The sequence below is a fragment of the Nonomuraea sp. NPDC052634 genome, assembly GCF_040678535.1.
Lineage (GTDB): Bacteria > Actinomycetota > Actinomycetes > Streptosporangiales > Streptosporangiaceae > Nonomuraea > Nonomuraea fastidiosa.
In genome coordinates, this window is the sequence record NZ_JBFATY010000001.1 from 1,503,831 (window position 1) to 1,560,584 (window position 56,754).

General features: G+C 71.4%; 49 protein-coding genes (1 of these 49 cut by a window edge). 24 read left to right on the top strand and 25 right to left on the bottom strand.

Translation table 11 applies throughout. From position 1 onward, the window contains the following. Nucleotides 1–862 carry the 3' portion of an ABC transporter ATP-binding protein gene (locus AB0K67_RS06860; protein ID WP_364054079.1) on the top strand. 20 nt of this gene lie to the left of the window's left edge, so 862 of the gene's 882 nt are visible here — the last part of the coding sequence; its start codon lies off the left edge, out of view; it ends in the stop codon at nucleotides 860–862. Continuing rightward, nucleotides 855–1,595, top strand: coding sequence for an ABC transporter permease (locus AB0K67_RS06865; RefSeq protein WP_364054081.1), 741 nt, complete (start codon nucleotides 855–857; stop codon nucleotides 1,593–1,595). The genes AB0K67_RS06860 and AB0K67_RS06865 overlap by 8 nt, the downstream gene beginning before the upstream one ends. An 86-nt stretch (nucleotides 1,596–1,681) precedes the next feature. Here AB0K67_RS06865 and AB0K67_RS06870 read toward each other — a convergent pair whose 3' ends face one another. From AB0K67_RS06870 to lon, 6 genes are all read right to left on the bottom strand, one after another. Continuing rightward, nucleotides 1,682–2,923 carry a trypsin-like peptidase domain-containing protein gene (locus tag AB0K67_RS06870; RefSeq protein WP_364054084.1) on the bottom strand — a complete coding sequence of 414 codons (1,242 nt, stop codon included), beginning with the start codon at nucleotides 2,921–2,923 and terminating at the stop codon, nucleotides 1,682–1,684. Between the two features lie 159 nt (nucleotides 2,924–3,082). Next, on the bottom strand, nucleotides 3,083–4,618 hold the full coding sequence (locus AB0K67_RS06875) for an acyl-CoA synthetase (RefSeq protein ID WP_364054087.1): 1,536 nt from the start codon (nucleotides 4,616–4,618) through the stop codon (nucleotides 3,083–3,085). A 376-nt stretch (nucleotides 4,619–4,994) separates the two neighbouring features. Next, on the bottom strand, nucleotides 4,995–5,822 hold the full coding sequence (locus AB0K67_RS06880) for a MetQ/NlpA family ABC transporter substrate-binding protein (protein ID WP_364054090.1): 828 nt from the start codon (nucleotides 5,820–5,822) through the stop codon (nucleotides 4,995–4,997). A gap of 9 nt (nucleotides 5,823–5,831) precedes the next feature. Beyond that, nucleotides 5,832–6,488, bottom strand: coding sequence for a methionine ABC transporter permease (locus AB0K67_RS06885; RefSeq protein ID WP_364054093.1), 657 nt, complete (start codon nucleotides 6,486–6,488; stop codon nucleotides 5,832–5,834). Next, a complete protein-coding gene (locus tag AB0K67_RS06890) occupies nucleotides 6,485–7,447 on the bottom strand; it encodes an ATP-binding cassette domain-containing protein (RefSeq protein WP_364054096.1) in 963 nt (320 codons plus the stop codon). Before AB0K67_RS06890 ends, AB0K67_RS06885 begins: the two co-directional genes overlap by 4 nt. 1,187 nt (nucleotides 7,448–8,634) lie before the next feature. Beyond that, nucleotides 8,635–10,995, bottom strand: a complete 2,361-nt coding sequence (lon, locus tag AB0K67_RS06895; protein ID WP_364054099.1) for an endopeptidase La — start codon at nucleotides 10,993–10,995, stop codon at nucleotides 8,635–8,637. A gap of 249 nt (nucleotides 10,996–11,244) precedes the next feature. On the opposite strand from lon, the gene AB0K67_RS06900 reads away from it, so the two are divergent. The 3 genes from AB0K67_RS06900 to AB0K67_RS06910 all read left to right on the top strand — a co-directional run bounded on the left by AB0K67_RS06900 (nucleotide 11,245) and on the right by AB0K67_RS06910 (nucleotide 15,444). Further along, nucleotides 11,245–13,032, top strand: coding sequence for a histidine kinase (locus tag AB0K67_RS06900; protein ID WP_364054102.1), 1,788 nt, complete (start codon nucleotides 11,245–11,247; stop codon nucleotides 13,030–13,032). Further along, nucleotides 13,029–13,685, top strand: coding sequence for a response regulator transcription factor (locus AB0K67_RS06905; RefSeq protein WP_364054105.1), 657 nt, complete (start codon nucleotides 13,029–13,031; stop codon nucleotides 13,683–13,685). Before AB0K67_RS06900 ends, AB0K67_RS06905 begins: the two co-directional genes overlap by 4 nt. Before the next feature lie 397 nt (nucleotides 13,686–14,082). Beyond that, entirely contained in the window at nucleotides 14,083–15,444 is a 1,362-nt protein-coding gene (locus tag AB0K67_RS06910; RefSeq protein WP_364054107.1) for a phenylacetate--CoA ligase family protein, read from the top strand. 72 nt (nucleotides 15,445–15,516) lie between these two features. Here AB0K67_RS06910 and AB0K67_RS06915 read toward each other — a convergent pair whose 3' ends face one another. Genes AB0K67_RS06915 through AB0K67_RS06945 form a run of 7 tightly spaced genes read right to left on the bottom strand, consistent with a single transcriptional unit; the run spans nucleotide 15,517 to nucleotide 23,216 of the window. Next, a complete protein-coding gene (locus AB0K67_RS06915) occupies nucleotides 15,517–16,509 on the bottom strand; it encodes an Lrp/AsnC family transcriptional regulator (protein WP_364054110.1) in 993 nt (330 codons plus the stop codon). A gap of 19 nt (nucleotides 16,510–16,528) precedes the next feature. After that, a complete protein-coding gene (locus AB0K67_RS06920) occupies nucleotides 16,529–17,440 on the bottom strand; it encodes an alpha/beta hydrolase (RefSeq protein ID WP_364054113.1) in 912 nt (303 codons plus the stop codon). Between the two features lie 12 nt (nucleotides 17,441–17,452). After that, on the bottom strand, nucleotides 17,453–18,622 hold the full coding sequence (locus AB0K67_RS06925; RefSeq protein ID WP_364054116.1) for a Xaa-Pro peptidase family protein: 1,170 nt from the start codon (nucleotides 18,620–18,622) through the stop codon (nucleotides 17,453–17,455). Further along, nucleotides 18,619–19,473 (bottom strand): ABC transporter permease, encoded by an 855-nt coding sequence (locus AB0K67_RS06930; RefSeq protein ID WP_364054119.1) that lies wholly within the window; start codon nucleotides 19,471–19,473, stop codon nucleotides 18,619–18,621. Before AB0K67_RS06930 ends, AB0K67_RS06925 begins: the two co-directional genes overlap by 4 nt. Further along, nucleotides 19,470–20,423, bottom strand: coding sequence for an ABC transporter permease (locus tag AB0K67_RS06935; RefSeq protein ID WP_364054122.1), 954 nt, complete (start codon nucleotides 20,421–20,423; stop codon nucleotides 19,470–19,472). The genes AB0K67_RS06930 and AB0K67_RS06935 overlap by 4 nt, the downstream gene beginning before the upstream one ends. A gap of 1 nt (nucleotide 20,424) precedes the next feature. Continuing rightward, on the bottom strand, nucleotides 20,425–22,008 hold the full coding sequence (locus AB0K67_RS06940) for an ABC transporter substrate-binding protein (protein WP_364054125.1): 1,584 nt from the start codon (nucleotides 22,006–22,008) through the stop codon (nucleotides 20,425–20,427). Continuing rightward, nucleotides 22,008–23,216, bottom strand: a complete 1,209-nt coding sequence (locus tag AB0K67_RS06945; RefSeq protein WP_364054128.1) for a membrane dipeptidase — start codon at nucleotides 23,214–23,216, stop codon at nucleotides 22,008–22,010. The genes AB0K67_RS06940 and AB0K67_RS06945 overlap by 1 nt, the downstream gene beginning before the upstream one ends. Nucleotides 23,217–23,345: 129 nt before the next feature. Between AB0K67_RS06945 and AB0K67_RS06950 the strand changes: the two genes are divergently transcribed. From AB0K67_RS06950 to AB0K67_RS06970, 5 genes are all read left to right on the top strand, one after another. Beyond that, a complete protein-coding gene (locus AB0K67_RS06950; RefSeq protein WP_364054130.1) occupies nucleotides 23,346–24,347 on the top strand; it encodes an ABC transporter ATP-binding protein in 1,002 nt (333 codons plus the stop codon). Beyond that, complete coding sequence (locus AB0K67_RS06955; protein ID WP_364054133.1) at nucleotides 24,331–25,344, top strand: oligopeptide/dipeptide ABC transporter ATP-binding protein; 1,014 nt, start codon at nucleotides 24,331–24,333, stop codon at nucleotides 25,342–25,344. The genes AB0K67_RS06950 and AB0K67_RS06955 overlap by 17 nt, the downstream gene beginning before the upstream one ends. A gap of 98 nt (nucleotides 25,345–25,442) precedes the next feature. After that, the gene (locus tag AB0K67_RS06960; RefSeq protein WP_364054136.1) at nucleotides 25,443–26,123 is read left to right on the top strand and encodes a biliverdin-producing heme oxygenase; all 681 of its coding nucleotides are present in this window, start codon (nucleotides 25,443–25,445) and stop codon (nucleotides 26,121–26,123) included. Nucleotides 26,124–26,175: 52 nt separating this feature from the next. Continuing rightward, nucleotides 26,176–26,772: a TetR/AcrR family transcriptional regulator gene (locus AB0K67_RS06965; RefSeq protein ID WP_364054139.1), complete on the top strand. Its 597-nt coding sequence runs from the start codon at nucleotides 26,176–26,178 to the stop codon at nucleotides 26,770–26,772. 67 nt (nucleotides 26,773–26,839) lie between these two features. Further along, the gene (locus tag AB0K67_RS06970) at nucleotides 26,840–28,246 is read left to right on the top strand and encodes an MFS transporter (RefSeq protein ID WP_364054142.1); all 1,407 of its coding nucleotides are present in this window, start codon (nucleotides 26,840–26,842) and stop codon (nucleotides 28,244–28,246) included. Nucleotides 28,247–28,269: 23 nt separating this feature from the next. On the opposite strand, the gene AB0K67_RS06975 is transcribed toward AB0K67_RS06970, so the two are convergent. The 7 genes from AB0K67_RS06975 to AB0K67_RS07005 all read right to left on the bottom strand — a co-directional run bounded on the left by AB0K67_RS06975 (nucleotide 28,270) and on the right by AB0K67_RS07005 (nucleotide 35,928). Next, nucleotides 28,270–29,499 carry a cytochrome P450 gene (locus tag AB0K67_RS06975; RefSeq protein WP_364054145.1) on the bottom strand — a complete coding sequence of 410 codons (1,230 nt, stop codon included), beginning with the start codon at nucleotides 29,497–29,499 and terminating at the stop codon, nucleotides 28,270–28,272. Nucleotides 29,500–30,144: 645 nt separating this feature from the next. Beyond that, nucleotides 30,145–31,650, bottom strand: a complete 1,506-nt coding sequence (locus AB0K67_RS06980; protein WP_364054148.1) for a HAMP domain-containing sensor histidine kinase — start codon at nucleotides 31,648–31,650, stop codon at nucleotides 30,145–30,147. Continuing rightward, nucleotides 31,647–32,339, bottom strand: coding sequence for a response regulator transcription factor (locus AB0K67_RS06985; protein ID WP_364054151.1), 693 nt, complete (start codon nucleotides 32,337–32,339; stop codon nucleotides 31,647–31,649). Before AB0K67_RS06985 ends, AB0K67_RS06980 begins: the two co-directional genes overlap by 4 nt. Beyond that, entirely contained in the window at nucleotides 32,336–32,878 is a 543-nt protein-coding gene (locus AB0K67_RS06990; protein WP_364054154.1) for a hypothetical protein, read from the bottom strand. The genes AB0K67_RS06985 and AB0K67_RS06990 overlap by 4 nt, the downstream gene beginning before the upstream one ends. Before the next feature lie 10 nt (nucleotides 32,879–32,888). After that, a complete protein-coding gene (locus AB0K67_RS06995; protein WP_364054157.1) occupies nucleotides 32,889–34,130 on the bottom strand; it encodes an ABC transporter permease in 1,242 nt (413 codons plus the stop codon). Next, a complete protein-coding gene (locus tag AB0K67_RS07000) occupies nucleotides 34,127–34,858 on the bottom strand; it encodes an ABC transporter ATP-binding protein (protein ID WP_364054160.1) in 732 nt (243 codons plus the stop codon). The genes AB0K67_RS06995 and AB0K67_RS07000 overlap by 4 nt, the downstream gene beginning before the upstream one ends. Next, on the bottom strand, nucleotides 34,855–35,928 hold the full coding sequence (locus AB0K67_RS07005) for an efflux RND transporter periplasmic adaptor subunit (RefSeq protein WP_364054163.1): 1,074 nt from the start codon (nucleotides 35,926–35,928) through the stop codon (nucleotides 34,855–34,857). Before AB0K67_RS07005 ends, AB0K67_RS07000 begins: the two co-directional genes overlap by 4 nt. Before the next feature lie 146 nt (nucleotides 35,929–36,074). Between AB0K67_RS07005 and AB0K67_RS07010 the strand changes: the two genes are divergently transcribed. Further along, nucleotides 36,075–37,538: an efflux RND transporter periplasmic adaptor subunit gene (locus AB0K67_RS07010; protein ID WP_364054166.1), complete on the top strand. Its 1,464-nt coding sequence runs from the start codon at nucleotides 36,075–36,077 to the stop codon at nucleotides 37,536–37,538. 343 nt (nucleotides 37,539–37,881) lie between these two features. Here AB0K67_RS07010 and AB0K67_RS07015 read toward each other — a convergent pair whose 3' ends face one another. Both AB0K67_RS07015 and AB0K67_RS07020 read right to left on the bottom strand, forming a co-directional pair. Then, nucleotides 37,882–38,469, bottom strand: coding sequence for an HAD family phosphatase (locus AB0K67_RS07015; RefSeq protein WP_364054169.1), 588 nt, complete (start codon nucleotides 38,467–38,469; stop codon nucleotides 37,882–37,884). Then, nucleotides 38,466–39,281 (bottom strand): hypothetical protein, encoded by an 816-nt coding sequence (locus AB0K67_RS07020; protein WP_364054172.1) that lies wholly within the window; start codon nucleotides 39,279–39,281, stop codon nucleotides 38,466–38,468. The genes AB0K67_RS07015 and AB0K67_RS07020 overlap by 4 nt, the downstream gene beginning before the upstream one ends. Before the next feature lie 169 nt (nucleotides 39,282–39,450). On the opposite strand from AB0K67_RS07020, the gene arfB reads away from it, so the two are divergent. Further along, a complete protein-coding gene (gene arfB, locus AB0K67_RS07025; RefSeq protein ID WP_364057470.1) occupies nucleotides 39,451–39,858 on the top strand; it encodes an alternative ribosome rescue aminoacyl-tRNA hydrolase ArfB in 408 nt (135 codons plus the stop codon). A 400-nt stretch (nucleotides 39,859–40,258) separates the two neighbouring features. On the opposite strand, the gene AB0K67_RS07030 is transcribed toward arfB, so the two are convergent. Beyond that, a complete protein-coding gene (locus AB0K67_RS07030; RefSeq protein WP_364054175.1) occupies nucleotides 40,259–40,702 on the bottom strand; it encodes an NUDIX hydrolase in 444 nt (147 codons plus the stop codon). 77 nt (nucleotides 40,703–40,779) lie between these two features. Here AB0K67_RS07030 and AB0K67_RS07035 point away from each other — a divergent pair, with 77 nt between their 5' ends. The 3 genes from AB0K67_RS07035 (at nucleotide 40,780) to AB0K67_RS07045 (ending at nucleotide 44,686) form a co-directional block, all read left to right on the top strand. After that, nucleotides 40,780–41,709, top strand: a complete 930-nt coding sequence (locus tag AB0K67_RS07035) for an acyl-ACP desaturase (protein WP_364054178.1) — start codon at nucleotides 40,780–40,782, stop codon at nucleotides 41,707–41,709. Nucleotides 41,710–41,918: 209 nt separating this feature from the next. Continuing rightward, nucleotides 41,919–43,949 (top strand): AarF/UbiB family protein, encoded by a 2,031-nt coding sequence (locus AB0K67_RS07040; protein ID WP_364054181.1) that lies wholly within the window; start codon nucleotides 41,919–41,921, stop codon nucleotides 43,947–43,949. Nucleotides 43,950–44,149: 200 nt separating this feature from the next. Beyond that, nucleotides 44,150–44,686 (top strand): NADPH-dependent FMN reductase, encoded by a 537-nt coding sequence (locus tag AB0K67_RS07045; protein WP_364054184.1) that lies wholly within the window; start codon nucleotides 44,150–44,152, stop codon nucleotides 44,684–44,686. Nucleotides 44,687–44,772: 86 nt separating this feature from the next. On the opposite strand, the gene AB0K67_RS07050 is transcribed toward AB0K67_RS07045, so the two are convergent. Beyond that, entirely contained in the window at nucleotides 44,773–45,552 is a 780-nt protein-coding gene (locus tag AB0K67_RS07050; RefSeq protein WP_364054187.1) for an HAD-IIA family hydrolase, read from the bottom strand. A 61-nt stretch (nucleotides 45,553–45,613) separates the two neighbouring features. On the opposite strand from AB0K67_RS07050, the gene AB0K67_RS07055 reads away from it, so the two are divergent. The 8 genes from AB0K67_RS07055 to AB0K67_RS07090 all read left to right on the top strand — a co-directional run bounded on the left by AB0K67_RS07055 (nucleotide 45,614) and on the right by AB0K67_RS07090 (nucleotide 54,638). Further along, complete coding sequence (locus AB0K67_RS07055) at nucleotides 45,614–46,843, top strand: M20 family metallopeptidase (protein WP_364054190.1); 1,230 nt, start codon at nucleotides 45,614–45,616, stop codon at nucleotides 46,841–46,843. A gap of 71 nt (nucleotides 46,844–46,914) precedes the next feature. After that, nucleotides 46,915–47,883 (top strand): zinc-binding alcohol dehydrogenase family protein, encoded by a 969-nt coding sequence (locus tag AB0K67_RS07060; RefSeq protein ID WP_364054193.1) that lies wholly within the window; start codon nucleotides 46,915–46,917, stop codon nucleotides 47,881–47,883. Nucleotides 47,884–48,028: 145 nt separating this feature from the next. After that, entirely contained in the window at nucleotides 48,029–49,849 is a 1,821-nt protein-coding gene (locus AB0K67_RS07065) for an ABC transporter substrate-binding protein (protein WP_364054196.1), read from the top strand. 10 nt (nucleotides 49,850–49,859) lie between these two features. Next, nucleotides 49,860–50,870 (top strand): ABC transporter permease, encoded by a 1,011-nt coding sequence (locus AB0K67_RS07070; RefSeq protein WP_364054199.1) that lies wholly within the window; start codon nucleotides 49,860–49,862, stop codon nucleotides 50,868–50,870. After that, on the top strand, nucleotides 50,867–51,766 hold the full coding sequence (locus AB0K67_RS07075) for an ABC transporter permease (RefSeq protein WP_364054202.1): 900 nt from the start codon (nucleotides 50,867–50,869) through the stop codon (nucleotides 51,764–51,766). The genes AB0K67_RS07070 and AB0K67_RS07075 overlap by 4 nt, the downstream gene beginning before the upstream one ends. Before the next feature lie 3 nt (nucleotides 51,767–51,769). Continuing rightward, on the top strand, nucleotides 51,770–52,756 hold the full coding sequence (locus tag AB0K67_RS07080) for an ABC transporter ATP-binding protein (protein WP_364054205.1): 987 nt from the start codon (nucleotides 51,770–51,772) through the stop codon (nucleotides 52,754–52,756). Then, nucleotides 52,753–53,763: an ABC transporter ATP-binding protein gene (locus tag AB0K67_RS07085; protein ID WP_364054208.1), complete on the top strand. Its 1,011-nt coding sequence runs from the start codon at nucleotides 52,753–52,755 to the stop codon at nucleotides 53,761–53,763. The genes AB0K67_RS07080 and AB0K67_RS07085 overlap by 4 nt, the downstream gene beginning before the upstream one ends. Nucleotides 53,764–53,774: 11 nt before the next feature. Continuing rightward, on the top strand, nucleotides 53,775–54,638 hold the full coding sequence (locus AB0K67_RS07090; RefSeq protein WP_364054211.1) for a GNAT family N-acetyltransferase: 864 nt from the start codon (nucleotides 53,775–53,777) through the stop codon (nucleotides 54,636–54,638). Nucleotides 54,639–54,646: 8 nt separating this feature from the next. Here the strand turns inward: AB0K67_RS07090 and AB0K67_RS07095 are convergent, their stop codons facing one another. Continuing rightward, nucleotides 54,647–55,756 carry a DUF1343 domain-containing protein gene (locus AB0K67_RS07095; protein WP_364054214.1) on the bottom strand — a complete coding sequence of 370 codons (1,110 nt, stop codon included), beginning with the start codon at nucleotides 55,754–55,756 and terminating at the stop codon, nucleotides 54,647–54,649. Nucleotides 55,757–55,813: 57 nt separating this feature from the next. Here AB0K67_RS07095 and murQ point away from each other — a divergent pair, with 57 nt between their 5' ends. Continuing rightward, nucleotides 55,814–56,713: an N-acetylmuramic acid 6-phosphate etherase gene (murQ, locus tag AB0K67_RS07100; protein WP_364054217.1), complete on the top strand. Its 900-nt coding sequence runs from the start codon at nucleotides 55,814–55,816 to the stop codon at nucleotides 56,711–56,713. Nucleotides 56,714–56,754 lie beyond the last annotated feature (41 nt).

The window sequence follows — 56,754 nt, forward strand, 5'->3', positions numbered from 1 at the left end:
CTTAGAGGTGACCCGCCGCTACGGCGACGTGGTGGCGCTCGACCGCGTCTCGCTCGACATCGGGGCGGGCGAGCTGGTCGGCCTGCTGGGCCCCAACGGGGCCGGCAAGTCCACGCTGCTCAGCCTGTTCGCCGGGCTGCGCCGGCCGACGTCGGGCACCATCGAGCTGCTCGGCGGCTCGCCGCTCGACCCGGTGACGCGGCGCGGCATCGGCGTGACCCCGCAGGAGACGGGGCTGCCGGAGTCGCTGCGGGTCGGCGAGGTGGTCGACTTCGTCTGCGCCCACTACCCCGATCCGGTCGGCAGGAAGGAGCTGCTCGGCCGGTTCGGGCTCGACGACCTGGCCGGGCGTCAGGTCGGCGGGCTGTCGGGCGGTCAGCGGCGGCGGCTGGCGGTGGCGCTCGCGTTCGCCGGGAACCCGCGGCTGGTCTTCCTCGACGAGCCGACCACCGGTCTCGACGTCGAGGCCAGGCACGCCCTGTGGGCGGGCGTCACGGCCTTTCACGACAGCGGCGGCACGGTGCTGCTGACCAGCCACTACCTGGAGGAGATCGAGGCGCTGGCCGAGCGGGTCGTGGTGCTGGGCCACGGCCGGGTGCTGGCCGACGACACGGTGAACGCGATCCGCGGCCTGGTGGGCGTGCGGCGCGTCTCGCTGGTGGCCGAGCGCCTGCCCGAACTGCCCGGCGTGCTCGGCAGCGAGCGGGCCGGCGACCGGATCACCCTGGTCACCACCGACCCCGACCGGCTGGTGGTCGAGCTGGTCCGCAGCGGCGCGCCGTTCTCCGGCCTGGAGATCAGGCCCACCACGTTGGAAGAGGCGTTCCTCACGATCACCGGCAAGGAGTCGGCCCATGTCTAGCCTGGTCGCCGCGCACACCCGCGTCCTGCTGCTCGAACAGCTCAGAGTGCCCATCGGCCTGGCGGCGGGCGCGCTGTTCCCGGCCATAGCGCTGCTGGCGTTCGTGGTGCCGTTCGCCGGTGACGATCCGCGGGCGGCCACGATGGCGACGGCGTCGCTGATGCTGTTCGGCGCGATGTCACAGGCGATCATCGGGCTGGCGGTCACGGTGTCGCAGGACCGCGAGCAGCCCTGGAACCCCTACGTCCGCACGCTGCCCGCCGGGCCGTTCCCCCGCTTCGCGGGGCGGATCCTCGCCGCGGTGGTGCAGATCCTGCTCGGGGTGGTGCCGGTGCTGCTGGTCGCGGCGCTGTTCACCCTGGCCGTCATCACGCCGGTGCGGCTGCTCGCGGCGCTGGCGACGCTGGTCGCGGGCTCGGTGCCGTTCATGCTGATGGGGCTGTGCGTCGGGTTCCTGCTGACCGCCAAGGCGGCGATCGCGGTGTCGCAGCTGCTGTTCTTTCCGCTCGGCGTGCTGGGCGGGCTGCTGCTGCCGCCGCAGATCCTGCCGGGGGTCGTGGAGGCGGTCTCGCCGTTCACGCCCGCGCGTGGCGTGGCCGAGCTGCTGTGGGCGGTGACGGCGGGCACGACGCCCGACGGGGTGGCGCTGGCGGCGCTGGCCGGCTGGACGGTGCTGGCCGCCGTAGGGGCCGTGTGGGCGTACCGCCGCGACGAGGGGCGGCGCTTCACCTGAGGGGATGTGCCGGAGAACTGGGGGGGTGTGCCGCCGAGTCCGCAGCGATCTCGACGACACACCCGTCCATGAGGGGGTCCCGTGTGTTACGCGTTCTCCGCGAGGGTGACGTTCACCTCGTGACTGTCGCCATCCCTCATATATGTGATCTTGACCTCTTGGCCGGGTTTGAAACCTCTGACCTGCCCAACAACGGTATCGCCTCCGTCAACCATCTTGTCACCGATCTTCGTGATGAGGTCGCCTTGCTGCAGTCCGGCCTTGTCCGCCGGACTTCCGGGGGTGACCTCTCTGATCAGCGCGCCTGGCACGTCGCCGGTGGCGTCGGTCACGCTCACGCCGAGCCAGGCGTGCGTGACCTTGCCGCTGGAGATGAGCTGCTCGGAGACCTGCTTGGCGGTGTTGACCGGGATGGCGAAGCCGACGCCGCCGCCCGCCGCCTCGGAGGCGATCGCGGTGTTGATGCCGACGAGCTCGCCCGCCGCGTTCACCAGCGCACCGCCGGAGTTTCCGGGGTTGATCGAGGCGTCGGTCTGGATGGCGCCACCGATCGTGGTGGGCATGCTCTCATTGGCCTGCGGCCAGCCGGGCGGGAGCTGCCTGCGCTCCTGGTTGCCGAGGTTCAGCGTACGGTCGAGCGCGCTGACGATGCCCGCCGTGACGGACCCGTCGAGGCCGAGCGGGCTGCCGATGGCCAGCACCGGGTCGCCGACCCTGAGCTTGTCGCTGTCGCCGAGCGTGGCCTTGACCAGGCCCGAGACGCCCTCGGCCTTGATGACGGCGAGGTCGGTCGCCGGGTCGGTGCCGACGATGGTGGCCCGCGCTGTCTTGCCGTCGCTGAACTTGACCGTCATCTGGCCGCCCTGGCCCGCCCCCACGACCACGTGGTTGTTGGTGAGGATCATGCCGTCCTCCGACAGCACCACGCCGGAGCCCTCACCGGTCTGCCCCTTGATCATCACGACCGTGGGCTGCACCTTGGCCGCCACCTCGGCCACCGTGAGCTGGTCGGAGGCCGACTTGAAGACCGGGCCGGGAGTCACGGGAGCGCTGCTCGCGACCGGCTCAGGCTGGAACGAGGTGGCGACAGCGGCCCCCACGACGCCGCCGACGACGGCCATGGCGGCCATGGCGAGACCCGCGATGACCTTCTGGCCGACGGTGAAGCGCGCCTGTTTGGGCTGCGCCGGCGGTGGCGGCGGCACCTCCATGACGATCGTCTCCCGTCGGGGAAAGCCCCCGGCTATCGGCGGGGTGGCGCCGAACTGGCTCCACCCACCGGAGTCCCGCCGCTCGGGACCCTGCTCGCGAGGCTCGTTCGCGTTCATCCTGTCATCTCCCTCGAATCCCTCTGCTTCAAGGGTGTCAAGACTCTCGTAAGAGCGGGCTAAGAGCGGAATTCCGCGGGCGCCGCACGCCCTGATGCGGCGCTCATCGGACGAGCTCGCGGCGGGCGCGCGGGGTGCGGAGCCTCCGTTCGATCTTTCTTAACGTCCGGCGGGCCAGTACTCGTCCCTCAGCAGCCGCTTGTAAAGCTTGCCGGTCGGGTGGCGGGGCAGCTCGGCCCGGAAGTCCACCGACTTGGGGCACTTGTAGTGGGCCAGGTGCTCGCGGCAGTACGCGATCAGCTCCGACTCCAGCTCCGGTCCCGCCTCGTCCATGTTCACCGGCTCGACCACGGCCTTGACCTGCTCGCCCATCTCCTCGTCCGGCACGCCGAACACCGCCACGTCGGCCACCTTCGGATGCACCGACAGCACGTTCTCGGCCTCCTGCGGGTAGATGTTCACACCACCTGAGATGATCATGTACGAGCGGCGGTCGGTCAAATACAGGAAGCCCTCCTCGTCGAGGTAGCCGATGTCGCCCAGCGTCGTCCAGCCCCTGCCCTTCGGGTCCTGGGCCGAGCGGGTCTTGTCGGGGTCGCCGTGGTACTCGAAGCGGCCGCCCTTCTCGAAGTAGATCGTGCCGTGCTCGCCCGGCGGCAGGTCATCGCCGTTCTCGTCGCAGATGTGCACGATGCCGAGCAGGGAGCGGCCGACCGTGCCCTTGTGCGTCAGCCAGTCCTCAGGGCCGACGTAGAGGAAGCCGTTGCCCTCGGTGCCCGCGTAGTACTCGTGGATGATCGGTCCCCACCACTGCATCATCTGCTCCTTGACCGGGATGGGGCAGGGCGCGGCGGCGTGGATGGCGTACTTGAGCGAGGAGACGTCGTACTTGGCGCGGACCTCCTGCGGCAGCTTCAGCATCTTGATGAACATCGTCGGTACGAGCTGCGTGTGCGTCACCGCGTACCGCTCGACCGCCGCCAGGTACTGCTCGGGGTCGAAGCGCTCCATCACCACCACCGTGGCGCCGAGGCGCTGGAACGACATGCAGTAGCGCAGCGGCGCGGCGTGGTAGAGCGGGGCGGGCGAGAGGTAGACGCTGCCGGCCGTCGGCGCGAACAGGGCCTGGATGAGCTTGAGCAGCATGCCGGGCTCCTCCAGCGGGCCGTGCGAGGCGGGCACCTTGACGCCTTTGGGGCGGCCGGTCGTGCCGGAGGAGTAGAGCATGTCGGCACCGGTGCACTCGTCCGCGATGGGCGTCGCCGGGTGGGCGGCGACGGCCCGCTCGTACGAGGTGAAGCCCTCGGCCTCGCCGTCGAGCATGAGCCGCAGCTCGACGTCCGGGGTGGCGGCGGTGACGGAGGTGGCGACGGCGGCCAGGTCGGCGCTGGAGATGAAGACCCGGGCGCCGCAGTTGCCGACGATGTAGGCCAGCTCGTCGGTCTGCAGCCGGGAGCTGATGGGGGTGTAGTACAGGCCGGCGCGGTGCGCGGCCCAGGCGACGGCGAGGAAGAGCGGGTGGTTGGGCAGCATGAAGGCGACGTGGTCGCCGGGGCGCAGGCCGGCGGAGCGGAACAGGTGGGCCAGCCGGTTCGACTCCTCGTCCAGCTCGCGGTAGGTGATGACGCGTCCGGAGCCCGCCATGATCACAGCGGGCTTGTCGGGGGTGACTGCTGCGATGGCTCCCGGATACATGAACAGAACAGTATTCGGTTACTTTGCCACCCGCCAGAACCGAAACAGCCGGCATCAGAGCCGGAACGGCCCACACCAGAACCGCAACGGCCCAGCAGAACCGGAATAGCCCCGCCGGAACCGCAACGGCCCAGCAGAACCGGAACAGCCCAGCAGAACCGCAACGCCAGCAGAACCGGAACAGCCCCGCCAGAACCGGAACAGCCCCCGCGCGAGCCGGAACTCACGCGGGGGCCGCAACGGACACCGGGCCGGGATCTCACGCCCGCGCGAACCGGAGTTCGCGCGGGAACCGCGACGCACCGGGCCGGACCCGTGCGGGCGCTCTATCGCGGGCGGGCGCTCACGTCGGCTGCACCGGTGGTGACGGCCTGGATCACTGGGCCGGGATGACCGAGCCCTGGTACTTCTGCTGGATGAAGTCCTTGACCTTCTGGTCCTGCAGCAGCTTGCCGAGGGTGACGATGTTGGCGTCCTTCTCGTGGCCGCTCGGCACGACCAGGCCGTTGACGTACGGGTTACCCTCGGTCTTCTCCAGCACCAGCGCCTCCGACGCGGGCTTGAGACCGGCCTCGATGGCGTAGTTGCCATTGATGACCGCGGCGTCCACGTCCTCCAGCGAGCGCGGGAGCTGCGCCGCCTCCAGCGGCTTGAACTGCAGGTTCTTCGGGTTCTGCGCCACATCGCGCTCGGTGGCGGCGGTGCCGACGCCGTCCTTGAGCGTGATCAGGCCGTTGTCGGCGAGCAGCTTGAGCGCGCGGCCCAGGTTGGTGGCGTCGTTGGGCAGCGCCACGGTGGCCCCGCTGGGCAGCGCCGACACGTCGGTGACCTTCTTGGAGTACAGGCCGAGCGGCTCCAGGTGGACGCCCGCGACGAAGGTCAGGTTCGTGCCCTTGCTCTTGTTGAAGTCGTCGAGGTACGGCCGGTGCTGGAAGTAGTTGGCCGTCAGCTTGCCCTCTTCGAGCTGCACATTGGGCTGCACGTAGTCGGTGAACTCGACGACTTCGAGCTTGAGCCCGGCGGCGGGGGCGAGGTTGTCCTTGACGAAGTTGAGGATCTCCGCGTGCGGCACCGGATTGACGCCCACCTTGATCACGTCGTCGGCGGACTCGGCCTGCGTGGGGCCGGTCGCCGACTGCGACGTGCCGCATGCGGCGAGCGACAGAGCCAGCGCGACAGCACCCACAATGCGGTGAATTTTCATGATTTTTCCTTACTTGTGCGATAGGCGCCGAGCGACCCAGTCGCCCAGGCTCTGCAGGACTTGCACGATGACGAGCAGCAGCACGACCGTCACGATCATCAGGAGCGTCTCGAACCGCTGGTAGCCGTACCGGACGGCCAGGTCGCCGAGCCCGCCGCCGCCGAGCGTGCCGGCCATGGCGGAGTAGCCGATGAGCGCCACCACGGTCACGGTCAGGCCCGCGACCAGGCCGGGCAGCGCCTCGGGCAGCAGGACCTTGCGCACGATCGCGGTCCTGCTCGCGCCCATGGCCTGCGCCGCCTGCACGACGTCCTTGCCGACCTCGCGCAGCGCGGTCTCGACCAGCCGGGCATAGAACGGCACCGCGCCGACGGTCAGCGGCACCACGAAGGCGGCCGTCCCGATGGTGGTCCCGACGACCAGCCGGGTGAACGGGATGATCGCGATCATCAGCACGATGAACGGCAGCGAGCGCCCCACGTTCACGACGAACCCGAGCGCGGACTTCAGCGCGGGCAGCGGGCGCAGGCCGTCGCGGTCGAACACCACCAGCGCCACGCCGAGCGGCAGCCCGAGCAGCAGCGTGAACAGCGTGGACCAGCCGACCATGGCGGCCGTCTCCAGCGTCGCCGGGCCCAGCAGCGGCAGCATCTCTTCCCAGGTCACGCGGCCTCCCCCGCTTCCTCCACGATCAGCCCGCAGTCACGCAGGTACGCCAGCGCCGCCTGCCGGTCGGAGCCGTCGAGCACGACGCGCAGCCGGCCGACCGAGCCGCCCGCCAGGTCCTCGATGGAGCCGCCGAGGATGCTGAGGTCCACGTCGAACTTGCGTACCACCTCCGACACCACGGGCTGGCGCGGGTCGCCGGTGAACGTCAGCGTCACCGACCCCGCGGGCGCGGGCTCGGGCAGCGGGAAGATCTCCCTGGTCAGCCGGGAGCCCGGGGTCCTGATGAGGTCGGCGATGGCGCCGGACTCCTCGATGCGGCCGCGCGACATGATGGCGACCGAGTCGCAGACGCTCTTGACCACGTTCATCTCGTGGGTGATGAGCAGGATCGTCAGGCCCAGCTCGGTGTTGAGCCGCTTGAGCAGGGCGAGGATCGACTGCGTGGTGCCCGGGTCGAGCGCCGAGGTGGCCTCGTCCGACAGCAGCACCGACGGGTTGCCCGCCAGGGCCCTGGCGATGCCGACGCGCTGCTTCTGGCCGCCGGAGAGCTGGTGCGGGCGGTCCTTGCCGCGCCCCTCCAGGCCGACCAGCTCCAGCAGCTCGGCCACCCTGCGCTCGCGCTCGGCCTTGGGCACGCCCATGATCTCCAGCGGGAAGGCCACGTTCCCCGCCACCGTGCGCGAGGAGAGCAGCGCGAAGTGCTGGTGGATCATGCCGATGCGCTGCCTGGCGCGGTTGAGCTCGCGGTCGCCGAGCGCGGTCAGGTCCTGTCCCGCGACGGTGACGGTGCCCGCGGTGGGGCGTTCGAGCAGGTTGACGCAGCGCAGCAACGTGCTCTTGCCGGCGCCGCTCTGGCCGAGCACGCCGTAGATCTCGCCTTCGCGCACATGCAGATCGACGCCGTCGAGCGCGACGGTGTCGCCGTACTGCTTGCGCAGGCCGGAAGCCTGGATCACGGAGAATCCCCACGACTGAGGGCGGCCGCGTGGCGGGCCGCGGGAACGAACATCACCGGAAGGGCTGGCGCGCGCCTGAGGCGCGCCGAAGTCAGTGCATGCCGGGGTGGAAGGGCAGGTGACTCAGCCTGCGCAGCACGTGACCTGGTCTGATCATGACGACCTTCGACTTCGAGGAACGGGCGGGTGGGTCTGCTTCTAGCGGGCCGGCATTCGCCCCATACGCATGCGGCGACACGCGGCGCCCTCGGGGACGCAGCGATCGGTCGCGTATGCCTCGTTCACGCCCGGGTCAACGACGGTGATCTTTTCCGCTATTCCCGGTCTTTTCAGTGATATACGTCACGCCTGGCGATGGCCCCTCGCGCACGACCGCCCCGCCGTAGGCCGGGAGGCGATGGGCAGAGGGGCGGCGAAAGCAGGCGGGCCTCCCCCGACAGGGCCTCCCTCAAAGGGCTGGCACACGCCCGCCCCAGGCAGGCCAGATGACCAGGTGTGGACGGGCGGCGGAAGCCAGCAGGCCCCCGAAGAGCCGCGCACACAGCCGCCCCGCCTGCACAGCAGGACGGGAGCAGTAAGGGACGGAACCGGGCACGCCCCCCGAAGGGCCACACACAACAGCCCCACTCTGCGCAGCACGCCAAAGCAGGCAAAAGCGGTAGGGCGGCGAAAGCAGGCAGGGTGTTATCGAAGTGACGCCCACACAGCCGTCCCACCACAACCCGGGAGACCGGGTGCGAGCAGGGGCGGGGGTGCGGGCCTGGCGCACCTTCTCGGTGTAGTACGGCCAGTCCCACGGCTCGATCGGGAACCCGGCCTGCTCCGCCAGCGCCTCGGCCTCCTTCTTCGCGTTGCGCATGGCCGGGCCGACGAGCTGGCCGAGCATCTCCTCGACCGCCTCGACGGGTTGCTGCTCACGGCGCGACGCAGAGAGCCGACGACGCAGGCGATACAGGGCGCAGGCGCAGAGCGCGCGGACGCGGGGCGCGGGGCGCGGGAGCGCGGACGCGTGGGGGCGGGGCGCAGGGCACTGGGCGCGTGGGGGCGCGGTTCCTCGACCGTGGCGGCGGGCAGGACGGCCCCGCCGTACTCCGCCTCGGGCCGCCGGACATGACCGCCCCGCCGTACCCCAGGAGGCCAGGTACGGCGGGGCGGTGGCTCGTGGCGCGGCACGGGCCGGGCGGCGGTCAGGCCGCGACGGTGGTCGCGACCTCGGCCGGGCTGAGCGCGATGTCGAGGACCTCGCGCACGTCGCTCACCGTGTGGATGGTGAGCTCCTTGCGGACCTCCTCGGGCACGTCGTCGAGGTCGGGCTCGTTGCGCGCCGGGATGAGGACGGTCGTGATGCCGGCCCGGTGGGCGGCGAGCAGCTTCTGCTTGACACCGCCGATCGGCAGCACGCGCCCGGTCAGCGAGATCTCGCCGGTCATGGCGACGTCGCTGCGGACCAGCCGGCCGGACAGCAGCGAGGCCAGCGCCGTCGTCAGCGTCACGCCGGCGGACGGTCCGTCCTTCGGCACGGCGCCTGCGGGGAAGTGCACGTGGACCGAGCGGTCCTTCAGCGCGGTGACCGGCAGCTCCAGCTCCGCGCCGTGGGAGCGCAAGTAGGACAGTGCGATGCGGGCCGACTCCTTCATCACGTCGCCGAGCTGGCCGGTCAGCGTGAGCCCTGTCTCGCCGGTCTCGGGGTCGGCCAGCGACGCCTCGACGTACAGGACGTCTCCGCCCGCCCCTGTGACGGCCAGGCCGGTGGCCACGCCGGGGACGGAGGTGCGCTGCTTGTTCTCCGGCAGCGACGACTCGGGCACGAACCTCGGCCGTCCGAGGTAGTCGACCAGGTCCTCCTCGCGTACGGTGACGGGCAGCTCGTCCTTGGCCGCGATCTTGCGCAGGATGCGGGCGACGGAGCGTTCGAGCGAGCGCACGCCCGCCTCGCGGGTGTACTCGGCGGCCAGCTTGCGCAGCGCCGGCTCCTCGACCGTGACCTCCTCGGCCGTGAGCCCGGCCAGCTCCAGCTGCCTGGGGACCAGGTGGTCGCGGGCGATGGCGACCTTCTCGTCCTCGGTGTAGCCATCGAGCGTGACGACCTCCATGCGGTCGAGCAGCGGCCCGGGGATGGCCTCCAGCACGTTGGCGGTGGCCAGGAACAGCACGTCGGACAGGTCGAGCTCGACCTCGAGGTAGTGGTCGCGGAACGTGTGGTTCTGGGCCGGGTCGAGCACCTCGAGCAGGGCGGCCGTGGGGTCGCCGCGGTAGTCGGCGCCGACCTTGTCGACCTCGTCGAGCAGCACCACCGGGTTCATGGAGCCGGCCTCGCGGATGGCGCGGACGATGCGGCCGGGCAGCGCGCCGACGTAGGTGCGGCGGTGGCCGCGGATCTCGGCCTCGTCGCGTACGCCGCCGAGCGCGACGCGGACGAACTTGCGGCCCATCGCGCGCGCCACGGACTCGCCGAGCGAGGTCTTGCCGACTCCGGGAGGGCCGGCGAGCGCCAGCACGGCGCCGCTGCGGCGGCCGCCCACCACGCCGAGCCCCTTGTCCTGGCGGCGCTTGCGCACGGCCAGGTGCTCGATGATGCGGTCCTTGACGTCGGCGAGGCCGGTGTGGTCGGCGTCGAGCACGGCCCGCGCGTTGGCGAGGTCGTAGTTGTCCTCGGTGCGGACGTTCCACGGCATGTCGAGCACGGTGTCGAGCCAGGTGCGGATCCAGCCGGTCTCGGGCGACTGGTCGGGGGTCCGCTCCAGCTTGTCGACCTCCTTAAGCGCGGCCTCGCGCACCTTGTCGGGCAGGTCGGCGGCCTCCACGCGGGCGCGGTAGTCCTCCTCCTCGCTCTCGGCGGAGTCGCCGTTCAGCTCCTTCAGCTCCTTGCGGATGGCGTTGAGCTGCTGGCGCAGCAGGAACTCGCGCTGCTGCTTCTCCATGCCCTCCTGGACGTCCTTGCGGATCGTCTCCGCGACGTCGAGCTCGGCCAGGTGCTCGCGGGACCACTCGATGAGCTTGGCCAGCCGCTCCGCCGGGTCGGGCTGCTCGAGCAGCTCGACCTTCTGCGCGGTGCTGAGCCACGGGGTGTAGCCGGAGCTGTCGGCGAGCACCGAGGGGTCGTCGATCTGGTTGACCTGATCGACCACCTGCCAGGCGCCGCGCTTCTGCAAGATCGTGGTGGCCAGCGCCTTGTACTCCTTGGCCAGCTCGTGGGCGCGGTCGCCGGCGGGGACGGGATCGATGGTGTCGGCCTCCACCCACAGCGCGGCGCCGGGGCCGGTCGTGCCGGTGCCCACGCGGACGCGGTCGACGCCGCGCACCACCGCGGCGGGCTCGCCGCCCGGCAGCCTCCCGACCTGCTCCACGACGGCACTGACGCCGATGGCGCCGTAGCGGCCGTCTATGCGGGGAACGAGGAGGACCCGTGGCTTGTTGCCACCGGATGCACGGGCCGCCTCGATCGCAGCGCGCACCTCGGAGTCGGACAGGTCCAGCGGAACCACCATGCCCGGCAGGACGACGGCGTCGTCAAGCGGCAGGACCGGCAGGGTCAAGCTCTCACTCATGCGAACTCCAAAGGGTTGAGTTATACCGACTCAATTCATTGGAGCCTCGCATTGTTCCCTTCCTTGCCGATGTTCGCTCACGGCGATCGTAATGATGTAAGCCATACCTAGGGTTGAGTCAGGATCAGACCTCGGTGTGACGACTCCGGCGAAGGTCGCGATTTATTGTTGAGCAGGCGTTTCCTCTGCTCCTCCCCCGCTCGCCGGAGGAGCTGGTGACCGGACGGGGGTGTCGTGAAGAAGGGGGCGGTGCGGCGCACGACGAGTGCCCTGGTGCAGCCGTTCGCGCTCGCTCTCTACCGGGGCGACGCCGACCCGATGCCGCAGGGGCGCCGGCTGACCTTCCGCGTGCCGCAGCCGGTGCAGAGAGTGCTGCCGCTGCGCACCATCAACCTCGTGCGGATCGCGGACGGTCTGGTGGCGCTCTGGCTGTACAACGTGACCCTCTCGTGGATCGTGCAGTCGGATACCCGGACCGGGATGACGGCGCGCGACGGGCTCCCCATGCCCGTCACCGACTCCTACCCCACGCTGGCCGCGATCTGTATCGCGCTTCCCGTGGCCCTACGCCACCGCTGGCCGCTGGCCGCCTGGAGGTGGGCCTTCGCGACGACGCCCTTCATCGTCTCGGTCGAGCTCAACCGCATGCCTGGCCTCACCCCCTATCCGGACGGGCTGGCCATCGCCTACCCGCTGGTGCTCTACTCCGTGGCCGTGCGTTGCGAGCGGCGCATCACGGTGGGCGTATGGGTTCTCACGGTGCTGGCGGCGTGGATCATCCACCCCAACTCCATGCCGCTGGTCGCCGTCTTCACGACGGTCGCGCTGCTGTTCGGCTACAACGTACGCGTGCGGCGCAGCGCCACCGCCAAACTCGTCGAGGAGGAGCGGCGCACCAAGCAGGCCGAGAGCGCGCAGGCGGTGCTGGAAGAGCGGGCCCGCATCGCGCGTGAGCTGCACGACGTGGTCGCGCACCACATGTCGGTGATCGCCATTCAGGCCGAGGCGGTGCCGCTCAAGGCGGCGGGCGACCCCGCGCAGTTAGAGGCGGGGCTCGCCGAGATCAGAGGGCTGTCCCTCGAGGCCATCGCGCAGCTGCGCCAGGTGCTCGGCGTGCTGCGCGACCCCACCGGGCGGGCCGACACCGCGCCGCAGCCGGGGCTCGACCGCATCGACGAGCTGGCCGCCAACGCGCGCGCCGCCGGGCTCGCGGTGCTGGTCAAACGGAGCGGGGAGCTGAGCGGGCTGCCGTCGGCGGTGGAGCTGTCGGCGTACCGGATCGTCCAGGAGTCTCTGTCGAACGTGATGCGGCACGCGCCCGGGGCGGCCGTCGCCGTCGACATCGCCCGCGTGGGCGACGAGCTCCACGTCACCATCACCAACGGCCCCAGCCCTGCCCTGCCGTCCGGCTCGGACCCGGAGCGGCCCGGCACCGCCCTGGCACCCGGCCACCGCCCGGTCGGCGAGCTCGGACAGGGCAGCGCTTCTAGGAACGGTCAGTGGGACGTCGGCGGGCCTTGGGACGACGGTGAGCCGGGGGGCATCGGCAGGTCTACGGAGGTCGGCGAACCTGGGGACGCCGGCGGGCCCGGGATCATCGGCAAGCCCAGGGAGGTCGGTGAGCCTGGGGAGGTTGGCGGCTCTGGCAAGGGCGGTTCGTTCGTGAGGCGCGGCGAACCCGGTAAGGGTGGCGAGCCTGGGAAGGGCGGCGAACTCGCGAAAGATGGCGGAAGTCGGCGCGGCGATGCGCCGGACCACGGGCTCACGCGAGCCGATGCGACAGGCGGCAAGAGCCGGCGAGCCAGGGTGCCGGACGACGGGGCCACGCAGGCCGGTCCGGCAGGCGGTGGGACTCGGCGAACCCGCGAGCCGAGCGACGGGGCTTCACGAGCCGGTTCGACGGGGAGCGGGCATGGGCTCATCGGCATGCGGGAACGGGTGGCGCTGCTCGACGGCACGTTGAAGGCAGGTCCCGTGCCCGGTGGCGGGTTCGAGGTACGGGCCACGTTACCGATCGCGGGAAGGGAGAGCGCGTGATCAGGGTGCTGATCGCGGACGATCAGGGCATGGTGCGCACCGGGTTCACGGTGTTCCTGAGCGGCCAGCCGGACATCGAGGTGGTGGGCGAGGCGGCCGACGGGCGCGAGGCCGTCGAGCGGGCCGCCGAGCTCAAGCCCGACGTGGTCCTGATGGACGTGCGCATGCCGGTCATGAACGGCCTTGAGGCGACCCGGCAGCTCATGGCCCGCGACATCGGGGCGAAAGTGCTCATCCTGACGACGTTCGACCTCGACGACTACGTCTATGAGGCGCTGCGGGCGGGGGCGAGCGGGTTTCTGCTGAAGGACGCATCGGCGGCGCAGCTCGTGGAGGCCGTACGCGTGGTCGCGGCCGGGGAGGCGCTCCTCGCGCCGGCCATCACCAAGCGGCTGATCACCGAGTTCGCCCGGCTCGGCTCGCCGCGCCCGGTGCCGGGGCGGCGGCTCGACGAGCTGACCGAGCGGGAGACCGAGGTGCTCCTGCTGGTCGCCCAGGCGCTGTCCAACCAGGAGATCGCCGAAAAGCTGTTCGTGGCCGAGCAGACGGTCAAGACGCACGTGGGGCGGGTGCTGATGAAGTTAGGCCTGCGCGACCGCGCCCAGGCGATCGTCTATGCCTACGAATCCGGCCTCGTCCGCCCCGGCGAGTGACCATGCACCCGGCCAGTGGCGAGCGGTCTGTGATACGTGGCCGATGACACGGCGGGCCAGTGGCGCGCGGTCTGTGACACGGCTGGCCGGTGGCCCGGGCCCGAAGCCGGTGGCACGGGGGCCCGGCCGGGGCACGGGGAACGGGTCCGCCGCTGGCCGGGAGGCTAGGGCGCGGTCGGATCTGCCACCGACCAGGACGCCTGCGCCACGAACTCCGGATGGCCACACGGCCGCTCTCCGTCGGGCCACACGGCCGCTCTTCGTCGGGCCACGCGAGGGCCAACGTCGCGACCCCGTCGGGAGCAGTCCTGAACAGAGTCGCGTGGGGCGGTGTGAAGGTGCACTTGCGGCGGCCGGGGTGGTTTTCCGGGAGGCGGTGGGGTCGTACAGTCGGCGAGTGGATCCCGTTGAGCTCTTTCACGAGGTGGCGGCCACCGTGCCCGCCTACGGCAGGTTCCTGGCCGAGCATCAGGTCGATCCGGCGAGGGTGCGGACGCTCGCGGACTTCGCGACGTTGCCGATGACGACCAAGGACGGCTACACGCGCCGCCATCCCCTGCCCGACCTGTGCAGGAACGGTGTGATCGGGGACATGGTCGCCGTGTCGTCGGGATCGACGGGCGAGCCGTCGTTCTGGCCGCGCTCGGCGTCGGACGAGCGGGTGATCACGGACCGGTTCGCGGAGGTGTTCGGCGACGCGTTCGGGGCCCGCGAGCGGCGCACGCTGGCGGTGGTGTGCTTCGCGCTCGGCACGTGGGTGGGCGGGCTGTTCACGGTGAGCTGCTGCCGTCACCTGGCCGAGCGCGGGTTCCCGATCACGGTGGTCGCGCCGGGCACCGACCGGCGGGAGATCCGGCGGGTGCTGCCCGCGCTGGCCCCGTACTTCGATCAGGTGGTGCTGCTGGGCTACCCGCCGTTCCTGAAGAACGTGATCGACACCGAGGACCTGCCGTGGCACGAGTGGGACCTCAAGCTGGTGACGGCGGGCGAGGTGTTCAGCGAGGAGTGGCGGGCGCTGGTGGCCGAGCGGGCGGGCATCGCCGACCCGCTGCGCGGCATCGCCTCCCTGTACGGCACCGCCGACGCCGGCGTGCTGGGCAACGAGACGCCGCTGTCGGCCGAGATCCGCCGTTTCCTGTCGGGCAGGCCGGACCTGGCGAGAGAGATCTTCGGCGAGTCGCGGCTGCCGACCCTCGTCCAGTACGACCCGCGGGTCCGCTACTTCGAGGAGCACGAGGGCACGCTGCTGTTCACCGGCGACAACGGCGTCCCGCTGATCCGCTACCACATCGCCGACGAGGGCGGCGTGCTGCCGTACGACAGGCTGCTGTCGTACGTCGCGGAGCACGGGTTCAAGCCGTCGGCGAGCGGCCCGGAGCGGCCGTTCGTGTACGTGTTCGGCCGCAGCCACTTCACGGTCTCCTTCTACGGCGCGAACGTCTACCCGGAGAACATCGCGGTCGGCCTGGAGCAGCCGGAGGTGAGCGGGGCGGTGACCGGCAAGTTCGTGCTGGAGGTGGCCGAGGACGAGCGCCGCGACCGGGCCCTGACGGTCACGGTGGAGCTGATGCCGGGCGTACGGCCGTCGGAGGAGGTGGCGGCGGCCGCGGGCGAGGCGATCCTGGGCCGGTTGCTCCGGCTGAACAGCGAGTTCGCCGCCTACGTGCCTCCCGAGCGGCAGCGGCCGGTGATCCGGCTGCGCGAGGCCGGCGACCCGGAGTACTTCCCTCCGGGCGCCAAGCACCGTTACACCCGCTAGCTCCCGGGGGCTCCCCTTTGCGTGATCAGCGCCGCTGCGCCGCATCCCCGGTCGTGCCAGGTCCGAGGCCGGTCAGCCCGCCAGGGCCGCGGCGATTCTGCTTTCGGCCCACGGCACCATGAGGAAGCCGCGTTTGACGGTCAGCACCTGCACTCCGGCCGTCCACGACTGGATGCCGGGTACGGAGGCCAGCGTGCGCGAGGTGAAGTGGTGCAGGTCGGCGGTGGTGGGGACGATGACCTCGCAGATGAGCGAGGCCTGCCCGAGCACCGACGCGATCATGCGGACGCCGCGTTCACCGGACAGCCGCTCGGCCACGCTGTCCTGCATGCTCGGCTCGATGGACAACCAGAACAGGATCTCGGCCTCGTAGCCGAGGGCGGCGGCGGGGATGAACGTGGTGACGCTGGCGCAGCCGCGTTCGAGCATGGCCTCAAGCCGCCTCCTGGCGGTGCTCTCGCTGATGCCGATGCGCCGGCCGACGGACTGGAAGCTGGCCCGGCCGTCGTCGCGGAGCGCGGCGAGCACTTCGCGGTCGACGTCGTCGAGGTGCCCGGGTTCGCAGGTGTGGCCGGGCATGGGCGTGGCGAAGGCGCTCGCGCCCTGCCCGAGCAGCGGCGCGCTCCAGTCGTAGCTCACCTTGTACGTGTGCAGCACCAGGTCGGCGTTGCTCTGCTGCGCCCCGGGGATGGACTGGACGAAGTCGACCAGCATCGAGTACAGGTCGCGGTGTTTGGGTGCGACCAGCTCGAACACGATGTCGTAGCCGCCGGTGACGATGGTGACGTACCGGATGTCGGGGTTGGCGGCCAGCAGGCCCGCCACCCTGAGCTGGCTGCCGGGCGCGCAGGTCAGCCGTACGAGGAACACGTGGACGGGTCCTTCGTGCTCCAGGTGCGGCAGCACCGCGACCCGGGCCAGGCCGGCGCTGAACAGGTGCTGGGCCCGCCGCGCCACCGTCGTGGTGGAGGTGCCGATGAGCTGGGCGATGTCGGTCCAGCTCGCCCGGCCGTTCACGTGGAGCGCGGCGAGGATCTTGCGGTCGAGGTCGTCGAGATCTTCCATCGGGGGCATCATCGCGCGATCAGGGCCGTTCTCGCACCTGCCGCGCGCCACCCGGCTCCTCGCTGACAGAGCCGGCGGAACCCGAGGAGCCGGACGTGCCGGCGAGCGCTCTGGCGAGGAAGTCGCGGACGGTGGCCTCCCACAGCTCGGCCTCCTCGACCTGCGGCGAGTGCCCGGACTTCTCGAAGATGCGCAGCTCGGCACCCGGGATGAGGCGGGCGATGGTCTCGCTGCACTCGGGCGGCGTGATCCAGTCGTGGCGGCCGACGGTGACGAGGGTCGGCGCGGTGATGCCGGGCAGCAGGTGCTTGATGTCGTAGTTCGGCTGGTTGTGGGCGAAGGCGTAGTTGTGCGTCTGGTAGTGGTACGGGGTGGCGGCCACGCGCTGCTCGACCTTGGCGGGGTCGTAGTCGTGGTCGTACAGGGGGAGGATCTCGCGCCAGCAGTCGCGCAGGTCGTCGTCGTCGCGGACGGTGCCCGACATGATGCGGTCGAGCTTGTCGCGGTCGATCGTCACCCGGGAGGAGGCGGCGGCGTTGCGGATGGCGAGGTCCTGGTTGGCGTTGTCGGCCGAGGTGTCGCGCAGGACCAGGGCGCTGACGCGGTCGGGGTGGCGGGCGGCGTACTCCATGGCGATGAAGCCGCCGTACGAGCCGCCGGCCATGACGATCTTCTCGGCGCCGATCCACTGGCGCAGGCCCTCGACGTCGGCCACCCACTGCTCGTGGGTGAACGGCCCGTTGAGCCCGCTGGCCCCGGAACCTCTCGCGTCGAAGACGAGCACCCGGTAGGCGTCGGCGAGGCGGCCGAAGCTGGCCTTGGGTTCGGCGAGCGAGCCGAGTCCGGGTGCGCCGTGGTGGGCGATGACGACGTGCTCGCCGTCGCCGAGTATCTCGACGTTGAGGCGGTTGCCATTGATGTCGACGTACACAGGTGTCCTCTCTCAGATGACGACGTCGGTGAGCTCGCGCGGGTACGCGGTGAGCCGGCGCGGACCCGACTCGGTGACGAGCACGGTGTCGGAGATGCGGTAGCCGGCGTGGCCCGGCACGTAGACGCCGGGCTCGCTGGACAGGATCATGCCGGGGGCGAGTTCGGTGGCGTCGCCGTCGGACAGCCACGGCGGCTCGTGGAAGCCGAGCCCGATGCCGTGCCCCTGGCGGTGGCGCAGGTGCGCGCCGTAGCCGGCCTCCTTGATGACGGCCAGGCAGCGGCGGTTGGCCTCTTCGCAGGTGATGCCGGGGACGAGCGCCTCGGTGCCGATCTCCTGCGCCTCGCGTACGGCCTCGTAGTAGCGGGCCTGCTCGGGCGTGGGCTCGCCGATGACGAACGTGCGCTCGCTTTCGACGAACCGGCCGCCGACGGCGCAGCCGAGCGAGAGCATGAACGTCTCCCCCGCCTTGAGCCGGTCACCGCCGGGCAGCCGGTGCGGCTGGGCGGAGTTGGGCCCGCCGTAGACGAGGCCGCCGGTCAGCATGGGGACGACCACGACGTCCTCGTGGGAGGCGTACATGAGGCGGGAGCCGTAGGAGATGACGTGGCCGGCCAGCTCGGTCTCGGTGGGCAGCTCGCCGCCCGCTTCGAGGGCCTGCCTGACCAGCTCGACGCCGGCGTCGATCATCCGGTCGGCGATGCGGGCGGCCTCCTCGTGCAGCGCGATCTCCTCGGGCTGCTTGCGCAGCCGCACCTGGCCGACGGCGTCGCAGACGCGCCAGCGGGTGCCGGGGAACGCCTCGGCCAGCGCCGCCGTACGGCCGATCGAGGTGGACGGCGCGTACCCGGCCGTGGCGGGGGCGGGGACGTGCGCGGCGAGCACCGCGAACGGCGAGCGGGTGCCGGGGAACTCTGGGTAGGCGAGGATCTCGGCCCTGGCGCCCTGGTCCTCGGCGTACTCGCGTTCGAGGTCGGGCACGAGCAGCACGGGGTCGCCGTCGAGCGGCAGCCAGCAGGCGACCGGGCGCTCGTTCGGGAAGTGGTGGAATCCGGTGAGGTAGGCGACGTCCAGCGGGTCGTCGAGCAGCAGCGCCGCCAGCCCGTCGGCGGCCATGCGGGCGCGCACCCGGTCGAGGGCGCCCGCGTAGAAGGAGCCGGGCAGCCGCTGGGAGAAGGTCATGTGTCGCTCCTGTGGTTGCGGGCGTCGTTGTAGGCCACGGACAGCAGCGTGGTGGAGAGAACGAGCAGCAGGATCGCCAGCGACGGGAACAGCGTGGTCCACCAGGCGGAGGCGAGCGCCCCCGACTGCTGCGCCTTGTGCAGGATGGTCCCCCACGACCAGCTGTTCGGGTCGCCCAGGCCGAGGAAGGAGAGCCCGGCCTCCGACAGCACGGCGCGCGACGTGGTGAGCACGACGGACACGCCGACGACGGGGACGACGCCGGGCAGCAGGTGCTTGCGGACGATCCACCACGACGAGCCGCCGACGACCTTGGCCGCCGACACGAACGGCATGGGCACGATGGCCAGCGCCTGCGAGCGCACCACGCGGGCCACCTCGGGCCAGCTGAACAGCGCGATCACCACGGCCAGCGTGCGCACGCTGGGCCCGGCGAGCGCGGCGACCAGGATCATCAGCGGCAGCACGGGCAGCGACAGCGACAGGTCGACCAGCACGCCGAGCGGGGTGTCGAGGCGGCGGAAGTACGCGGCGCTGACGCCGATGAGCAGGCCGATGCCGATGGCCAGCACGGAGGCGCTGGCGCCGACCGCCATGCTGACCCTGGTGCCCCAGACGACCTGGGCGAAGACGTCCTGGCCGATGTCGTCGGTGCCGAACCAGTGGGCGGCCGAGGGCGGCTGCGAGGTGTCGGGGCCGTATCCCTCGGGGAAGGGCGCGATGAGCGGCGCGAAGATCGCGATGAGCAGCATCAGCAGCAGCACGGCCGCGCTGGCCATGCCGAGCGGGTTGCGGCGGAAGGAGCTCCAGGTCCGCCTGCGCGGGGTGAGCTCCGCTGCGATGGCGGTCATGTGGTGCGCACTCTCGGGTCGAGGATGCCGTAGGCCACGTCCGTGATCAGGTTGGCCACCACGACGGCGGCGGCGAGCAGCACGAACGCGCCCTGCAGGACGGGGAAGTCGAGCTGGCCGACCGCCTCGTAGATGGCGCGGCCGATGCCCGGGTAGGCGTAGATGGTCTCGGTCAGCACCGCGCCGCCGACCAGGGTGCCGAGCTGCAGTCCGGCGATGGTGGTGGTGGGCAGCAGCGCGTTGCGCAGCGCGTGCTTCCACACGACCGTCCCGGGCCGTACGCCCTTGGCCCTGGCCAGCGAGACGTAGTCCTCGCCGAGCGCCTCGATGAGCGTGGTCCGCATGGTCAGCACGTAGCCGCCGAGCTGGATGAGCACCAGCGACAGGCAGGGCAGCACCAGGTGGTGCACCATGCTGACGGTGGCGGCGATGCCGGTGGCGTCGAGGTCCACCGCGCCGCCGATGGGGAACCAGCCGAGCCAGACGCCCAGCACGTACATGAGGAAGATGCCGACGCTGGGCACGAACAGCGACTGGGCGGTGACGCCGGTGAGCTGGATGACCCGGTCGAGCCAGCCCTTGGCCCTGGTGGCGGCGAGCACGCCGAGCGGGATGCCCAGCGCGATCGTCACCACCATGGCCGAGCCGGTGAGGATCAGCGTCCACGGCAGCCGTTCCATCAGCACGGTCGTGACGGGGACCGACTGGCGGAACGACATGCCGAGGTTGCCGTGGAGGAGCTGGCCGAGGTAGTCGACGTACTGTGCGGCCAGGGGCTTGTCCAGGCCGAAGTCGGCGAGCAGCTTCCGGCGCAGCTCCTCGGTCATGTTCGGGTCGGCCACGGCCAGCACCGGGTCGCCCGGCAGCAGGCGGACCAGGAAGAACGTCACCGTGACCGCGAACCACAGGGTGAGCAGGCCGCGGGCCAGCCGTAGGCCGATGAACCGCATATCAGCCCGCCGGCTTCGCCGAGGCGAGGGAGAGCGGGTTCAGGATGGACAGCAGCTCGCTCGGCATCGGCTTGAAGCCGGTCCACTTCGCGGAGTAGGCGATGTTGAACGTCTCCACGTACAGGACGTTGTCGTAGACCTGGTCGTGGATGATGCGGGCGGCCTCCTGGATCGGGCCCCTGGCCTCGTCGACGGTGAGCGCGCGCTGCGCCTTGTCGATGAGCGCGTCCAGCTTGGGGTCCTCGACCTGGGCGTAGTTGATGAACCCACCGGTCTTGAACGCCAGCCCCAGGTTCGCGGGCGGGTTGTCCATGATCGCCCACGATCCGGCGTAGATGTCGAAGTCGCGCTTGGCCGTCTTGTCCAGGTACGTGTTGCGCTCCAGGCCCTGCAGCTCGATCGTGATCCCGGCCTTCTTCGCCGAGTCGCGCACCATGGGCGCCCAGCGGGCGATGTTCGGGTCGGCCTGGTCGTAGATCATGCCGAGCTTGAGGCCGGTCTGCCCCGCCTCGGCGAGCAGCTTCTTGGACTGCTCGGGGTCGAAGGCGTACTCCTTGGACGTCGGGTCGGTCCAGTCGGGCAGGGTGGGGGTGAGCACGCTGGAGTTGGAGGACTTGGCGAAGCCCTTCAGCGCGATGTTCCTGATGGCCTCGTAGTCCACGGCGTGGGCCAGCGCCTGGCGCACGCGCACGTCGTCCAGCGGCTTGCGCTTGGTGTTGTACTGCAGGTGGGCCCAGCCGAGCGAGGGGATCTGCTGGAGCTTGACCTTGGGGTCGTTCTTCAGCTCGGCCGCGGTGGCGGGCGGCAGCACGTTGCCGATGAGGTCGATCTCGCCGTTGCGCAGCGCCAGCACCTCGGTGTTGACGTCGGGGAAGACGCGGAAGACGACCTCCTTGACGGTGGGCTTGCCGGGCCCGAAGTCGTCGACGCGCTCCATGATGTAGCGCTGGCCGCGCTCGACCTTGGTCAGCTTGAACGGCCCCGCGCTCACCCAGTCCTTGTCGTTGGCGAACTTCTGCACGCTCGGGGCCTTCTCGAAGACGTGCTTGGGCACGATCGGCAGCCAGAAGCCCACGTTGTCGAGGAACGTGCCGTCGGGGCGGGTCAGCGTGAAGCGCACCTCGGTGGGCGAGACGGCCTCGGCCTTGTCGAGCGCGGTGATGAGCCCGGCCACGACGCCGAACTGCTCCTTCTGTACCGCCGTGATCGCGAACACCACGTCGTCGGCGGTGACCGGCTTGCCGTCGGACCACTTCATGTCGTCGCGCAGCTTGACGGTGGCGCTCTTGCCGTCCTCCGCGTACGACCACTCGGTGGCGAGGTACGGGGTGCGCTTGCCGGCCTCGTCCATCTGCATGAGGTGGGGGTACATGAGGCTGGTGACCCACGAGTCGGTACGGCTGTTGCCGACCAGCGGGTTGTAGTTGACCACGTCGGCGGTGGTGCCGATGGTCAGCCGGTCGGCCGAGGCCGGAGCGGCCTGCTGTGCGGACGGTGAGCCCGACTGGCCGGGCACGCTGGGGGCGCAAGCCGTGATGGCGGTAAGTGCGGCGGCCAGCGCCGCGGCGAGCGTGACACGTTTCATCAGATCCAGACCTCTTCCAGCACCCGCATGACGTTGCCCCCGACGACCTTGGTGATCTCGTCGTCCGAGTAATCGTGGGCGACGAGCCAGGAGATGATGTTCCAGAAGCATTCGGCCGGGTTCTCCAGGCCGTCCACGTACTCGACCTTCTCGTAGCCGATCCCGGCGTGCGCCTCCCTGATCGACAGGTGGTCGGCGAACGTGTCGTGCAGCCCGACGTGGTCGCCGAAGAGCGTGTCGGGGCCGAAGGCCACGTGGTCGATGCCGACCAGGTCCACACAGTACGTGAAGTGGTCCATGACCGACTCCAGGCTGTGCCTGGGGTGGTTCGGCGACAGCGTGGTGTGCGGGGCCGCCTCCAGGCCGATGACGCCGCCGCGTTCGGCCGCCGCCTTGATGACCTCGTCGGGCTTCATGCGGTTGGTGGGCCAGACCGCGCGGGCGCCGGCGTGGGTGATGAGGATCGGCTTGGTGGAGTGCCTGATCGTGTCGAGCGAGGTCTGGTCGCCGGAGTGCGAGACGTCGATGGCGATGCCGAGCTTGTTCATGCGGCGCACGGCCTTCTCGCCGAACAGGGTCAGGCCGCCGTCGCGGCGCTCCTTCAGGCCGCTGCCGAGCGTGTTGGCCTCGCTGTAGGCGATGCCCATCTGCCGTACGCCGAAGCCGTACAGCATGTCGATCCTGTCGAGCTCGTTCTCGATCATCGTGGCCGCCTCCAGGGCGAGCACGAGGCCCATGCGGCCGCTGTTGTGCGCCTCGTACACGTCGGCGAGGCGTTCGACCTTGATGAGGTAGTCCTGGTGGGCGATGTCCGACAGACGCATGCCGATGTCGGCGATCACATCGGTCCACTTCCAGCCGGCCTGGCTGGTGACGCAGCAGGTGCCGTCCATGAGGTTGTCGAAGACGACGGTCATGCCGGAGCGGGCCAGGCCCTCGTAGCCGGTGCGGTGGCGGGCGGTGCGGTTGTAGTCGACGGTCTGGCTGATGTCGTCGGGGAAGACCGACGGGTGGTCGTGCAGGGAGACGACGAGGCTCTCGGTGAGGAGACGGCGTACGCGCTCGGTCTGCTCGGTGGTGAGCTCGGGCCCCTGGTAGGCGGGGACGCGGCCGATCTCGGGGGCCAGGTCGAAGTGCCGGTAGTCGACACCTTCTTCGAGGTACTCGTACGAACGGTAGCCCTTGTAGCTCTTCGCGGCTTCCAGCATCTGGTATCCCCTCTTGTCCGATTGCCGGAAGTTTGCCAGGATCAGGCGCCAAAGACAATATCCGAGTTGTTTTTCGGCAGCAGACCATCCATCAGCGCCAGCATTCGTCACAATCGAGGAGGGGGTGCGGTGAGCGAACCACCGGCCCTGGAAATCCGCGGCCTGCATGTCACCTTCACCGTCCAGGGACGCGAGATCCCGGCGGTCCGCGGGGTCGACCTGACCATCGAGCGCGGCCAGACGCTGGCGCTGCTCGGCGAGTCGGGCTCGGGCAAATCCGTCACCGCGAAGGCCGTCATGGGGCTGCTCGACCAGCCGAACGCCCGCGTACGCTGCGAGTCGGCCAGGCTCGGCGGGCGCGACCTGCTCGCCATGGACGCCGAGCAGCTCAGAGCGCTGCGCGGCAGCGCGATGACGCTCGTCTTCCAGGACGCGCTGTCGGCGCTCAACCCCGTGCTCAGCATCGGCGACCAGATCGGCGAGCTGTTCCGCGTGCACCGCGGCCTGTCGCGCAAGGAGGCGCGGGCCCGCTCCATCGAGATGCTCGACCTCGTCGGCATCCCCGCCGCCGCCAAGCGCATCGACGACTACCCGCACCAGTTCTCCGGCGGCATGCGGCAGCGCATCCTCGTCGCCATGGCGGTGGCGCTGGAGCCCGACCTGATCATCGCCGACGAGCCGACGACCGCGCTCGACGTGACCGTCCAGGCGCAGATCCTGGAGCTCATCGACCGGCTGCGGCGCGAGCTGGGCACCGCCGTGCTGCTCATCACGCACGATCTCGGCGTCGCGGCCGAGGTCAGCGACCGGATCGCGGTCATGTACGCCGGGCGCATCGTCGAGCGCGGCGAGGTCGGCGAGCTGTACGAGCGGCCCGCGCACCCGTACACGGAGGCGCTGCTCGCCGCCGTCCCCGACCTGGACAGCCCGGCATCGGAGCTGCGCGCCATTCCCGGCGCGCCGCCCAGCCCGGCCGAGGTGCCGCCGGGGTGCTCGTTCGCGCCGCGCTGCGCGCGGGCGAGCGAGGTGTGCGGCCGGACCCGGCCGCCGCTCACGGTCCTGCGGGCCGGATCGGACCGTTACGTCGCCTGCCACCACGCGGAGGAGATGCTCGATGGCGCTCTCACCTGACGCCGCCCCCACCAGGACCTCCGAGCAGGAGAGCGAGCCGGTGCTGCGGGCGGTGAACCTGCACAAGACGTACCGGGGCGGCCTGCTGTCCAGGGGCGGCGCCGTACGCGCGGTCTCCGGCGTGGACCTCGACCTCTATCCCGGCGAGACCCTCGGCATCGTCGGCGAGTCGGGCTGCGGCAAGTCCACCCTGGCCCGCATGCTCGTCGGCCTCGAACGTCCCGACGAGGGCGAGGTCACCTTCCGCGGCCGGCCCTTCTTCACCAGGGGCGGCGTGCCGCGCGACATCAGGCGGCGGGTCCAGATGGTCTTCCAGGACCCGCTCACCTCGCTCAACCCGCGCATGACCGTGCACGACATCGTGGCCGAGCCGCTGCGCGTGCACCGCCTGGCGCCGAACTCCCGCGCCATGCGCGAGCGCGTCGCCGAGCTGCTGACCCTGGTCGGCCTGTCGCCCGACCGGATGAGCCGCTTCCCGCACGAGTTCTCCGGCGGCCAGCGGCAGCGGATCGGCATCGCCCGCGCCCTTGCCACCGAGCCCGACGTGATCGTCTGCGACGAGCCCGTGTCGGCGCTCGACATGTCGGTGCAGGCGCAGGTGGTCAACCTCTTCGCCGAGCTGCAGCGCACGCTCGGGGTGGCGCTGGTGTTCATCGCGCACGACCTCGCCGTCGTCCGGCACGTCTCCCACCGGGTGGGCGTGATGTACCTGGGGCGGATGGCGGAGCTGGGCACGGCGGCCGAGGTGTACTCGGCGCCGGCGCATCCGTACACGATGGCGCTGCTGTCGGCGGCGCCCGTGCCGAAGCCCGCCCTGCGCGGCCGCAAGCGCATCATGCTGGCCGGCGACCCGCCGAGCCCGGTGGCGCCACCGCCCGGCTGCCGCTTCCACACCCGCTGCTGGAAGGCCACGGATCGGTGCGGGCAGGTCGAGCCGGCGTTCGAAGAGGTGGACGGCCACTTCGCGGCCTGCCATTACGCCGAACGCCCGGCCTGACGTGGCCTTTTCCTGGCAGCGGAAAGGAGAGGCAGACTTTGCTGACAGACTGTCGTCATCTTCTTGACGCCGCCCGCCGCCGTTTGTGACACTTCGTCATGAAACGCCGGCACGAGCAGAGGTGGGCCGTGACCTCGACCTTCTCCGAAACGCTGCGGAACGCCACGTGGTCCGACCACGAGTCCGCCGAGTCCGGCGGATACCTCGCCGCGCTGATGGCCGGCCGCCTGACCGAGCAGGAATACGGCGAGATGGTGGCCCAGCACTACTTCGCCTACGCCGCGCTCGACGGCGTCTCCCGCGAGCTGGCCGGCCACCCGGTGGCGGGCCGCTTCGTCTTCCCCGAGCTCTATCGGGAGGCGGCGCTGGAACGCGACCTCGCCGCCATCTACGGCCCCGGCTGGCGCGACCGCATCGCGCCGTCGGAGTCCACCCGCGCCCTCGTGGCCCGCATCCGCGAGGTCGCCGGCTGGCCTGGCGGCTACGTCGCCCACCACTACACCCGCTACCTCGGCGACCTGTCCGGCGGCCAGTTCATCCGGATGGAGCTGCAGAAGATCTACGGTTACGGCAGGGGCGGGGGCGTCGACTTCTACGTCTTCGACGAGCTGGGCAGCCTGCCCCGCTTCAAAAGCGAGTACCGCGCCCGCCTCGACGCCCTGGGCGAGGAGCTGGACGAGGCCGAGCGGCAGCGGATGATCGCCGAGGTGCGCCTGGCGTACCGGCTCAACACCGACGTCCTCACCGACCTCCACCGCGTCATCAGGAAGGCCGCGTGATCATCCCTGCTTGACGGGGGCGGAGTGAGCGGGGCGGCCTACGATGGTGGGTATGCCCCGTATCTCGGCCGCCACCATCGGTGAGCATCGCGCGCAGACGCGCGACCGCATCCTGCAGGCCGTCTCCCGGCTGTCGCGGGTGCAGGGCATCGATGAGATCTCGATGACGGACGTGGCCAACGAGGCCGGCATCACGCGGACCGTTCTCTACAACTACTTTCCCGACAAGGCGGCGCTGCTGCTGGCCTTCACCGAGCGGGTGACGCGGTACTTCATCGAGAGCTACGAGCGTGAGCTGCCCGAGAGGGCGTCGCCGGCCGAGCGGCTGCGGGCGTTCGTCAGGCTGCAGCTCGCCGGGCTGCTCGCCCATCCGCATCCCGGGGCCGCCGATCTGAGCGCCGCGCTGGGGCCCGACGCGTACCAGCGGCTGGCCGAGCACGTCGCGCCGATGCAGCAGGTGCTGGCCGGCATCCTGCAGAGCGGGATCGAGGCGGGCGACTTCCGCGTGCTGGATGTGGCGGCCACCGCGCGCATGGTGCTCGCGGTCATCGGGGCCGAGCGGGTGCCGCTCATCAGCGGCGACGTCACGGTGGAGCGAGCCGGGGAGCTGGTGTCGGAGTTCGTGCTCCGGGCGATCGAGCGCCGCTGACGCACCTCGGGCCCAGCCGCGCACCCCCGCGTACGGGTGATCCAGGCCAGGGCTGGATGATGTTCGCATGAGCAACCCGTCCCAGCAGGCCGATGGGCACGTCGCCGTCAAGTCGGCGCGTGGCCGGTGGATCCTGGCGGCGACGGTGCTCGGGTCCGGGCTCGCGCTGCTCGACGGCACCGTGGTGAACGTGGCGCTGCCGTTCCTCGGCCGCGACCTGGACGCCCGCATGGACGGGCTGCAGTGGACGATCAACGCGTACACGCTGACCCTGGCCGGGCTCATCCTGCTGGGCGGCTCGCTCGGCGACCGCTACGGCCGCCGCCGGATCTTCCTCATCGGGGTCGTCTGGTTCGCGGTCGCATCGGCGCTGTGCGGACTGTCGCGGAGCATCGAGATGCTCATCGCGGCGCGCGCCCTGCAGGGCGTCGGCGGGGCGCTGCTCACGCCGGGCTCGCTGGCGATCATCCAGGCGAGCTTCCTGCGGCACGACCGGCCGCGCGCGGTGGGCGTGTGGTCGGGGCTCGGCGGCGTGGCCAGCGCGGTCGGGCCGCTGGTCGGCGGCTGGGTGGTGCAGTCGGCCGGCTGGCGGTGGGCGTTCCTGATCAACCTGCCGTTCGCGGCGCTCATCGTCTTCGTCACGCTGCGGCACGTGCCGGAGAGCCGGGACGAGCAGGCGGCGGGACGCTTCGACGTGCTCGGCTCGGTGCTCGCGGCGCTGGCGCTGGCCGGGCTCACGTACGGGCTGATCGAGCGGGGCGCGGTGGCGCCGCTGGCCGCCGGGGTGGTGCTGGGCGCGGCGTTCGTGGTGGTGCAGGTGCGCAGGTCGCCGGACGCGCTGGTGCCGGTGGGCATCTTCCGCGACCGGGTGTTCACGGCCGTCAACATCGTGACGCTCATCATGTACGCGGCCATGGGCGTGGTGTTCTTCCTGCTGGTGGTGCAGCTCCAGGTGGTGTCCGGGTTCTCGCCCATCGCGGCGGGCATGGCGATGCTGCCCGCGACGATCCTGATGATGCTGCTGTCGGCCAGGGCCGGCGAGCTCGCCAAGCGGTTCGGGCCGCGCACGCCCATGACGCTCGGGATGCTGGCGGCGGGCGGCGGGTTCCTGGCGATGAGCACGATCGGGTTCGGCGCCTCCTACCCGTTCCAGGTGCTGCCCGCGGTGTTCCTGTTCGGGCTCGGGCTGTCGGCGACGGTCGCGCCGCTGACGGCGACCGTGCTCGCCTCGGCCGACGAACGGCACGCGGGCATGGCCAGCGGCGTCAACAACGCGGTCGCGCGCACCGGCGGGCTGCTGGCGGTGGCCGCGGTGCCGCCGCTGGTGGGGCTGGTGGGCGACGCCTTCCAGAACCCGCCGGTGTTCGACGCCGGGTTCAGGACGGCGATGCTGATCTCGGCGGCGATGATGGCCGTCGCGGCGGCGATCACGTGGGTGACGATCAGGTCGAACGTGCTGGCCGCCGGCGACTGACCGCGCCCGCGGCCGGCCCGGAATCAGAACGTGAAGCGCTGGCTGCGGACGCTGTTGTCGAAGTTCGACAGCAGCAGCTCCGGCTCCCCCACCGTGCGGATGCCGGGCAGCCGGGTGAACAGCTCGCGGAACATCGTCCGCAGCTCCTGCCGCGCCAGGTTGGCGCCGAGGCAGAAGTGGGGCCCGGGCCCGCCGAAGCCGACGTGAGGCTTGGTGTCGCGGGTGATGTCGAACGTGTCGGGGTCGGGGAAGACCGACTCGTCGCGGTTGGCGGAGCCGTAGAACAGCACGACCTTGTCGCCCTTCTTCAGCTCCAGCCCGCGCAGCGAGTAGTCCTGGGTGACCGTGCGGCGGAACTGCATGATGGGCGAGACGTACCGGACGATCTCCTCGATCGTGTTGTTGATGTGCGCGTCGAAGTCGCTCAGCAGCAGCTCGCGCTGTGCGGGGTTCTCGGTGAGCAGCCGGATGCCGTGGGCCATCGCGTTGCGGGTCGTCTCGTTGCCGGCGACCAGCAGCAGCGAGAAGAACGAGCCGAGTTCCTTGTCGGTCAGCTTCTCGCCGTCGACGTTGGCGGTGACCAGCAGGGAGACCAGGTCGCCCTTGGGGTTCGCGGCGCGCTCGTGGCCGAGCTTGATGACCATGCGCTGGAGGGCGAGCAGGGCCATCATGTTCTGGCCGGCCATCTGGACGCTGCGCGCCAGGCTGGGGCGCACGCCGGTGTAGGCGGTGGAGATGTCGACATGCTTGTGCACGCGCTCGCGCAGCTCCTGCGGGATGTCCAGCATGTCGCAGATGACGTGGATGGGCAGCCGGGCGGCGACCTGGGAGACGAAGTCGCGCGGGCCGTCCTTGATGACGTCGTCGACGATGCGCTTGCACGCGGCCTCGATATCGCTCTGCAGGCCGGACAGCATCTTCGGACTGAACGAGCGGGTCACGATGCGGCGCAGGCGGGCGTGGCGCGGGTCGTCCATGTTGACCATCGACTCACCGAACACCTGCTTGATCCACCCGGGCGGCTCGGGGTTGGTGACGGCCGGCTCGCTGGAGAAGATCTTCGGATTGCGGCTGGCCTCGACGACGTCGGCATGGCGTACGAGGGCGTAGAAGCCCTTGCCCGAGCGAAGGAACGGCACCTTCTTCTCGGGGAAGAACACCGGGTGCTCCAGTTGCCGGAGCCGGGCGAAAGCCTCGTTCCGCTCCTTCAGCGGCTTGCGCCAGAAATCCAGATCAGCGAGGTCGATGTCCACCCGCCTATCCTGGCACGTTCCCAGGCCGGTCCCGCCACCGACGCCGGACGGAAAGCCCGGATATCACGGGCCTGCGGGACCGACACGGATGTGCATCCTGCCCTTCTGACCCGTTCTCGTAGCGTTCAGCCCTTATTCGTGACGCTTGGTCTTACTGGCGGTACGAACGCGCTGCTCGCCGCTCCCCTGGCGCTCCCCCTCGGCGTGCCCGGGGAGAAGGCGGTGCAGGTGCTCGCCGGGCGGTCCTCCGGCGGGCTCCGGCTGCGCCGCCGGCCGACGCCCGCAGCGGCGGCTTCCCCGGCCGGCTCCGGCTGCGCCGCCGGCCGGCACGCGGAGCGGCTGCGCCGTCGGCCGGTTCCCGGCGCAGGCGCGCCCTCCTCCCGCTCTGCCCGCCTCCCACCGCACGGGCGCAACCCACAGAACGGGTTGAGGTCCCGGAAGGAGAAAGTGGGGAGCGGCGGGCCGCTGGAGCCGCAAGGGGCGGAGTGCCGATGCCACAGGCGGGCGGCGGGCCGTCGCGCAGGCGAGCCACTCAAGGGCGGAGTGCCGATGCCGGAGGCGGGCGGCGGGCCGTCGCGCGGTGCGGCCTTGAGAGCCGGGGTCGGCGCGGGTGGGACGTCGGGGCCGGAGGGCGAGGCGGCCGGGTCAGGAGCCGGGGGCGGGGGGCTGAGGGGCGGGGTTCTCGGGCGGCTGTTCGGGGTCCATGGGGAGGATGACGCGGAACAGGGCGCCCTTGCCGGGTTCCGACTCCGCCATGATGACGCCGCCGTGCGCCTCCACCAGGGTCGCCGCGATCGACAGCCCCAGCCCGGAGCCGCCGGTGCTGCGGGCCGGGTCGGCGCGGTAGAAGCGTTCGAACACGCGCTCCGCCACCTCCGGCGCGAACCCGGGCCCCTCGTCGGCGACCTCCACCACCGCGTGGTCGCCGTCGATCCCCACGCGGACCTGGAAGGGGGTGCCGGGCGGGGTGTGGGTGAGCGCGTTGGTGACGAGGTTGTTGAGCACCTGGCCGAGCCGGGTCTCGTCGCCGGTGACGACGACCTCGCCCTCGCCGTCGAAGAGCCGTACCAGCTCGATCCGCCGGTCGGGGGCGAGCGTCTGGGCGTCGATGACGGCGGTGGCGCACAGGCTGAGCAGGTCCACGGGCCGCATCGCCAGCTCGCGCCGCTGGTCCAGGCGGGCCAGCAGCAGCATGTCCTCGACCAGCAGCCCCATCCTGGCGGCCTGCCCCTCGATGCGGCCGAGCAGCCGTACGGCCTCGTCCAGGTCCTTCTTCTCCCCCAGCCGGTACAGCTCGGCGAACCCCCTGATGGAGGTGAGCGGCGTGCGCAGCTCGTGCGAGGCGTCGGCCATGAACCGGCGCATCAGCTCCTCGGAGCGGCGGGCGGCGGTGGCGGACTCGCGGGCCGCCTCGGCGGCCTCCTCCCGTTCGCGGACCGCGCTCTCGATGCGGGCGAGCATGGTGTTGAGCGAGCGGCCGAGCCTGCCGACCTCGGTGGTGCCGGCCCAGAGCGGCACGCGGCGCGACAGGTCGCCGCCGGCGATGTCGTTCGCGGTACGCGCGATCTCGCCGAGCGGGCGCAGGCTCCTGCGTACCAGCCAATAACAGAGGAACCCGAGGACGGCGAGCGTGCCGCCGCCGGCCACCGCCACGATGAGGGCGAGCTGGGAGACGGTGGCGTCCACCTCGCCGAGGCTGATGGCCATCATCCTGTTGTGGCCGTCGCGGGCGGGCGCGGCGACGACCCGCCAGCTCGGCCCGCCCGCGGCGGTGGACTCCACGGTGAACGGGCGTCCGGCGCGGGCCCGCACCTCGGCGCCGGTCATGCGGGGCAGGGCGGGCCTGTACTCCTCGGTGGACTCGCTGAAGGTCCTGACGACGTCGCCTTCCGGGCTCAGCACGACGCCGTGGAACAGGCCGAAGAAGCGCTGCGGACGCCCGTCGGCGCGGGGCTCGACGGGCAGCGGGGCCTCGCGCGGCATGGCGGCCACGTGAAGCTGGCGATCGACGCGTTCGACGAGATAGCTGCGCAGCAGCCGCACGGCGAACAGGCCGGTCAGTGTGATCGCGAGGGTGACCAGCAGCAGGGTGGCCGAGACCAGCCGCAGCCAGAGCGGCGTCCTGGACAGGTGCTTCCTGATCTTCTTCATAGGCGGGGCGGGCGCAGGATGTAACCGACCCCGCGCAGGGTGTGGAGGTACTTCTCCTCGCCGGTGTCGATCTTGCGGCGCAGGTAGGAGACGTACGACTCGACGAGCCCGACGTCGGTGCGCCAGTCGCCGTTCCAGACGTGGTCGAGAATCTGCTTCTTCGACAGCACCCGGCCCACGTTCAGCATGAAGTAGCGCAGCAGCCGGAACTCGGTGGGCGACAGCCGTACGAGGACGCCGTCGCGCCAGACCTCGTGACTCTCCTCGTCCAGCTCGACGTCGGCGACCCGCAGCCGGTTCGGCGGCGGGGTGCCGCGGCGGGTCCTGCGCAGGATGGCCCTGATGCGCGCGATGACCTCCTCGAGGCTGAACGGCTTGGTCACGTAGTCCTCGCCGAGCCCCAGCCCGGCGATGCGGTCCTCCGGCGTGTCCTTGGCGGTCACGAAGAGGACGGGCACCCGGCGGCCGCGGGACCGCAGCCTTCCCGCGACCGCCAGGCCGTCCAGGTCGGGCAGCATCACGTCGAGCATCACCAGGTCAGGCGAGCTCTCCTCGGCCACCCGCAGGGCCTCCTTGCCGTCGGCCGCCGTCAGCACCTCGAACCCGGCCATGCGCAGGCTCGCCGAGAACAGCTCCCTGATGTTGGGTTCGTCGTCGACCACCAGCAGCCTGGCCTCGGGTTCGCTCATCGCGGGCCCCCTCCTCGCGGCGCGGGGCCGCCCTGGGTGATGGAGGTCGCGGTCACCGCGCCGCCGGCGCCGGGCGTGCCGCGTACCACGATCGTGTCGCCCGCCTTGAGGTCGGCGAGCTCGCCCGGCTTGGAGATCAGCACGGTGGTCTCGCCGGTGGTGGCGACGGTGACGGTCTCGCCGGCCGCGGTCTTCAGGTGGATCGTGCCGTCCTCGACCTTCTCGATCGTGCCGGCCGTACCGCCCGCTCCTCTGCCCTGACCACCGAAGCGGCCCGGCTGCCGGGCGCGCTGCCCGGCGCCGGCCTGCTCGCCGGTCGCCTGCCGCGCCGCGCCGGCCAGGGGGCCCGCCTGGGGGCCCGCACCGGCCCGGGACGTCGAGCCGAACGCGCTGTGCGCCTGGATGCCGATGAGGATCCCGGCCACCAGCACGACCCCGGCGCCGAGCGCGAGCGTGACCTTCGAGACGCCCCTCGCCGGCCGCACGGCGAGCTCCTCACGCAGGTCGCCGGGGAACGGCGAGGAGTCCAGCTTGTCCATCTCCTTCTCCTTACTCGTGGCGCAGGGCCTCGATCGGCCTGAGCTTGGCCGCCCGGTTGGCGGGGTAGCCGCCGAAGAACAGCCCGATCCCCACCGAGACGCCCAGCGCCAGCACGACCGACGACGGCACGAGGACCGGCTCGATGCCGGCGATGCTGAACCGGGTCCCTGCGAACGCCACCAGCACCCCCGACAGCCCGCCGACCAGGCTCAGCAGCGTGGCCTCCATGAGGAACTGGCCCAGGATGGCGCTCCTGGGCGCGCCCAGCGCCTTGCGGATGCCGATCTCGCGGGTGCGCTCGGTCACCGTCACCAGCATGATGTTGGTGATGCCGATGCCGCCCACGAGCAGCGAGATCGCGGCGACCGCGGCGAGCAGCACGGTGAAGGTGCCGGTGGCCTCGCTGACGGTCTCCTGCAACGTCGCCTGGTTGAGGAGGCGATAGTCGGGGTTGTTGGGGTTCGTGATGCCGTGTCGTTGGTTGAGAATAGCGGTGACCTCCGCCTGGGCCGCCGAGGTGGTCTCCGCTCCGGTCGCCTGCACGACGATCTGGTTCAGCGAGCCGAACCCGCTCAGGCTCTGCTGTACGGCGGGCAGCGGCGCCACGGCCACGTCGTCGGCGTCCTGCGCGCCGCTCGACCCGGCCGCCTTGAGCACCCCGACCACCGTGAACGGCACCCCCTTCACGCTGACCTGCCGGCCGATCGGGTCGGTCGCGCCGAACAGCTCGTCCGCGACCGTCTGGCCGATGACCATGACCTTCCTGGCGGCGAGCACGTCGTCGTTGTAGAAGTAGGCGCCCTTCGCGACCGGCTTGTTGACGGCCTCGAAGTAGCTCGGGTAGGTGCCGACGAGCTGCGCGATCGGGTGGCTCGCGGCGCCGTACACCGCCTGGGCCGCGGAGACCGTCACCACCGGCGAGACGCTCTTCACCGACGGGGCCAGCGTCTTGTCCGTCAGCGCCCTGGCGTCGGCGAGGCTGAGCTGCCTGGCCTGCGTGCGCGGCCCGGTGTTGCCGCCGGAAGGCCCGCGCTGGCCCCCTCCTCCGGAGAACGACGGCGAGATCGTCAGCGTGTTGGCGCCCAGCCGCTGGATGTTCTGCTGGATGCTGCGCGAGGAGCCCTCGCCGATGGCCACCAGCATGATCACGGCGGCCACGCCGATGAGGATGCCGAGCGTGGTCAGCGCGCTGCGCAGCTTGTTCGCCAGCAGGCCGCGCAGGGCGAAGCGGAGGATCTCGATCTGGTTCACCGGGCGGCCTCCACCAGGCGGGGCGGCGGGCCGTCCACCGGGGCCTGGCGGCGGTCGTCCACGATCTCGCCGTCCACCAGCCGGATCACCCGCTTGGCGTGCGCGGCCACGTCGTCCTCGTGTGTGATCAGCACGATCGTGCGGCCGGACGCGCTGAGCCCGTCCAGGATCTGCAGGACGTCGGCCGTCGAGGCGGTGTCCAGGTTGCCGGTCGGCTCGTCGGCGAGCAGCAGCGCCGGGGCGGTCACCAGGGCCCTGGCCACGGCCACCCGCTGCTGCTGGCCGCCGGAGAGCCGGTTCGGCTCGTGGTGCACCCGGCCGGCCAGGCCGACCCGTTCCAGCGCGGCCAGCGCGCGGGCGCGCCGCTCGGCCGGGGCGACGCCGCCGTACACGAGGGGCAGCTCCACGTTGGCCAGCGCGCTCATGCGCGGGATCAGGTTGAACGCCTGGAAGACGAAGCCGACGCGGCGGTTGCGCAGCACGGCGAGCTGGTGCTCGTCCAGGCGGCCCACGTCGGTGCCGTCGATCTCGTACGTGCCCGAGGTGGGGACGTCGAGGCAGCCGAGGATGTTCATCAGCGTGGACTTGCCGGAGCCGGACGCGCCCATGATGGCCACGTAGTCGCCCTGTTCGACGTCGAGGCTGACGCCGCGCAGCGCCCGTACCTTGGCCTCGCCCTCGCCGTACTCCTTGACCAGGTTGCGCACCCGCAGGACCGGGACCGTCATCTGCGGCCTCCGCCGGGGAAGCCGCCGCCGAACCGCCGGCCGTCCGGGCCGCTTCCGGTGCCGCCGGTCGGGGTGGAGGGCGGCACGATCTGCTCGCCCTCCGACACGCCGGAGACGATCTCGGTGAGCGCGGCGCCCTGGACGCCGACCTCGACCGGGGTCCTGACCTGGCGGCCGTCCCTGAGCACGGTGACCGTGGTCTGCCCGCCGCTGGTGGAGACCGCGGTGGAGGGGACGGTGACGACGTTCTCGGCCCTGCCGACCACGACCTCGACCGTGGCGGTCTGTCCCAGCCTGACCTGCTCCGGGACCTTTGTGAACGTGATCGTCACCGGGTAGCGCACGACGTTGTCGCTGGTGGCGGCGACCGGCTCGATCTGCGTCACCTTGCCGGTCGCGGTCACGCCGGGCAGCGCGTCGAACGTGATCGTGGCCTGCTGGCCCTTCTTGAGACGGCCGGCGTCCGACTCGGTGAACGTGCCGACGAGGCGGAGCTTGGTGGTGTCGGCCAGCTCGATGAAGCCGCCCGCCGCCTGGTCGCCTCCTGCGCCCGTGCCGCCGGTGCTCTGGCCTCCGACGGAGCCGTTCACCGCGGTGACCGTGCCCTTGAACGGGGCCTTGATGACCGTGGCCGCCACCGTGCGCTGCGCCTGCCGGTAGGCGTTGCGTGCCTTGATGTAGGCGGCGTAGAGCTGCGCCGTGTCCGTGCCGTCCGCCACGGCGCTGTCGTACGCGGCCTTGGCCGCCGCCAGGTTCTCCTGCGCCGCCGTGTCGTCCAGCCTGGCCAGGATGTCGCCCTTGGCCACCTTGTCGCCGGCCTTGACGTAGATCTTCTCGACGGTCCCGCTCGTACCGAACGACAGAGCGCGGGCCCGCGCGCTCTCGACCGCGCCCGAGGCCGACACCGACGCGGTCACCGAGCCGCGGCTCGCGGTCACCGTGCGCACGGCCGTCTCACCCGCGGCCCGGTCCGTGCCGAGCTGCGCGTACACGAGGCCGGCACCGCCCAGCAGGAGCACCGTGAGCACCCCGTTGGTCACCAGCGCCCTGCGTCTGATCGACACCTTCACGAGCGGTGACCCTCGCACACCAGGCTGTGACGCAGCCGCGAGCAAGCTGAACGTTCGCTGGACGACGGCGGCGTCCCGGCGGCGTCCAGGAAACTCTGAGGGTGCGCGCAGGCTGCGGCCAACCTGCTCGGCCAGGATGTCCCGTCATGAGACCGACAATCGCGCTGGGCGGGCTCGCCCTCGCCGTGCTCATGGCCGGGACCGGCCTGGCGCTGGCGCTGCGCGACGACCCCGTGCCCGCCGCCCAGGTACGGCTGGCCGCCGCGCAGCGCGGGCAGGTCACGGCCTCGGTCAGCGCGGCGGGCAACACCGTGGACGGCTCCCGTCGCGACCTGGCGTTCGGCTCGGCCGGGACGGTGACGAAGGTGTACGTCAAGGTCGGGGCCAAGGTGAAGAAGGGCCAGGTGCTGGCCAGGATCGACGGGCGGGCGGCGCGGGAGGCGTACGAGGCGGCCAAGGCGGATCTCGCGGCGGCTCAGGAGGCGCTGGACAAGGCGTCAACGGCCGCTGCGGGCGGGACGCCGGGGTGCGCATCGGCGGCTGGGGGCGTGGCGGGGCCCGAGGCGCCGTACACGCCGCATCCGACGCCCACGCCCGAACCCGGGGAGCCCGGGCCGGAACCTCAGCCGACGGTGACGGTCACCGCGACGGCCACCGTGACGGTCACGGCCACGGTCACCGCCACTCCCCCACCCGCCCTTGACGAACCACCCGCCACCCCATCCGACAGGCTCCAGGGCATTCCCGGGACCGGTGACGCGGACGAGGCCGGCGAGACGCCGCAAGCGACCACCCCCGGTCCCTCGGCAAGACCCGCCACCAGCGGCAGGCCGGCGGCCACCGGCAGACCGACGACGGCGAGGACGTCCAAGGAGTCCAAGCCCCGCACCGAACGGGACAGCTGCGCGCAGGACGGAACCCGGCAGGCGAGGACCGGCGGCCGGCCGGCCAAGGGAGGGCTCAGCACCGAACAGGCCACCGCGAACGTGGAACGCGCCGAGGCCGCCGTCGAGGAGGCCGCGGACGCCGTACGGGGGACCAGGATCGTCGCCCCGGCGGCGGGCACGGTCCTCTCGATCGCGGGCGCGGCCGGTGACAAGGCCGGGACCGGCGCCTTCATCACCCTGGGCGACCTGGACGAGCTGCAGGTGCGGGCGATGGTCACCGAGTCCGACGTGAACCGGCTGAAGGTCGGGCAGAAGGCCGCGATCACGCTGGCGACCCGGGCCGGGGAGCGGTACGCGGGCACGGTGACGGCGATCGCGCCCGCCGCGACGGTGTCAGGGCGGCTGGTCCAGTACGGGGTGACGCTGGCCTTCGACAAGCCACCGTCCGGGCTCATGCTCGGCCAGACCGCCTCGGTGACGATCACCACGGACGAGGTCAAGGACGCGCTGTACGTGCCGGCGTCCGCCGTTCGCAGCCGTCCCGACGGGACCCAGGTCGTCACCGTACGCTCCGGAGGGCGGGACGCGGCCAAGGTGGTGCGCACGGGGGTGCGCGGCGACCAGTACGTACAGGTCGTCTCGGGGCTGAGCGAGCAGGACCAGGTGGTCATGCCGGGCGGCACGTCGGGCGAGTTCCCCGACGCGAGCTGGCCCGGCACCTGAGCCGACCGGGCCGGACGGTCACCACCCGCCCGTCCGGCCCGGTCACCCGGCCGGACCCCGGCATCACCTGCCACCGCCGGGGCCCGGCCACCCCACCCGCGATTGAGCAAACCCACAGCCGCCTTTCAGCAACCTTCCAGAGAACCTCCCCGCCTGCGCGGCGTCGGAGGGCGACGCGCTTCGGCGCGGCGAGCACCGCGGCCGGCCGGACGACCCAGCGGGCGGTGACGGCCGGCAAGCGGTCCACGCGGGTCGGTCCGTGTCCCGGCCAGGCCACATCCGCCGGGCGGGCATCCGGCAGCGTCCGGGCGGGCGGCGCCCGGAGGACGTCCGCAGTCCGCCGTCAAGCCGACAAGGGCAAGGCGGCGCGCAGGGCGGTGGCGTCGGTGAAGTGGACGGCGCGCATGCCGGCGCGCCGGGCGCCCTCGACGTTCTCCTCGCGGTCGTCGATGAAGACGATCTCGGACGGGTCGGCGCCGATGCCGCGCGCCAGCTCGTCGTAGATCGCCCGGTCGGGCTTCACCAGGCCCATCCTGCCGCTGTAGAAGCGGTGGCCGATGGCGGAGATCCAGGGGAGCTGGTCGAGGCCGTCGCCGACGCAGATGGGCGCGTTCGACAGCAGCGCCACGTCACGTCCGGCGTCGAGCAGCTCGGCGAGCAGCCCGACCGTGCCCGGGTCGGGGTTGGCCCAGCTCGCGACGTCCATGGCGACCAGCCGGGCGACCTCCTCGGCGGTGGCGGTGCGGCCGAGCACGGCGCTCCAGTACGCCTGCGGGCTCAGGTCGGCACGGTCGAAGGCGAGGCGATGTTCCCAATAGCCGCGCTGGAACTCGTCGGGGTCGGCTCCCACCGCCCGCGCCATCGCCTCGGCGTCGGCCGCCGATTGGGGCAGGGAGAGCACGCCGCCGTAGTCGAACACGATCCACGTCATGCGAGGAATGGTCGCAGATGCGCGCCGAGCGCCGGGCAGCCCAGGTACTTCTCGGCGGTGTGGAAGTCGATCCAGTCGAGGTTGACCAGCTCTTCGGCGTCCACGCCGGTGAAGCACCCGGCCAGCTCGGGCGGGATGGCGGCGATGTCGTCCTTGTCGGCGATGTTCACCCAGCGGCGTACGCCCGGCGGGCGCTCGCCACGGCCGTTGACGGGGGCCGGCAGGAGGCGTTCGAAGACGACGTTGCGCATGCCGAGCGGGCTGCCGAGGGTGACGAGCAGGTCCACGCCGATGTCCGGGCAGGCCCACAGCGCCTCGTACGTGACCACGCTGCCGAGCGAGTGCGCGATGACCACGCGGGGCCGACGCCGCCGGATGACGTCGGCCACGAGCCCCCGGCACTTCTCCCGCCTGCCCTGGTCGGTGAGGTACGTGGCCACCTCGGGCGCGAACAGCTTGGCGAACGCCGCCGACCGCTCGTCCAGCTTGTCCAGCAGCCAGCCGGTGAACGACTTGAGCGCGCCCGTGACGTGCTCGCCGATCCCCAGGTTCTTGGCCCACTCGGCGAGGACCTGGTGGGCCTGCGCCTCCATGGCCTCTTTGGGCGCCGCGTCGAGGTCGCCGCCGTCGTTCAGGAGGTGGGAGTAGTAGGCGATCTCCGCGAAGTAGGGCTTGGCCTCGCCGCCGAGTGCCGCGTGCAGGTAGCGGTCCCACTTGCGGCGCATGGCCGCCTCCGCGCCGGGCACCGAACGTCCGGCTCTGAGGTAGTAGTCGTACTTGCCGATTCCGTGCACGCCGACGATGCCGGGCATCGCGCCTCCCCCATCCCCGTGTCCTCTCGCGCGATAGTGGCATACGCCGCCGCCCGCCGGGGCGTCAACGGAAGGATGAAGCGGAAAATGCCGTTGCAGGCGGTATATGCCGCCCGTATACGGTGACATGTCGTACGTAGCAGCACTTCGCGAACAGGAGTCTCCCGCCATGCCCGGCCCGCTGATCGTCAACGACTCGGTCGTCATCCCCGACGCCGAGCTCGTCTGGCGTTTCTCGCGTTCCTCGGGTCCTGGCGGCCAGGGCGTCAACACCACCGACAGCCGGGTGGAGCTGATCTTCGACGTGTCCGCGACCACGGCGCTGCCGCCCGCGCTCAAGGCGCGGGCGCTCAGCCGGCTCGGCAGCGGCACGATCACGATCGCCGCCTCCGAACACCGCTCCCAGCTCCGCAACCGCGAAGCCGCCGCCAACCGGCTCGCGCAGCGGCTGCGCGAGGCGATCGCCCCGCCGCCCAAGCGCCGGCGGCCGACCAAGCCCAGCCGGGGCGCGGTCGAGCGGCGCATCGCCGCCAAGAAGCACCGCTCCGACCTCAAGCGCCTCCGCCGCGACCCCTGACCGCTCACTCGCCGGTCTCCAGCGACCGCGCTTCCGGCCGCACGCCCTCGCCACCCCACCGGGGGTTCGGCCCGCTGCCCGCCACCGGCGGGCCCGCCATCCGGCGGCGAACGGCCGGCCCGCACGTCGCCACCGCGCGTCGGAGCCACTGTTCGGACCGTGAACGGCCCACCGCACCGGGGCCCATCCCCCGCCGCGAACAGCCCACCGCACCGAGGCCCATCCCCCGCCGCGAACAGCCCACCGCACCGAGGCCCACGCCCCGCCGCGAACGGCCCGCTCCTCTCCGCTATGCCGGCGCCACCTCACGTCTGCGCCCGTCACCGGCCTGACGCGGCCGCATCCCTCTGCCTCGGCCCGCCGGAAGGGCGGCTTGCGGCGTGGAAACCCTCCCGGCGCGTCAGGGGACGATGAGGCGGGGAAGGGCGGTGATGGTGGCCGAGAGGTAGCCGGCCACCGCCTGCGGAATGAGGTTCCGCGCGAAGAGCTCAGACCGCTTCAGCGGTACGCGTTCCACCTCGTACACCCCGCGCGCAGGATCGGAGAACTCGGGGCCGGTGCGCAGCGCGGGGTCCATGGTCACAAGACGGCACCCGTACACGTGCTGGGTCTTCACCTCGCCCATCCACGGGTAGGACACGGTCACGAGGTGGCGCACCGCGTAGACCGTGGCACCCAGCTCTTCCAGCAGCTCGCGATGCAGAGCGTCCTCGAGTGTGCCGTCCTCCGGCTCGACGTGCCCGCCCGGCACCGTCCAGTAGCGCGCGCGTCCCGGCACCGTACGACGGAACAGAACGAGCCGCTCGTCGTGGTCGAGAAGGACACCACGGACACTGGGTCGCATATATCCACCCTATTTGACCGGTATGTCCTTCGGGTAGCCTAACCTACGGTACCGTAACCTGAAGGAGAAGATCTTTTATGGCGATGACTCAGACGGAGCTGCTGCACGAGCTCGAGCCCGTCGTGGCCCGAGAACTCGACCGCCACGAGAAGATGGCGAAGGAGTGGTTCCCGCACGAGTACATCCCGTGGAGCGAAGGCCGCGACTTCGACGGCATCTACGGGGGTGAGGCGTGGCAGGAGAGCGACTCCAAGCTCCCCGAGGCCGCGAGGGTGTCGCTCATCGTCAACCTCCTGACCGAGGACAACCTGCCGAGCTACCACCACGAGATCGCCACGACGTTCGGCCGCGACGGGGCCTGGGGCACGTGGGTGCATCGCTGGACCGCCGAGGAGGACCGCCACGGCAGCGCCATCCGCGACTACCTCACCGTGACCCGCGCCGTGGATCCCGTGGCTCTTGAGCGCGCCCGCATGCGCCACATGGAGCAGGGCTTCAAGACCGAGTACGCCACGATGCTGCAGCAGATCGCGTACGTCTCCTTCCAGGAACTGGCCACCCGCATCGCACACCGCAACACCGGCAAGGCCTCCGGCGACGAGGGCTGCGAGCGCCTGCTCGCCAGGATCGCCGCCGACGAGAACCTGCACATGCTCTTCTACCGCAACCTGCTCAAGGCGGCCTTCGAGCTCGACCCCAACCAGACCATGCGGGCGGTCACCGACGTCGTGACCACCTTCCAGATGCCCGGCCAGGGCATGGAGGGCTTCGCGCGCAAGTCTCTGATCATCGCCAACGAGGGCATCTACGACCTGCGGCTGCACCTGGACGACGTGCTCATGCCGGTGCTGCGGCAGTGGTCGGTGTTCGACAAGACCGGGCTGGACGACGAGGGCGAGAAGGCGCGGGAGGAGCTTGCCGCGTTCCTGGCCAAGACCGACGCGACCGCCACCCGCTTCGTCGAGCGCCGCGAGGAGCGGCGCGCCCGCATGGCCGCCCGCCAGTGACCCGCCCGGCGACGACTCGGAAGTGACCCCGCCAGGGGCAAGGCGGTATCGCCCGCCCGCGCCCCCGGTCCGCCCGTGCGGGCGGTGACCGGCACTCCCCGGCCGCCCGTTCGTGCCCCGGCGAGGTCCGGCAGGCCGGCTGGTGGTGGTTCGTCCTCAGCGAGGATCATGATGTGGCGATCTGCGGTGACGTGGGAGGATCCTGCCCCATGGACTTCCCCTCATCGGTCGTCGTCGGGATCGCCACGCTGCTGACGATCATGCTCCTCGCGGTCGTCACGCAGCGGCTGCTGGGCGTCAGGTTCGGGGCGCTGCGCACGTTCCTTGCGGCGCTGCTCGCGCTCGGGCTGGGCCAGTCGGTGCTGCGGCCGATCGTCGCCACCGTGGTCCCGGCGGACGGCCGTCAGCCGCCCGACGCGGCCGCGCTGGGCGTGCTGCTGCTGGTCCTCATGGCCATGGTGCTGATCCCCATGGCGCTGCTGGTGCTGGCCGAGGCTCTGGTGCCGCCCGGGTCGGTGCCGGGGCCGCTGGAGCTGGCCAGGTCCGTACGCGGGCGGCTGTCGCGGGCCAGGCGCTACTCGCAGATCACCAGGATCGCCGTCAGGCACGGCCTCGGCCCGTACCTGCGCGGCCGGGGCGAGCGCCTGGACGACCGGTCGGGCAAGCTGCGCCTGGCCGCGTCGCTGCGTGCGGCGCTCGACGACGGCGGGGTGACGTTCATCAAGCTCGGCCAGGTGCTGTCCACCCGGCGCGACCTGCTGCCCGCCGAGTTCGTCGAGGAGCTGGGACGGCTGCAGGACCAGGTCGCCCCGGCCCCGTGGGAGCAGATCGAGCCGGTGCTGCGCGAGGAGCTGGGCGGGCCGGTCGACGAGGTGTTCGCCGCGTTCGACCGTACCCCGCTGGCCGCCGCCTCCATCGGCCAGGTGCACGCCGCCCGGCTCCACTCCGGCCGCGAGGTCGTGGTCAAGGTACGGCGGCCGGGCATCGAGGCGGTCGTCGGCCGGGACCTGGAGATCGTCCGGCGGCTGGCCGCCACGCTGGAGAGCAGGACCCGGTGGGGCCGCTCGCTCGGCCTGTGCGACCTTGCCGAGGGGTTCGCCACGGCGATCATGGAGGAGCTGGACTTCGGCGTCGAGGCCGCCAACATGGCCGCCGTCTCGGCCTCCCTCCCGGCCCGCGGCTCAGGCGACCGGGGCGGGTCCTGGGGCTCCGGGAGCTCCGGGAGCACGGTGCCGGTGAGGTATCCCGCGCCGATCAGCGCGATGTGCTCCGAGCGGGTGCTGGTCATGGAGCGCCTGTCGGGACGCCCGGTCACCGCCGCCGACCCCGGCCAGGGGACACGCCTCGCCCGTGGCCTGCTCGACTGCCTGCTCAGGCAGATCCTGATCGAGGGCGTCTTCCACGCCGACCCGCACCCCGGCAACCTCATGCTGCTGGACGACGGCACGCTCGGCCTGCTCGACTTCGGCTCGGTGGGCCGGCTCGACGGCTCCGTCCGCGCGGCGCTGCAGCGCTTCCTGCTGGCCATGAACCGCCAGGACCCCCTCGGCGTCACGGACGCGCTCCTGGAGGTGGTGCCGCGCCCTGAGGAGATCGACGAGCCGGCGCTGGAGCGGGCCGTCGGGCAGTTCATGGCCCGGCATCTCGGGCCCGGTCTGGACAGCGCGCAGCTCTTCACCGACCTGTTCAAGATCGTCTCGGCGTACGGGCTGTCGATCCCGCCCGAGGTGGCCGCCGTCTTCCGCGCGCTCGCCACGCTGGAGGGCACGCTGGTGCGCCTGTCGCCCGGCTTCAACCTCATCAGCGAGGCCCGCGCGTTCGCCGGACGCTACCTGTCGGAGCAGATCACGCCCGAGACCGTCCGCGATTCGCTCACCCAGGAGCTGACCGCCCTCGTGCCGATGCTGCGCCGCCTGCCGCGCCGGGTCGAGCGCATCGCCAGCGCCGCCGAGCACGGCCGGTTCACGATGAACGTGCGGCTGCTCGCCGACGAGCGCGACCGCCGCTACCTGACGGGCCTGCTGCACCAGGTGCTGCTCACGGTGCTGGGCGCGACGGCGGGGCTGATGGCGGTCATCCTGCTGACCACCGACGGCGGGCCCGTGCTGACGGGCTCGACGACGCTGCTTCACCTCATCGGCTACAACCTGCTGATGATCGCCGCGATCCTGGGCCTGCGCGTGCTGGCGCTCATCTTCCGCCGCCCGAGGGACTCCGATGTGCGGGAAGGCGCACGCTGAACCGGCGTTCCGCCGGGTACGACGCGCGCTCGTCCGGGTACGCGCTGGGCACATGTCCGGCCGGACCGGTACACCCCGAGCCGACGTCACAAAGGCGACGGTTCGGGGAAGACTGTGCGCCTCTTGACTTCTGCATGGTCTTGGACATCCGCGGCATCGGGCAGGTTCCCGGTAACACCGGAACCCCTTGGGAGCAGTGGGTGAAAATCATCGGGATCGCCGCCAGTCTCCACGCGGGGTCATTCATCACCAGATTGCTGGACGCGGCAGGCGGCGAATTGCCGGAGAGCGTGCGTTTCGAGGTGTGGCGGGGGCTGAGCGATATCCCGCCGTACCAGCCGGGGCCCGTTCCCGCACCGGCGCGGGAGCTGGTCTCGCTGGTGGCCGGGAGCGACGCGATCCTGCTCACGGCTCCTGAGCACAGCCTGCTGCCGATGGAGCTGACCCACGCACTGGACTGGATGGCCGCGCGGGACGGGCTGGCGGGCAAGCACGTGGCGGTGATGAGCGCGAGCGCGCGGGCCTGCGGTGCCATGTGGGCGCAGGCGGAGCTGTACAAGCGTCTGCTCGGGGCGGGCGCCGTGGTGTCGGGCGCCGAGCTGGTCATCTCGCCGGCCTGGCCGCACTTCGACGACAACGGCCACCTGACCTCCGCCGACCTGCGCGATCAGGTGCGGCGGGTGATCCGGCAGCTCTGCCCTGCCGAGGTCATGGAGCCGGCGCTTTCGGTGCTGTGACGCGGGCGCGCCCGGCCTCCCCGCGTGAGCGGGCGGCGAATGCCGCCCTGCCCGCGCCTCGTCGCGCCACCCCGGCCGAGCCGGGCTCAGATCAGGTCGATGAGCTCGGCGACCGACTCGACGACCAGGGACGGCCGGTACGGGAACCGCTCGATCTCCCGCCGCTGCGTGACCCCGGTGAGCACGAGGATCGTGTAGAGCCCGGCCTCCATGCCCGAGACGATGTCGGTGTCCATGCGGTCGCCGATCATCGCCGTGGTCTCGCTGTGCGCCTCGATCTCATTGAGCGCGCTGCGCATCATGCGCGGGTTGGGCTTGCCGACGAAGTACGGCTCCACGCCCGTGGCCTTGGTGATCATGGCGGCGACGGCGCCGCAGGCCGGCAGCGAGCCCTCGGTGGAGGGGCCGATGGGGTCGGGGTTGGTGGCGATGAAGCGGGCGCCGCCCTCGATGAGCCGGATGGCGCGGGTGATCTGGGTGAAGCTGTAGGTGCGGGTCTCGCCGAGCACCACGTAGTCGGGGTCGAGGTCGGTCAGCACGTAGCCGACCTCGTGCAGCGCCGTGGTCAGCCCGGCCTCGCCGATCACGTACGCCGACCCGCCGGGCCGCTGGTCGTCGAGGAACTGCGCGGTGGCCTGGGCGGAGGTCCAGATGGACTCGGCCGGCACGTCGAGGCCGGCGTTCGCGAGGCGGACGGACAGGTCGCGTGGGGTGTAGATCGAATTGTTGGTCAGGACCCGGAACTTGCGCCCCGACTCGCTGAGCTTCTTGATGAATTCGTCCGCACCGGGGATGGGCCGCCCTTCATGAACGAGCACGCCGTCCATGTCGGACAACCAGGCGTCGATCCGCTTACGCTGAGTCACGCGCCCATCGTACCGATAGGGCCTTATCGACTTCCCGTCCCGCAGATGAAGAATGTTCCCCATGTCGTTCACTGAAACCGCCCAAGACATGCGGGACGAGATCGTCCAGCTCAGGCGCTCCCTGCACACCACCCCCGAGATCGGCCTGCACCTGCCGCGCACCCAGGAGAAGGTGCTGGCGGCTCTGGAGGGGCTGCCGCTGGAGATCACGACCGGGTCCGCGCTCAGCTCGGTGACGGCCGTGCTGCGCGGCGGACGTCCTGGCGGCGGACAGGCCCCGGCGGTGCTGCTGCGGGGCGACATGGACGCGCTGCCCGTGACCGAGAAGAACGACCTGCCGTTCATCTCCCAAGAGCCGGGCCGGATGCACGCCTGCGGCCACGACCTGCACACGGCGATGCTGGTGGGCGCGGCGCGGCTGCTGAGCGCGCGGCGCGACGAGCTGGCCGGCGATGTGATCTTCATGTTCCAGCCGGGCGAGGAGGGCCACGACGGCGCCAAGCACATGATCGAGGAGGGCGTGCTGGACGCGGCGGGCTCCCGCCCGGTGGCCGCGTACGGCATGCACGTGGTGTCGTCGGTGCTGCCGCCGAAGGTGTTCGCGTCGCGGCCGGGGCCGCTGATGGCGGCGGCCGACACGTTCCTCGTGACGGTGAAGGGGCGCGGCGGGCACGGCTCGACCCCGCACCTGTCGCTGGACCCGATCCAGGCCGCCTGCGAGATGGTGACCTCGATCCAGGCCATGGTGACGAGGACGTTCAACGTGTTCGACCCGGTCGTGGTGACGGTCGGCAAGTTCCAGGCGGGCTCGGCCGACAACATCATCCCGGACGAGGCCCACTTCGAGGCGACGGTGCGGACCTTCAGCAAGGAGAACCGGGCGCTGGCCAAGCGGCGGCTGGTGGAGGTCGTGGAGGGCATCGCGGCCGCGTACGGGATGACGGCGGAGACGTCGTTCGGCATGGGCTACCCGGTGACGGTGAACGACCCGACGGAGGCGGAGTTCGCGGGCACGACGGCCGACGAGCTGTTCGGCCCCGGCCGCTACGCCGTCGCGCCGAACCCGATCATGGGCTCTGAGGACTTCTCGTACGTGCTGGAGAACGTGCCCGGCGCGTTCATCTTCCTGGGCGCCTGCCCGCCGGACCGCGACCCGGCGACGGCCCCCTACAACCACTCCCCCGACGCGGTCTTCGACGACTCGGTGCTGCCCGACGGCGCCGCCCTGTACGCCGCTCTGGCCCACGCCAGGCTCGCGCGGGCGGCCGCCACGAGCGGGGAGCCAGCGTGAACCGGGAGGCCGCGTGAACCGGGAGGCCGCGTGAACCGGGAGGCCGCGTGAACCGGGGAGGGAGCTGACACATGCGCGCCTGGGTGGTGGAGCGGCCGGGGCCCATCGCGTCGGGGCCGCTGCGGCTGATCGAGCGGGAGACGCCCGTGCCGGGGCCCGGCGAGGTCCTGGTGCAGGTGGAGGCGTGCGGCGTGTGCCGTACGGACCTGCACCTGGCGGAGGGCGACCTGGAGCCGCGCCGGCCGCGCACCACCCCCGGGCACCAGGTGGTCGGCAGGATCGCAGGCGGCGGCCGCCGGGTGGGCGTGGCGTGGCTGCGCTCCACCTGCGGCCGGTGCCGCTACTGCCGCAGGGGCATGGAGAACCTGTGCCCGGACTCGACGTACACGGGGTGGGACGCCGACGGCGGCTACGCCGAGTACGTCGTCGCCCGCGAGGACTACGTCTACCCGCTGCCCGACGACCGGCCGGCCGAGTGGCTGGCGCCGCTGCTGTGCGCGGGCATCATCGGCTACCGGGCGCTGGCCCGGTGCGACCTGCCGCCCGATGGGCGGCTCGGCATCTACGGCTTCGGCGCGTCGGCGCATCTGACCGCGCAGGCGGCCATCGCGCGGGGCGCCGCCCTTCATGTGGTCACGCGGTCGGAACAAGCACGTAGGCTGGCGCTTGAGCTGGGCGCGGCCTCGGCGAACGAGCACCGGCCGCCCGAGCCGCTGGACGCGGCCATCCTGTTCGCGCCGGTGGGCACGCTGGTGCCGCCTGCGCTGGAGGCGCTCGACCGGGGCGGGACCCTCGCCGTGGCGGGCATCCATCTGACCGACGTCCCGCCGCTCGACTATGAGCGGCACCTGTTCCAGGAGCGCACGCTGCGCAGCGTGACGGCCAACACCAGGGCCGACGGGCGGGCGTACCTGGAGCTGGCGCTCGCGCATCCGCCGCGGGTGTCGGCGGTCCCCTACGCCTTCGAGGAGGCGGACCGGGCGCTGGCCGATCTGGCCGCCGACCGGGTCAACGGGGCGGCCGTCTTGACCCTGACCTGAGGTTTTACTTGATGGCGCTGAGCGCCACTTCCTACACTCATGAAGGAAAGTTACATTAGCCTCACAACCGCTGGAGATTATTGACGCCGATCTGGCGCGATCGTAATGTCCGGTCAATCCCTAGAGACATCCCCCGGAGCGGCAAATGAAGCGACTGGCAGCGGTAGTGGCGTTGCTGGGCCTTGCCACCGCGACTGCAGCGTGCAGCGGTGGCACCACCAACAAGTCCGGGTCGGGCGGTGGAGGCGGCGGGCTCTTCACCACGATCGATGTGAACAGGCCGGGCCTCGACGCGTCGGCGCCCGCGAATCCCTGGGCCCCGAAGGGCAACTCCTTCCAGGGCTACAACGCCATGAAGCTCGGCTGGGTCAAGAACCACCTGACCGACCCGAACCAGTTCTACCCGGGCATCGCGGCTAGCTGGGAGATCGCGCCTGACAACTCGTCGATCACCATCCACCTGCAGCCGAACGGCAAGTGGTCCGACGGCAAGCCGATCACCGCAGAGGACGTGAAGACCTCGATCGGCCTCGCCTACACCACCGGCAGCACCGCGTTCGCGACCACGCCCGGCGCGGCCGGCCTCGCGGCCGACATCGAGGTCGTGGACGACAAGACCATCAAGGTCACCCAGGACATGAGCAACCCGAGCTCGAAGTTCGCCCGCGGTGTCATGGACAACTGGGTCGTTCCCGCGCACGTGTGGGGCAGCCTGCTGCCGGCCGACTTCTGGGACAAGCTGAAGACGGCCCAGGGCGACGGCCCCGACGCCGAGAAGGCCCGCGAGGAGATCACCGGCCTGGGCCAGAAGGTGCTGTCCTTCGCGCCGCCCAAGGACGTCTCCGGCGGTCCGTTCACGCTGGAGCGGGTCAACCCCGGCGAGGCGCTGCTGGTGAAGAACAAGAACTTCTACAACGCCGCGAACGTCGCTCCCGACCAGGTCAAGTTCCTGAACTACAGCGGCAACGAGCAGATCTGGAACTACCTGTCGGCCGGCAAGCTCGACCACTCCGGCTTCGTCGCCGCGCCGCCGGACGTGATGAACCGGATCAAGCAGGCTCCGGGCTCGCAGACCATCACCGGCTTCTCGCCGGTGGCCGTCGGCATGGCGTTCAACCAGTCCAAGAAGCCGTACGACAACGTGCACGTGCGCCGCGGCCTGGCCTACCTCATCGACCGCCAGCAGGTCACCAAGGTAGCCTCGCCCGACGGCGGCACCCCGGCCGTGACGACCTCCGGCATCCACCAGAAGCCCGCGCAGGAGTGGATCGGCGACGAGCTGAACAAGCTCGAGCCGTACAACCACGACGTCGCCAAGGCCGAGGCGGAGTTCAAGGAGGCCGGTCTGCAGAAGAAGGACGGCAAGTGGACGCTGGCCGACGGCACCCCGTGGAAGGTCAGGATGACCGCGCCGTCCGGCTTCTCCGACTGGATCTCCGCCCAGGAGAACATCAAGAGCCAGCTCGTCGAGAACGGCGTGGACGCCGAGGTCGTCACCGTCGCCGACTACCCCGTCTACCTGGAGGAGCTGGCGGCCGGCAAGTACGACGTCGGCTTCTGGCTGATGGCGCTCGGCCCCGCGCCGTACGACATCTTCCAGCGCCTCTACGGCGCCTCCAACGGGTGGACCAACGTCGCGGGCAAGGTCAAGCACAGCGCCCCCGGCAAGGGCGGCAACTGGATGGGCGGCCCTGAGGAGATCGAGGTCGAGGGCGTCGGGAAGGTCAACCCCGGCGAGCTCACCGCGAAGCTGAACTCCGCCACCGCGGAGGAGGCCAAGCCGATCATGGTGGAACTCGCCAAGACGGCCAACCAGGACCTTCCGGTCATCCAGCTCTGGGACTACGTCAACACGCAGTTCGTCAACACCTCTCGCTTCACCGGGTGGCCCGAGCAGGACAGCGACCTGCTCCGCCTGCCGGCCGGTGTCTGGATCCAGCTCGGTCTGATCAAGGCCAAGCAGTAGAAGAGAACTTATGACGGTCATCGCACGGCGACTCGCGGGCCACCTGGCCCGCGGGGTCGTCATGATCCTCGTGGTCGCCACGATCAGTTTCTTCATCGTCAGGAGCATCCCGGGCGATCCCGTGGCGGCGAACGTGCAGAAACTGGTCGAGCAGGGCATGTCTCCCGAGGCAGCCGAGCAGGCCACCCGCGTCCTCTACGGCTTCCAGCCGAAGGGCTCGCTCTGGGAGCAGTACACCGGCTACCTCGGCGGGCTGTTCACCTTCGACCTCGGCCAGTCGGTCACGCACGCCGGCGCCCCGGTGACGGACGTGCTGGCCGAGGCGGCCAAGTGGACCGTTCTACCGGTGCTGGCGGGCACGCTGCTGAGCTTCCTCGTCGGCGTCATCATGGGCGTCTACGCGGCCATCAAGCGGTCCGGCAAGCTCGGCGACGTGCTGGCGATCTCCGGGTCGCTGCTGCACGGCGTGCCGCAGTACGTGCTGGGCCTGCTGCTCAGCGCGATCTTCGCCACGCTGATCCCGATCCTGCCGGCCGACGGCCCGGTGGACATCCTGTACGAGCCCGGGTTCAACGCCGGCTACATCGGCTCCCTCATCGAGCACGCGATCCTGCCGGTGGCGACGTACGCGCTGGCCGCCTACGGCGGATGGATCCTGGCGATGAAGTCGAGCGTCGTGACCGTCCTCGGTGACGACTTCATCCTGGCCGCCGAGCTGCGCGGCATGAAGCGCTCGATCATCTTCCGGTACATCGCGCGCAACGCGATCCTGCCGCTGTTCACGATCCTCGCGCTCTCGCTCGGCCTGCTGCTGGGCGGCGCGGTGTTCATCGAGCGCATCTTCAACTACCCGGGTCTCGGGCTGCTGCTCATCGAGAGCATCACCATGCGCGACTACGCGCTGATGGGCGGCGCGTTCCTGCTGATCACGGTGTCGATCATCGTGGCGAACATCCTCGCGGACCTGTTCTACAGCGTCATCGACCCGCGGGTCCGCAGCGGGGAGGAGGTGTCGGCATGAGTGTCCTGCTGGAGAGCTCGTCCACCAGCGCGGCGATGCGCCGCAACTTCTGGTCGGGCGTGTGGCGGGTGATGCGGCGCAAGCCGAGCCGCCTGGTGGGCGTGGTGCTCATGGCGGGGTTCGTGTTCATGGGCGCGTTCGGCCCGATGTTCTACCCCGACCCGCTGCCCCGTGACCCGAACCAGATCACCAGGCCGCCGAGCTGGGAGCACTGGCTGGGCACCGACGACCAGGGCCGCGACGTGATCGCGCTGGTCGTCACCGGCTCCCGCTACGTGCTGCTGGCCGCACTGGTGACGGCCGTCATCACGGTCGTGCTGGGCACCGCGATCGGCCTGTTCTCCGGCTTCAAGCGGGGCCGCTGGGACACCGTGCTGATGCGGCTGACCGACATGAAGCTGACCATCCCCGGCCTGCCGCTGCTGCTGGTGCTGTCCACCGTGTGGAAGTTCAGCAGCGCGGTGCAGATGGGCCTGGTGCTGGGGCTGCTGAGCTGGGGCGGCGTGGCCAGGGCCGTGCGGTCGCAGACGCTGTCGCTGCGCGAGCGCGGCTTCATCGAGGCGGCGCGCGGGCTGGGCCTGTCCACCACGCACATCGTGGGCAAGGAGCTGCTGCCGAGCATGGCGCCGTACATCGCGATGAACATGCTGATCGCGATCACCGGCGGCGTGTACTCGCAGGTGGGCCTGTTCTTCCTGGGCGTGCTGCCGTACGAGTCGAACAACTGGGGCCAGATGCTCAACACGGCCGTGTTCCGCTCGGGTGCGCTGACCGTGCCGAGCGCGCTCGGCTTCCTGCTGGGCCCGCTGCTGGCGATCCTGCTGCTGACGCTGGCCATCGTGCTCGTGGTCGACGCCATGGACGAGATCTTCAACCCCCGGCTGCGCGAGGAGTAGAGGGTGAGCAACAAGGCGCCAGGAGTGCGCATCGGCGGCCTGACGGTCGTCTACAAGACCCCCGCGGGCGAGCTGCCCGCCGTCAGGGACGTCAGCCTGACCCTGGAGCCGGGTTCGATCACCGGCATCGTCGGCGAGTCCGGCTCGGGCAAGTCCACGCTCGCGCTGTCGCTGCTCAACGCCGTGCAGCCGCCCGGCAGGATCGCGGCGGGCACCGTCGAGATCGACGGGCTGGGCGATGTGGCCGCGCTGTCGGGCGAGCAGCTGCGCAAGGCGCGCGGCAAGCACATCGGCTACGTCTTCCAGGCGGCCCAGAACTCTCTCAACCCGCTCAAGACGGTCGGCAAGCAGCTGCTCGACCTGGGCCGCTCGCACGGCGTGGACGACCTGCGCGGGCTGGTGCGCGAGGCCAAGGAGCTGCTGGCCAGGATGGGCCTGGACGGCGCCCGCGTGCTCGACTCGCACCAGCACGAGCTGTCCGGCGGCATGCGCCAGCGGGTCGGCATCATGCTGGCGCTGGTGCTCAACGCCCACCTGGTGGTCCTGGACGAGCCGACGACCGCGCTCGACATGATCACCCAGGCGAACATCCTGAAGATCGTCCGCGAGGTGCACGCCGAGCGCGGCCTGACCACGCTGGTCATCACGCACGACATCGGCGTGGTCGCCGAGGTGGCCGACCGGCTCGCCGTCATGTACGGCGGCCGCATCGTCGAGCAGGGCCCCACCACGGAGGTGCTGGGCGCGCCCCGCCACCCGTACACGCGCGGCCTGATCAAGGCGATCCCGCGGCTCGTCGGCGACATCTCCGAGGCCCAGGCGCTGCCCGGCCGGCCGCCCACGCTGGCGACCGTGCCCCAGCAGGGCTGCGTCTTCAGGGAGCGCTGCGCGCTGCGCATGGACGTGTGCGAGACCGAGGACCCGCAGGCCGTCGCGGACGGCTCGCGCACCGTGGCCTGCCACGCCGTGACCGTGAAGGAGCACGCATGATCACCGGAACCGGCGTCGTCAAGACGTTCAAGCAGCGGGGCAAGGTGCTCGGCGCCCGCGAGGTGCAGGCGCTGCGGGGCGTGGACTTCGCGATCCCCAAGGGCGGCGCGGCCTCGTTCATCGGCGAGTCCGGGTGCGGCAAGACCACGCTGGGGCGGATCATCGCCGGGCTGGAGTCGTACGACGCGGGCGAGATCGAGATCGACGGCGTGCCGATGTCGGGCCTGAAGCCCAAGCAGCGCCAGCCGCACTTCCGCAAGATCCAGATGATCCATCAGGACCCGTACTCGGCCCTGAACCCGACCAGGACCATCCACCAGACGCTGCATGCGCCGCTCAGCCTGCGGGCCAAGCAGACCGGCAGGTCGCGGGCGTGGATCGAGGAGCGGGCGGCCGAGGTGCTGTCGCTGGTCGGCCTCGACCCCGGCACGGTGCTGGCGCGTTACCCGCACCAGCTCTCCGGCGGCATGCGCCAGCGCGTGGTCATCGCCCGCGCGCTGACCGTGGACCCGGAGATGCTGGTCGCCGACGAGGCCGTCTCGATGATCGACGTCTCGCTGCGGCTGGGCATCCTGGCGCTGCTGAAGGACCTGCGCGAGCGGCTCGGCGTGAGCGTGCTGTTCATCACGCACGACGTGGCCACCGCCCGCTACATCGGCGACGACGGCGAGCTGTACGTCATCTACCGGGGCCAGGTCGTCGAGCGCGGCGCGGTGGACACGGTCATCGCCGACCCCGTGCACCCGTACACGCAGTCGCTGCTGTCGGCCATCCCGGTGCTGCACGGGCTCGAGCAGCCGGGCGAGCAGCCCGTGGTGCCGCTGGAGTCGCTGGACGAGAGCCGGCCCGACGAGGGCTGCCTGTTCGCCCGGCGCTGCCCGTTCCGCACCGACCGCTGCATGTCCGAGCGGCCGGTGCTGGGGCGCACCGAGGGCGTCCCGCAGGAGCACGCCTGCTTCTACCCCGAGCGCCGCAGCGTGATCGCGCGCCCGATGAGCGAGGTGTGATGGCGCACTCGGTGCGGGAATTCGACCCGGGCGAGGCCGCGCGGGTGGCGCAGGCCGCGCTGACGCTCGACGCCGGCGAGGCCGCCGCCCTGGTGGGCAGCCTGTCGCGGCCCCCTGCGGAGCGGCGCTGGACGGCGCTGGCCGTGGACGGCGGCGTGGTGATGGCCTCGGTCAACACCGTGGACCCCGCGGTCGGGCACGTCGATCTGCTGGCCGTGCACCCCTCGGCGCAGGGCGCGGGGCGCGGGCGCGCGCTGGTGCGCGCGGCCGAGGAGTGGCTGCGCGGGCAGGGGGCCCGCGAGGCCCGCTTCGCCGGGAACCCGCCGTGCTACGCCTGGCCGGGCATCGACGTGCGCTACACCGCCGCCGCGTGCCTGGCCGAGAGCCTCGGCTACGAGCGCTACCAGGTGGCTTGGAACATGACCGCCGACCTGCGCCACGCCGACCTGGGCGTCGAGGACGACCTCGCGCGGCTCAAGCGCGCGGGCGTCTCGGTGCACGGGCTCGGCGGTCCCGGTGACGCGCCGGCCGGCCGGGAGCGGGTGGCGGCCTTCGTCGAGGAGCAGTGGAACGATCGATGGGCCTGGGAGGCGGTCAACGCGGCCGGGCTGCACTACGCCGAGCGCGATGGCCGGGTGCTCGGCTTCGCCGCGTGGGGTGCGCGGCCGGCCTGGTTCGGCCCCATGGGCACCGCGCCCGACGCCCGGGGCCTCGGCCTCGGGCGGGTGCTGCTGCGCAGGTGCCTGGCGGAGCAGCGGGCCGCCGGGCAGGACCACGCCCAGATCGGCTGGGTGGGGCCGTTGCGGTTCTACTCGCGCGCCGTGGGCGCGCGAGCCGAACGCGTCTTCTGGCTCTACCGGCGCGATCTGGCGTGATGAGCCGGTCAGTACAGAAGTCCTCCCTCGGGGCGGGCCGGCGGCGGGCACAGCGCCCGCGGGTCCTCCCCGGCCTCCAGGCACTTCTTGAGGGAGTCGGACCCCCACAGGTGGTCCAGGAACAGCTCGGGCCCCGCCCACTTCAGCTCGTCCGGGTAGAGGGTGCGGGCCACGTGCAGCATCGACAGGCCGGTCAGCACGGGGCGGAAGGCGGCGGGGTCGTGCACGTGGAGCTGAACCCCCCGTACGGGGACGCCGGCGTGCTTGTGGAACGTCGGCGTGAACCACGCCTCCCTGAACCGCACCCCCGGCAGGCCCAGCTCGTTGAGCGCCGGCGCGAAGCGCGCGTCGGCGTAGGGCGCGCCGATCAGCTCGAACGGCCGGGTGGTGCCGCGCCCCTCGGAGAAGTTCGTGCCCTCGAAGAGCCCGGTGCCCGGGTAGACCAGCGCGGTGTCGGGGGTCGGCATGTTGACCGAGGGCATGACCCAGGGCAGGCCGGTGTCGGCGTAGCTCATCTCCCGCCGCCAGCCCTCCATCGTGACGACGGTCAGGTCCAGGTCGAAGCCGAACATCCCGGCCAGCTCCCCCGCCGTCCTGCCGTGCCGCAGCGGCAGCGGGAAGCGGCCGACGAAGCTCGCGAACGCCGGGTCGAGCAGCGGTCCCTCCTCCACGGCGCCGCCGAGCGGGTTCGGGCGGTCGAGCACCACGAAGCGCAGGCCGAGCCGGGCGGCGGAGGCCATGAGGTCGTACATGGTCCACACGTAGGTGTAGAAGCGGGCGCCCACGTCGGCGATGTCGAAGACGAGCGTGTCCACCCCGGAGGCGGCCACCACCTCGTCCAGGGGCGCGCCGGAGCGCTTGTGCGTGTCGTAGACCGGCAGGCCGGTCCGCTCGTCCACGCCGTCGGCCTCGCTGCCGGCGGCCTGCGCGGTGCCGCGCATGCCGTGCTCGGGACCGAAGAGCGCGGTGAGCTTGAGCCCTGCGGCCAGCAGGGCGTCGGGGGTGGGGGTCAGATCGGGCAGGACGCCGGTCGGGTTGGTGATCAGGCCGAGGCGCGTACCGCCCGCCAGGGCGGGATCCGCGGCCAGCCGTTCGGCTCCTGTTCTCACGTGTGGCATGAACCCATTGTCTGAAAGATATTTACAAGAGAGAAGTAGAGGGTGGAAATTAGCGACATGATTGATCCGCTATCAGAGGCGTCCACCGAGCAGAGCGACCCCCGTTACGCCCAGATCGACCGGCTGCCGACCCTGCAGATCGCCCGGCTGATGAACCAGGCGGACGCCGCCGTGCCCGCCGCGGTGGCGCTGGCGCTGCCGGCGATCTCGGAGGCGATCGACGCCATCGCCGCGAGGATGAACGAGGGTGGCCGGCTGCTCTACGTGGGCGCGGGCACGTCGGGGCGGCTGGCCGTGCTCGACGCCAGCGAGTGCCCGCCGACGTTCGGCACCGACCCGTCGATGGTGCAGGGCATCATCGCGGGCGGGCCGGAGGCGCTGACCCGTTCCGTTGAAGGTGCCGAGGACGACGCCGAGGCCGGCGCCGCCGCGCTGAAGGACCTGGAGGTGGGACCGCTCGACTCGGTGGTGGGCGTGTCCGCCAGCGGGCGGGCTCCCTTCGTGCTGGGCGCGCTGGCGGAGGCGCGAGATCGCGGCGCGCTGACCGTGGCGCTGTCGTGCAACGACGACGCCCCGCTGTCGGCGGCCGCCGAGCACGCCATCGAAGTGGTGGTGGGCCCCGAGGTGGTGACCGGTTCGACCCGGCTGAAGGCGGGCACGGCCCAGAAGCTCGTGCTCAACATGATCTCCACGATCACGATGGTCAAGCTGGGCCGGACGTACGGGAACAAGATGATCGAGATGTCGGCGATGAACAGCAAGCTCGCCGGGCGGGCGCTGCGCATCGTCAGCGACATCACCGGGGCCGACCACGCGACGGCGGAGGCGGCCCTGGACGCGGCCGGCGGCCAGGCGAAGATCGCGGTGCTGATGATCCGGCACGGGCTCGACGCCGAGGCGGCCAGGGAGCTGCTGCGCTCGCACGGCGAGCGGCTCAGCGACGCGCTCAGCGGCTGAACCGGGCGGTCCGGCCGGGGTGCCGCGCGAACACCGGACGC

Excerpts from the sequence above, each read along its gene's own strand:
- AB0K67_RS06945 (WP_364054128.1), bottom strand. The coding sequence starts at position 23,216 with ATGCTGGAAGCCGCGAAGAGCTACAAGGGCTACCGTTCGTACGAGTAC.
- murQ (WP_364054217.1), top strand. The coding sequence starts at position 55,814 with ATGATTGATCCGCTATCAGAGGCGTCCACCGAGCAGAGCGACCCCCGT.
- AB0K67_RS06865 (WP_364054081.1), top strand. The coding sequence starts at position 855 with ATGTCTAGCCTGGTCGCCGCGCACACCCGCGTCCTGCTGCTCGAACAG.
- AB0K67_RS07035 (WP_364054178.1), top strand. The coding sequence starts at position 40,780 with ATGGCGATGACTCAGACGGAGCTGCTGCACGAGCTCGAGCCCGTCGTG.
- AB0K67_RS06935 (WP_364054122.1), bottom strand. The coding sequence starts at position 20,423 with ATGCGGTTCATCGGCCTACGGCTGGCCCGCGGCCTGCTCACCCTGTGG.
- AB0K67_RS07030 (WP_364054175.1), bottom strand. The coding sequence starts at position 40,702 with ATGCGACCCAGTGTCCGTGGTGTCCTTCTCGACCACGACGAGCGGCTC.
- AB0K67_RS06990 (WP_364054154.1), bottom strand. The coding sequence starts at position 32,878 with ATGGACAAGCTGGACTCCTCGCCGTTCCCCGGCGACCTGCGTGAGGAG.
- AB0K67_RS07010 (WP_364054166.1), top strand. The coding sequence starts at position 36,075 with ATGAGACCGACAATCGCGCTGGGCGGGCTCGCCCTCGCCGTGCTCATG.
- arfB (WP_364057470.1), top strand. The coding sequence starts at position 39,451 with ATGCCCGGCCCGCTGATCGTCAACGACTCGGTCGTCATCCCCGACGCC.
- AB0K67_RS07015 (WP_364054169.1), bottom strand. The coding sequence starts at position 38,469 with ATGACGTGGATCGTGTTCGACTACGGCGGCGTGCTCTCCCTGCCCCAA.
- AB0K67_RS06960 (WP_364054136.1), top strand. The coding sequence starts at position 25,443 with ATGAAACGCCGGCACGAGCAGAGGTGGGCCGTGACCTCGACCTTCTCC.
- AB0K67_RS06915 (WP_364054110.1), bottom strand. The coding sequence starts at position 16,509 with ATGGAAGATCTCGACGACCTCGACCGCAAGATCCTCGCCGCGCTCCAC.
- lon (WP_364054099.1), bottom strand. The coding sequence starts at position 10,995 with ATGAGTGAGAGCTTGACCCTGCCGGTCCTGCCGCTTGACGACGCCGTC.
- AB0K67_RS07060 (WP_364054193.1), top strand. The coding sequence starts at position 46,915 with ATGCGCGCCTGGGTGGTGGAGCGGCCGGGGCCCATCGCGTCGGGGCCG.
- AB0K67_RS06955 (WP_364054133.1), top strand. The coding sequence starts at position 24,331 with ATGGCGCTCTCACCTGACGCCGCCCCCACCAGGACCTCCGAGCAGGAG.
- AB0K67_RS07040 (WP_364054181.1), top strand. The coding sequence starts at position 41,919 with ATGGACTTCCCCTCATCGGTCGTCGTCGGGATCGCCACGCTGCTGACG.
- AB0K67_RS06940 (WP_364054125.1), bottom strand. The coding sequence starts at position 22,008 with ATGAAACGTGTCACGCTCGCCGCGGCGCTGGCCGCCGCACTTACCGCC.
- AB0K67_RS07085 (WP_364054208.1), top strand. The coding sequence starts at position 52,753 with ATGATCACCGGAACCGGCGTCGTCAAGACGTTCAAGCAGCGGGGCAAG.
- AB0K67_RS06880 (WP_364054090.1), bottom strand. The coding sequence starts at position 5,822 with ATGAAAATTCACCGCATTGTGGGTGCTGTCGCGCTGGCTCTGTCGCTC.
- AB0K67_RS06985 (WP_364054151.1), bottom strand. The coding sequence starts at position 32,339 with ATGAGCGAACCCGAGGCCAGGCTGCTGGTGGTCGACGACGAACCCAAC.
- AB0K67_RS07095 (WP_364054214.1), bottom strand. The coding sequence starts at position 55,756 with ATGCCACACGTGAGAACAGGAGCCGAACGGCTGGCCGCGGATCCCGCC.
- AB0K67_RS06970 (WP_364054142.1), top strand. The coding sequence starts at position 26,840 with ATGAGCAACCCGTCCCAGCAGGCCGATGGGCACGTCGCCGTCAAGTCG.
- AB0K67_RS06930 (WP_364054119.1), bottom strand. The coding sequence starts at position 19,473 with ATGACCGCCATCGCAGCGGAGCTCACCCCGCGCAGGCGGACCTGGAGC.
- AB0K67_RS07070 (WP_364054199.1), top strand. The coding sequence starts at position 49,860 with ATGACGGTCATCGCACGGCGACTCGCGGGCCACCTGGCCCGCGGGGTC.
- AB0K67_RS07055 (WP_364054190.1), top strand. The coding sequence starts at position 45,614 with ATGTCGTTCACTGAAACCGCCCAAGACATGCGGGACGAGATCGTCCAG.
- AB0K67_RS06980 (WP_364054148.1), bottom strand. The coding sequence starts at position 31,650 with ATGAAGAAGATCAGGAAGCACCTGTCCAGGACGCCGCTCTGGCTGCGG.
- AB0K67_RS07075 (WP_364054202.1), top strand. The coding sequence starts at position 50,867 with ATGAGTGTCCTGCTGGAGAGCTCGTCCACCAGCGCGGCGATGCGCCGC.
- AB0K67_RS07020 (WP_364054172.1), bottom strand. The coding sequence starts at position 39,281 with ATGCCCGGCATCGTCGGCGTGCACGGAATCGGCAAGTACGACTACTAC.
- AB0K67_RS06875 (WP_364054087.1), bottom strand. The coding sequence starts at position 4,618 with ATGTATCCGGGAGCCATCGCAGCAGTCACCCCCGACAAGCCCGCTGTG.
- AB0K67_RS07000 (WP_364054160.1), bottom strand. The coding sequence starts at position 34,858 with ATGACGGTCCCGGTCCTGCGGGTGCGCAACCTGGTCAAGGAGTACGGC.
- AB0K67_RS06925 (WP_364054116.1), bottom strand. The coding sequence starts at position 18,622 with ATGACCTTCTCCCAGCGGCTGCCCGGCTCCTTCTACGCGGGCGCCCTC.
- AB0K67_RS06870 (WP_364054084.1), bottom strand. The coding sequence starts at position 2,923 with ATGAACGCGAACGAGCCTCGCGAGCAGGGTCCCGAGCGGCGGGACTCC.
- AB0K67_RS06965 (WP_364054139.1), top strand. The coding sequence starts at position 26,176 with ATGCCCCGTATCTCGGCCGCCACCATCGGTGAGCATCGCGCGCAGACG.
- AB0K67_RS07065 (WP_364054196.1), top strand. The coding sequence starts at position 48,029 with ATGAAGCGACTGGCAGCGGTAGTGGCGTTGCTGGGCCTTGCCACCGCG.